Consider the following 54,690-nt stretch of genomic DNA (forward strand, 5'->3'; position numbering starts at 1 on the left):
CGTGCGCTCGATCGTCCTGACCGTGCGCGAGGAACCCTACGTCGAGGGCGCGATCTCGGTCGGTACGCCGACCTTCACGCTGCTGATGCGCCACATCCTGCCGAACACGATAGCGCCGCTGATCGTGCAGGCGACCTTCACGGCCGCCGCCGCCATCATCACCGAGGCGATCCTGAGCTTCCTCGGCATCGGCATCCCGCCGGAGACGCCGAGCTGGGGCAACATCATGGCGGAAGGCCGGACGCTGTTCCGCATCTTCCCGCACAACATCCTCTATCCGGGCATCTTCCTCGCCTTCGCCGTGCTCGCCATCAATGTGATGGGTGACGGCCTGCGCGACACGCTCGATCCAAAGATGAGAAAAAGTACATGAGTGCCAGCGTTTCGACATCCTCCCCTGCAGGGGCTACGGCGCCGCAGGGAGGAAAGGCCAAAGCGAGTGGCCCGGTTCTCGAGGTCAAGAACCTGAGCGTGGCGCTGCCCTCGGGCGGCGATCGCGTCAACGCCGTCAACAATGTGAGCTTCACCGTCAATCCCGGCGAGATCGTCTGCCTGGTGGGCGAGTCGGGCTCGGGCAAGTCGGTGATCTCCTTCACCATCATGGGCCTTCTCGCCAAGGCGCTGAAGCCGGTCGCGGGCGAGATCCTGCTCGAAGGCGAGAACGTGCTGGCGGCGAGCGAAGCACGACTGCGCGAGCTGCGCTGCACGCGCATGTCGATGATCTTCCAGGAACCCATGACCGCCCTCAATCCGGTCATGACCTGCGGCGAGCAGATCGACGAGGTCCTGCGTACCCACACCAAGCTCGATGCCGCCAAGCGCAAGGCGAAGATCATCGGCATCCTCACCCGCGTGAAGCTGCCCGAGCCGGAGCGGATCTACGCCTCCTTCCCGCATCAGCTCTCCGGCGGCCAGCGCCAGCGCATCATGATCGCCATGGCGCTGGTCCTCGATCCGGTGCTGCTGATCGCCGACGAGCCGACGACGGCGCTCGACGTCACCACGCAGGCGGAGATCCTGAAGCTGATCGCCGAGCTGCAGGAGGGCCAGGGTACCGGTGTCCTGTTCATCACGCACGACTTCGGCGTGGTCGCCGAGATCGCCCATCGCGTGGCGGTGCTGCGTTGGGGTGAACTCGTCGAGATGGGGCAGACGGAGCAGATCCTGTCGCGTCCGGAGCAGCCCTACACGCGCATGCTGATCTCCTCGGTGCCGTCGATCCATCCGGCGCATCGCGGCGTGCGGCTGGCCCGCGAGACGGTGTTGCGCACCGAGAAGCTCGGCAAGATCTACTCCAGCAAGTCGATGTTCCAGAAGTCGCGCGTGGTGAAGGCCGCGGTCGATGTCGATCTCGAGGTCCGCAAGGGCGAGACGCTCGGCATCGTGGGCGAGTCGGGGTCAGGCAAGTCGACGGTGGCGCGCTGCATCGCTCGCCTCATCGATCCCAGCGAGGGCAACGTCTATCTCGGCGACACCGAGATCGCCCGCATTCCCGCCGTCCGTCTGCGGCCGCATCGTCGCAAGGTGCAGATCGTGTTCCAGGACCCGTATCGGTCGCTCAATCCGCGCATGACGGTGGGCGATTCGGTCATCGAAGGCCCGATGAACTTCGGCCTCGGCCGTGCCGAGGCGGTCAATCGGGCACGCAAACTGATGGAAACGGTGCGGCTCGATCCCAACGCGCTCGACCGCTACCCGCATCAGTTCTCCGGCGGCCAGCGCCAGCGCATCTGCATCGCCCGCGCGCTCGCCATGGAGCCCGAGTTGCTGATCGCCGACGAGGCCGTCTCCGCCCTCGATGTGTCGGTGCAGAAGCAGGTACTGGAACTCCTCGACGAGATCCGCCAGCGCCTGAACCTTGCCGTGTTGTTCATCACCCACGACCTGCGCGTCGCCGCGCAGATCTGCGACTACGTCGCAGTGATGAGCCAGGGCCGCGTGGTCGAGTACGGCGCCGCCGAGCAGGTCTTCGGCGCGCCCAAGCACGAGTATACGAAGGCCCTGTTCGCCGCCGCTCCCGGCCGCGAGTGGCAGTTCGGCAAGTTCGCCGCCTGAGACACTTCCGAGCTTCCTCCCTCGCGCCAATGGGGGAGGAAGCCGGAACGCCGCGGGAGACTTGCCGACGCGGCGGCGCGGGATCAGATTCCCGCCATGAGCCAAGGATTTCTCGAGGACGCCTCGTTCAACCAGTCGCCTGCCTTCGGCGACGTCGATCTGTTCACCGCCGACAAGCCGCTCGCCGACGCCGCCGCACGATACGGGCTCGATCTCAAGGCGCTGTCGGCCTGCGGCAAGGATTACGGATCGGCAGCAACGCTCGATCTCGGTCGGGTCGCCAACGAGAATCCTCCCAAGCTGCGAACGATGGACGGCAAGGGCAATCGCATCGACTTCGTGGAATTCCACCCGGCCTATCATGCGCTGATGGCCAAGAGCATCGGGTTCGGTATCCACGGCTCCGCCCATGATGGCAGCGAGCCCGCCGGCCCGATGACCAGCCGCGCCGTACGCCTCTATCTCGCGACCCAGGCCGAGGCAGGCCATCTCTGCCCCATCACCATGACCCATGCCTGCATCGGCGCCCTGCAGTCGGAGCCGGCACTACTCGACAAGTGGCGCAGCCAGATCCTGTCGCGCACCTACGATCCCCGGCCGCTGCCCTGGTGGGAAAAGAAGGGCGTGACCCTCGGCATGGGCATGACCGAGCGGCAGGGCGGCACCGACGTGCGGGCCAACATCACCGAGGCCGTGGCCGTCGGCGATCATGTCGAAATCAGCGGCCACAAATGGTTCATGTCTGCACCGATGTGCGACGCCTTCCTGGTGCTGGCCCAGGCCGAAGGCGGCCTGACCTGTTATCTCATGCCGCGCTACCGGCCCGACGGCAGCAGGAACGGGCTGCGCTTCCAGCGGCTGAAGGACAAGCTCGGCAACAAGTCCAATGCCTCGTCCGAGGTCGAGTTCCATTCCGCCTATGCCGAGCGCGTCGGCCCCGAAGGCGCGGGCGTGCGCACCATCATCGAGATGGTGAACCTCACGCGCCTCGATTGCGCCGTCGCCTCCGCCGGGCAGATGCGCTTCGGCCTCAGCCAGGCGCTGAACCACATCCGCAACCGCTCGGTGTTCCAGCGCCGGCTCAGCGACCAGCCGGCGATGCAGGCCGTCGCCGCCGACCTCGCGCTCGAATTGGAGGCCCAGGTGGCCCTGGTGTTCCGCCTCGCCCATGCGGTCGACAAGGGCGAGACCGCCTATGCGCGGCTGCTGACGCCGGCCGTGAAGTTCCTGGTGTGCAAGAGCACGCCGCAGGTGGTCTACGAATCGCTCGAATGCCTGGGCGGCAACGGCTATTCCGAGGAGCTGCCGATGGCCCGTCTCTATCGCGAGGCCCCGCTCAACGCGATCTGGGAGGGCTCGGGCAACGTAATGGCGCTCGATGTCCTGCGCGCCGCCGCACGCCAGCCCGATGCGGCGATGGAGACGATATCGGCCCTCGTGAGGACCGCATCGAAGGCATGCGACGTCACAGCCCTCGCGACGACGCTCGAACGCACGCTCAAGGCGCCTGACGCCGAACGCCGCGCTCGTTTCCTTTGCGAGGGCCTCGCAAAACTAGCGGCGCTCGCGGCATTGGCCGAAGCGAACTCGCCCTTCGCCTCGCTCTATGGCGAGGCGCGCCTGAAGGGCGGCCACTTCAGCCAGTTCGGCACCGCCGATCTCGGCCGGCAGGAGATTGCCCTGATGGACCGCGCGCTGGCGGCTTGAATGGGCTTTTCCATTTCGTGGATTGCCGTCAACGGCCTGAGCAAGATGGCGGTCTATGATCGTTTGGACCTGTCGCCGACGGGACTCGTTGACGATGTGGACCGCGGGGGAATAGGTGGGCACGAGCTGCCCGAGGGCTGGACGTTGATCGTCCTCGGTGAAACCGAGCATCGCCTTGTGCAGCACCAGGTCCTCGCGAAACTATCCGCCGGGTGCGAGGTCATCGCCTGCAATGTCGAAGAGCACGTGATGTTCTGCTCTTGCGAGCAGTGGAGGAACGGCGACCGCGTCTGGCGGCTCGAGCATCACGGCGACGCCGACATACTCGGCCTGGAGAGATTTGGCGAACTCCCGCCGCACCTTTCCGCTCTGGAACAGGAACATCGGCTGCACCAGGTTGCCGACGGCGGCAAGGATGCCGACGTCGACCACATCTTCGAGGTTCCCCTCGCCCTGGCTCTATCGATCGTTGGCGTCAAACACGACGAGAACTGGCCTGAGAGCTTCGAGCTTTTGCAGTGGCAGAAGCCGAAATCGTCCTGGCGATTCTGGAAGCATTAGCACGCACAACCGAGGCCCCGGCGAAGGCATCTGCAGCGTGGAGCGGACCATGCGCCATGCGAGGAGCCATCATAGCTAGGATGCGTTCGCCGGAGTGGCGCACATGACTGGGATGTCGCAATATCCGCGCCCATGACAAAGATCTTTACCGCCTGCCTCGGCACCGAAACCAACACCTTCGCCGCCATCCCCACCGGACATCAGCTCTTCGAGGAGACCTGCCTCTATCGCAAGGGAAGCTACGGCAAGAACGTCCCCATGTTCGGCGCACCGCTCGCCGTGTGGCGGGCCCGTGCTGAAGCGAAGGGATGGGACGTGGTGGAAAGCCTGTGCGCCTTCGCCCAGCCCGCCGGCAAGACCGTGAAGAAGGTCTACGAAGCGTTCCGCGACGAGATCATCGCCGACCTCAAGGCCGCCATGCCGGTCGATGCCGTGTTCCTGTCCTGCCATGGCGCAATGGTTGCCGAAGGCTACGACGACTGTGAGAGCGACCTGCTGGCCCATGTCCGGGCCGTGGTGGGGCGCGACGTGCCCGTTGGCGTGGAGTTCGATCTTCACTGCAATATCGGCGAAGGCACGCTGCGCGACGCGACGGCGCTGGTGCTGTTCAAGGAATACCCGCATGTCGACGTCTCGGATCGCGCCGACGACCTGTTCAATGTGATGGAAGGCGCCATCGAAGGTCGCACCAAGCCGGTGATGGCGGCCTTCGATTGCCGGATGATCGGCGTGTTCCACACCACGCGGCAGCCGATGCGCTCGTTCGTCGACAAGCTGTCGTCGATGGAAGGCAAGGATGGCGTGCTCTCGCTATCCGTCGCGCATGGCTTCCCGTGGGCCGACATCAAGGAGATGAGCAGCAAGATCATCGCCATCACCGACAACGACAAGGCGAAGGCGGAGAAGCTCGCCCGCGAGCTCGGCATGGAGTTCTTCGCCATGCGCGACAAGACGCAGCCGCCCTATGTCAACCTCGAGACTGCGATGGCGCGCGTGAGCTCGCACAACCTGCCCAAGCCGATGGTCCTGGCCGACGTGTCGGACAATGCCGGCGGCGGCGCGGCCTCCGATTCGACCTTCGTCCTGCAGGCGCTGCTCGATCGCAAGGTGAAGGACGCGGCGATCGCCATGTTCTGGGATCCGGGCGCGGTGCGGCTCGCCTTCGAAGTCGGCGAAGGTGCCGAGCTCGACATCCGTCTCGGCGGCAAACTCGGCCCGCAATCCGGCCCGCCGATCGATGCCCGCGCCAAGGTGCTGAAGCTCGCCACCGACGTCACCATCCAGTTCGGCGGCGCGCGCAAGGGCACCAATCCCATCGGCGACGTCGCCGCGTTGCAGATCGAGGGCGTCACGGTGATCGTGAACACCAAGCGCAGCCAGTGCCACAGCCTCGATTGCTTCACCAAGCTCGGCATCGATCCCTCGACCAAGAAGATCGTGGTCGTGAAATCCATGCAGCATTTCCATGCCGCCTATGCACCGATTGCAAGCGAAGTCGTTTACGTCGCGGCACCGGGCGCGCTCGTGCCGGATTGGTCGTTGCTGCCCTACAAGAATGCCGACAAGACGCAGTGGCCGTTCGTCGCGAATCCGCACGGATAGCGAAGGCTTCACGTCCTTTCGACATCGTGACGTAACATCAACTGATGTTGAAGACGCGAGCGGATTCTCGCTCTCGTTTCGACATCAAGACGCCCCACATCCGGTTCTCCTTACCAAAGGGAGAATCGGTTCGATGATCAATCAGTCTGCGTTGCGTGCGATGGCGACTGCCTCTGCTGTCGCTCTTGCCTTCGGTCTTGCCCTGAGCGCCTCGGCGCAAACGGCACAGGACGAGAAGAGTGAATGCCAGCGTCTGTACGGCCAGTGGTCGAAGTACAACGGCACCTCGAGCTACAGCAAGGAGATGGATGCCGACATGGCATTGGAGGATTGCAACAAGGGCAACACTGCTGCCGGCATCGCCGAGCTGAAGGAAGTGCTCAATCGTGGCAAGATCCCCCTGCCCGAATCCGAAACCGCCGCAACACCGGAAACGCGTCCGTCGACGCATTGAAGAAGCCATCCGCGATCCATGCGCAGCAACCGACTGCTGCGCATGGCGCGGCCGGGCGCTTCGCGGAGAATGAGGGCGACTATCTCGGCAGGACCGCCTGCTCAATCGCCGGCGCGATCGCGGACGGCCCGGCTCGATAGGCTCGGTTGAAGCGTCGTTCGAGCCAGCGCTGAGCCTGATCCCACAGGGACGTCAGGATCAGATAGTAGATGGCGGCTGCCGCGAACACCTCGAGCACGTCGAACTTGATCTGCATGATCATCTCGCTGCGGCGCATCAGCTCCTCCATGGAGATCACCGACGCGATCGAGGTCGCCTTCAGGAGTCCATTCACCGAATTGCCGATGGCTGGAATGATGATCCGCGCCGCTTGCGGCAGCGTCACCAGGACCAGGGTCTGACGACGGGACAGGCCAAGGGCCTTGGCCGCGTCCGATTGTCCGGATGGAACCGCCAGAAATCCGCCGCGGATAATTTCCGCCATGTATGCCGCTTCATTGGCGATCAGGGCGACCAGCACCGATCCGAGTACGCCGAAGCGAACGCCGACCTGGGGCAAGCCGGAATAGATCATCACCATCTGGATCAGAAGCGGCGTCCCCCTGAAGAACCAGATGTAACCACCGGCCAGCCGCTGCGCGATGACAGAGGGCGCGGACCGCAAAAGGGCCACCAGCAGACCACAAGCGAAGCCACCGCCGAGGCCTGCCACCGTAAGTCCCGCTGTCACCAACGCGCCGACAAGAAGGAAGGGATTGCCGAGGGCGTTCAGGAAGTCGGCGACGTCGAAGCCCTTCATCGCGAAGACTGTCTACTTCGGACCAGGTCCGCGGATCGCGAACGTGGAGTCGGGCGACTTGGTAAGATCATAATGGTCGAACAGCTTGTCGTAAGAGCCGTCCGCCTTCATTGCCGTCAGCGTCGCCGCCACCTTCTCTGCCACTGCACGGTTCCGGAACATCATCGTCGTCGGCGCACCGCCCAGTCCGGTCGCCGTTATCTCGATCAGGCCGCGCCGCTGGATCTCCTTTGCCGTCTGATCGATCAGGACCGCCACCTCGACCTGCCCTGCTCGCAGCGCCGCCAGGACATCGGTGGCTGTCTTGAAGGTCAGGATGTCGATGGATTTGGCGCCTTTGGCTACCTGCTCCTTGTCGGCGCCGCGCAGCCAGCGTTCCTGATACGAGTTCACCTCGACACCGGCCATGTGGCCCGCGAGGGCCGCCACATCCGTCGGCTTCAGCGCCGCGCCCTTCGCGATCGCAATGCTGATCGTCTGCTGGGCATAGGGCACGGTGTAGGCGATCTTGGACCGCTCCTCGGTCCAGAACATGCCGGTGTCGATGCCGTCGAAGCGACTGGCGGTCAGAGCGGGAATCATCGGCGGAAAATCCATCCTGATGAATTCCAACGGGATGCAGAGCCGGTGCGCCACTTCCTTCATGAGGTCGACATTGAGCCCCTGCAATTCCCCCTTCTCGTCGACGAATTGTTGCGGCGGCAGCGTCGGATTGATCGACATCTGCAGCTTGCCGGCAGCGACGAGGTCTGTATCCGCGAGCGCCGGCTTGCATGTCTGGGCCATCGCCCCTGGTCCACACAGGGCTACGAACATGATGGAAAGCGATAGCCAATGACGACGCATGTACTTCCTTCCACGGCCCAGAACTTGCTTCAAATTCCTGCAATATCGGTGCCACCGTTTCCGCCGCGGGAATGAGGAGAGCAATGGAGCAGATGGATTGGCGTGCCGCTGCAGCCGCACGCGGTTTGACGATCATGGATCTCGCCGACCATGCAGGAACAGCAATCGAAGGACTGGATCTGCGCGAGCCGCTGGACACGCAGACGCGCTCCCTCATTCGTGCCGCCTGCATCGACCGCGTTGTGCTGCTCTTCCGTGGACAGCAGCAGCTTCCGCCCGCGGACTTCCTGGCCTTTGCACGCCAGTTCGGCGGGAGACCCGACCTGCATTCGCTTCGCCACTATTGCCTACCCGAACATCACGAGATCTTCGTCGTCGGCAATGTGCACGAGAAGCAAGCGAGCGTTGGTTCACCGCGTGTCGGACTGAACTGGCACACGGACCACTATCATCTGCCCGAGCCCGGTCTCTTCACTTACCTGCACGCGATCGAGGTGCCGGTCGGCCAGGGCGATACGCGCTATGCCAATGGCATCGCTGCGTATGAGGCACTCCCGCCCGAGAAGCGCGCACAGATCGAGGGCATGAAGGTCCTGCACAGCCGCGCTCGCCTGTTCAAGAACCTGTTCCCCGAGGCGAGCGAAGAGGAGATGGAAGCCGAGCGGCGCAAGATTCCGGATGTGATTCATCCGCTCGTCCGCACGCATCCGGAGCTGAGCCGGCGCGGCCTCTATCTCGGCGGCGAATGGGGGTCGTGCATTGACGGCATGGGTGCCGAAGAAGCGCAGGCCCTTTACGACGAGCTGCTCCATCACATGATCCAGGACCGCTTCTGCTATCGCCACGCCTGGCAGCCGGGAGACGTCCTGATGTCCGACAATCGATGCAGCATGCATCGCGCCAGCGAATGGGACGAACAGACGAAGGTGCGCCGCCTTCATCGCATCATCACGATCGACGATCGCGCGCCCTATTGATCCCTGGGATCGCGCCGCGGCGGCCACTCCGGCCTTCGCTCGATCGGCGGATCTCAGGTTCCGGTGAAACGAGAAGGCCGCCCTTTCGAGCGGCCTTCCTTGCGAGAGATAAGAGAGATCAACGGCGCGGGCAGCTCGACAGGGGCGCGTGCGCCGCGGACGCCGCGTTCAGGCAATCCGTGGTCGTGCGGTAGGCGTTGGGGTTGAAGTTGCCCTGATAGGCCTGGGCCGTCTGTCCCTGGTACTGGCCCTGATACTGGTATTGCGCGGTGCCTTGATAGGGAGCGCCATTGCGGCCGGGCAGGCACGACTCGCCCTGCGTCCGATTGCGTTCGCAGGTTTCCATGTTGTGCTGCACGACCTTGCCAACCCGCGTGTTGGGGTCGATGTCGCCGTTGTAGGGGACGGACGCTGCCGACGTCGCGCTATCGCCACCCGGGCCGGCCGACGATCCGCCGCCTTCACCGCCCGCCGCGGCACTCGCTCCTCCATCGGCGCCGCCGCTGGCACTGGCGCCGGCGGCGCCCGCGCCGGCTGCACCCGCAGCGCCAGCACTGGACGCGCCGCCTCCGGCTCCACCGGCTCCGGTACCGCTCGCACCGGCTGAGCTGCCGGCCTGCGCGACCATGTTCTGGAAGATCGGATTATGATGCGAGGCCGCGGTCGATGCGGCCGTCGCCGAGGACTCGGCCGAGGCCAGGGCCGGCAGCAATAGCAGCGACGCGGCGGACGACAAGGCGAGGGTAAGAGCGGTACGTGAGGACATTGCGTGCTCCATCGATTGTGTGGACCTACGCGTCCTCAACGGTGCACGAAATTCCGCAGTTCCGCGCAGCATCCAAAGCGTGCGGATTGGCTGGATTCAGTGGGCCCCCGCGCCGTCCGTGCAACCGCCGAACCCGAGGCGCCGTTCCTGCAGCGAGCCCTCCAGCGTGACCATCGGTTGCAGCGCTTGTGCTACTCGGATGCTGCTCGGGAGCTATTCCACCCGGGCCGAGAGTTCCGGCACCAGCGCTTCGACCAGGCCCAGCAACTCCTCACACAGCGCGACGACGGATCGGATGCCCATCGATCGGGCCGCGGGTTCGTCGCCGTCGACCAGCCGCAAGTGGCTGCGGCGGACGGCGACGTCGATCTCCTCGCATTTCCTGAGAAGGCGCCGGCGGTTGGCTTCGATGTCAGGCTCGCGCCCGTCCGACAGCGCCAGGACAGGGTGCGCCGCCGCCAGGATGTGCTTGAGCTCGCGCGCGGCATCGGGCCGTTCTGGACTGGAGCAGTAGTCGGCCGCCCCCTCCGCCACCATTCGGAGACAGGACAGCAGTTCGAAATAGGCCATGGTGTTTCCCTTCCCTCCCCGAAAGAGAACGGCAGCAGTCGCAGAGGAAAGGGACGACTCCGTGGCCATACCGAGGCCATCCAGGGCGGCAGGCGGCAAGCGGCGCCGGCGGGTTCGGAGACAGCGCCATTTCAGGCCGTTTACAGAGTGCGGAACGATTGGTATGTTCCGCCCCGTCGCGGCCGGGAGTGGCCGTTTTGTCGTTTCAGATCAACGGCTTAACGCGAACCCGCCCGGCGATAGGGGTCGCGATTCATGAAGATTCTCACCGGCAACAGCAATCGTCCGCTGGCGGAAGCCATTTCGGCCAAGCTCGCACTGCCGCTCGTCAAAGCCAATATCCGCCGTTTCTCGGACAATGAAATCTTTGTCGAGATCCTGGAAAACGTGCGCGGCGAGGACGTGTTCGTCATCCAGTCGACCAGCTTCCCCGCCAACGACCATTTGATGGAACTGCTGATCACCATCGATGCGCTCCGCCGCAGCTCGGCGCGTCGCATCACCGCGGTGATCCCCTACTTCGGCTACGCCCGTCAGGATCGCAAGACCGGCTCCCGCACCCCGATCTCGGCCAAGCTGGTCGCCAACCTGATCACCAATGCCGGCGCCAATCGCGTGCTGACGCTCGATCTTCATGCGGGCCAGATCCAGGGCTTCTTCGACATCCCACTCGACAATCTCTACGCCGGGCCGGTCTTCTCCAAGGACATCCAGGAGACGCTGGCCAATCGCAGCCTGACCGTAGTGTCGCCCGACACCGGCGGCGTGGTGCGCGCCCGCGCCATCGCCAAGCGCATCGATGCCGATCTCGCCATCATCGACAAGCGGCGCGAGGCCGCCGGCATCAGCGAGGTCATGAACGTGATCGGCGACGTGAAGAACCGCGACTGCATCCTGATCGACGACATCGTCGATTCGGCCGGCACGCTGTGCAACGCTTCCGTCGCGCTGATGGATCACGGCGCCAAGTCGGTCTGCGCCTACGTCACTCACGGCGTGCTGTCGGGCGGAGCGGTCGCCCGCGTCGCCGCCTCGCCGATCGAGAAGATGGTGATCACCGACTCGATCCAGCCGACCGAGGCGGTGCGCGTGTCCCCGAACGTGCGGCCGCTCAGCATTGCCAGCCTGATGGCCGAGGCGATGAAGCGCATCGCCGACGAGACCTCGGTCTCGAGCCTGTTCGATTGATTGAAGGAATTCCACGAGATCCGGCGATGGGCACCCCTGGAGGCCACGCCGCGATGAAGAGAGCAACAGAGACACACAGGAGAAGTTGAAATGGCAGAGACGACAAAGGTCGTCGCGAAGAAGCGGGACCGGGCCGGCAAAGGGGGCGCCCGTTCCAGCCGTCGCGATGGACTGATTCCCGCCGTGATCTACGGCGACAAGCAGCCCCCCCTCATGATCGCCGTGGAGCCGAAGTTGCTCCTGCGCGAGATCCACAAGGAGGGCTTCCTCAATCACCGGATGCAGATCGATGTCGAAGGCACGCCCGTCGACGTGCTGCCGCGCGACGTGCAGGTCGATCCGGTGACCGATCGTCCTCTGCATCTCGACTTCCTGCGCATCGGACCGGACTCGATCATCACCGTGCAGGTGCCTGTGCACTTCCGCAACGAAGCGGCGGCGCCCGGCATCAAGCGCGGTGGCGTGCTGAACATCGTCATGCACGAGATCACCGTACGGACCAAGCCGAACCTGATCCCCGAGTATTTCGAGGTCGACCTGACCGGTCTCGAGATCGGTCATTCCATCCATCTCTCCTCGCTCAAGGTGCCGGAGGGCGTGCGGATGGTGACGCGCGAGAAGGACGCCACCGTGGCCACCATCGCCGCGCCGACCGTGGTGCGTGAGGCGGCCTCGGGTGCGGAAGCAGGCGCTCCTGCCGCTGCCGAAGGCGCGACCCCAGCAGCCGGCGCGGCAGCCCCTGCGGCGGCTGGCGCAGCGGCCGCCAAGGCACCGGCTCCGGCCAAGAAGTAAGGGGCGTTCGCGCCCCGTCTTCCCATGCTGCTGCTGGTCGGCCTCGGCAATCCCGGGCCGCGATATGCGGGGCACCGGCACAATGTCGGATTCATGGCGGTGGACGAGATCGTCCGCCGCCGTGTTTTCTCGGCCTGGCGCACGCGCTTCAACGGCGAGGTGGCCGAAGGCCATCTCGGCGGCGAGCGCACCATCGCGCTGAAGCCGATGACCTACATGAACGAGTCGAGCAAGGCCGTGGGCGAGGCGGTGCGCTTCCTCAAGATCCCGCTCGACCGCATCGTGGTGTTCCACGACGAGCTCGACCTCGCACCCGGCCGGGTGCGCATGAAGAAGGGGGGCGGTGCCGGCGGCCATAACGGGCTGCGCGACATCGACGCCCATGTCGGCAACGCCTATCGCCGGGTGCGCATCGGCATCGGCCATCCCGGCCACAAGGACCTCGTGCTGCACTGGGTGCTGCGCGACTTCGCGCCGGACGAACGCGACCCGCAGACCGGCTGGTTGCCCAAGGTCCTGAACGCGCTTGCGGAGGAGTCGGCCTTGCTGGTCGAGGGAACCGGCAAGGGCGACGAGAAATACATGAGCCGGGTGGCGCATCTCGCGCCGCCTCCCGATCTGCCGGCCCGTCTCGACCTCAAGGGCCTGCACAGCAAAGAGTAGAGCATGGGTTTCAATTGCGGCATCGTCGGCCTGCCCAATGTCGGCAAGTCGACCCTCTTCAACGCCCTGACCGCCACCCAGGCGGCCCAGGCGGCCAACTATCCCTTCTGCACCATCGAGCCCAACGTGGGTCGCGTGGCCGTTCCCGATCCGCGACTCGACAAGCTCTCCGCCGCGGCACAGTCGGCCAAGATCGTGCCGACCCAGCTCGAATTCGTCGACATCGCCGGGCTGGTGAAGGGTGCCAGCAAGGGCGAAGGGCTCGGCAACCAGTTCCTCGGCAATATCCGCGAGGTCGATGCCATCGCCCATGTGCTGCGCTGCTTCGAGGACGGCGACGTCACCCATGTGGCCGGCAGCGTCGATCCCATCCGCGACGCCGAGATCGTCGAGACCGAGCTGATGCTGGCCGACCTCGACAGTCTCGAGAAGCGGCTGCCCAATCTCGAGAAGCGCGCCAAGGGCGGCGACAAGGAAGCGGCGACCGAAGCGCCGGTGGTGAAGAAGGCGCTCGACGTATTGCGTGACGGCAAGCCGGCGCGCGCGGCCTCTCTCAGCGATGAGGAGCGGCCCATCTTCGCGCGCCTGCAGCTCATCACCGGCAAGCCGATGATGTACGTGCTGAATGTCGAGGAAGCCTCCGCCGCGACCGGCAACGCGCACAGTGCCAAGGCCGAGGCCTGGGCCAAGGAGCGCGGCATTCCATCGGTCGTGATCTCGGCCGCGATCGAGGCCGAGGTGGCGCAGCTGCCGCCCGAGGATCAGGGCGATTACCTCGCATCCCTCGGGCTCACCGAGACCGGGCTCGCGCGCGTGGTGCGCGCCGGCTACGCGCTTCTCGACCTCGTCACCTTCTTCACCGTCGGCCCCAAGGAAACACGGGCCTGGACCGTACACCGCAACGCCAAGGCCCCTGAGGCGGCCGGTGTCATCCATACCGATTTCGAGAAAGGCTTCATCCGCGCCGAGACCATCGCCTACGACGACTATGTGACGTTGGGCGGCGAGGCTGGCGCGCGCGATGCCGGCAAGCTCCGCCTGGAAGGCAAGGACTATGTCGTCAAGGACGGCGACGTCTTTCACTTCCGCTTCAACGTCTAAGGCGGACGTTCATCCTTTCCGGGCCCTCTCCGCCGCCGGCGGACAGGGGGTAAGGACCGGAATCGTCGATTCGGCTCATCGAGGCTTAAGAAGGACGAGCGATGCCCCGCTCGTCCCGCTCACAAGTCTGCGCGATCCGTTTCCGGCCGCGCGATACGCCCCTGCCGACATTGATCGCCGATCTGCGTCGGATCGCGCGCCGCCATCGGCGGCGTCGCCTGACGATCAGCGTCTATGGTCGGTGCGGACGGTTCGCGACGACGACGATCCTGCGCCGATTCGGTTCGTGGAATGCGGCCCTCGAGGCCGCGGAGCTGCCGATCGGCCAACAGTGGGCCATTCCCGACGGCGAGCTGTTGCAGAATCTCGATAGTGTCTGGCGCAAGCTCGGCCGTCAGCCCACCGGTCGGGAAATGACCAAGAAGAACGGCTTCTCCCGCTTTTCGCTCTCGACCTACAAAAAGCGCTTCGGCAACTGGCATGCCGCGCTGAAAGCCTTCGCAAGGTTCAGGCGCCGGCCCACAGTCGGGACGACCATCCATCGCCACAAGCCGCGCGCCCTTGCGGTCGACCGGCGCATCCGGACGCCGCGAACCATCAGCTGGCGGCTGCGCGCCACCGTCCTGATCCGCGACAACTGCCTGTGCCGCATGTGCGGTGCGAGCCCGGCCAAGGATCCGGCCGTGACGCTGCATGTCGATCACATCAAGCCGTGGTCGAAAGGCGGCCCGACCACGCTCGACAACCTGCAAACGCTCTGCTCCGTCTGCAATATCGGCAAGAGCGACCTGCCGGCAGGCGCGTAGTGCGAAGACGCCGTCGCCGGCATCATTGCCCTACGCGCCTCCGCTCATCCTACTGCGAAACGCCGAACTTGTAGGTCGCACCGACCAGAAGCGAGATGTCGTTGTTGCTGTAGCTGTTGCCGTTGGTCGTGCCGTAGTATCGCGTCTCGAGATTGAAGCGCACGTTGGGCGCGGCGTTGTAGCCGATGCCGCCAATGGCCTGATAGGCGAACTGTGTCGAGCACATCGTGCATCCCGCCGAGACGGACGGATCGATGAAGGCAACGCCGATGCCGGCACCGACATAGGGCACGAATTTCGCGCCCGGCGTGAAGTCATAGAGCGCATTGCCCATGAGGGCGAACTGGTTGATCTGCCCGTTCACATAGGAGATCGCGCCGGGGAAATTGACCCAGCCCGACGAGATGTTGTTGCGATACATGCCCTCGAGTTCGACGCGCGGCCCGACAAAGTCGTAGCCGAGCTTGCCACCCAGCGCGTACCCGGTCTGGGACTGATAGCTACCATTGGTGAGCAGCCAGTTGAGGCCGGTCTCGATGCCGAAATAGGCGCCGGGCGTCGGAGCGATGGGGCTACTCTGCGCGTGAGCTGCAGCAACGGGCATGGCGAAGAGGGCCGCCGTACCCAGCAAGAACTTCTTCATTCTTTGACTCCATTAACTACGCTGACCGTTGAATGAAGCGGTGCCAAACGAATCGTTGGCCGATTCGTCGGCACGGCATCATCACGACCATATTGCGAAGCAAAGAAGGCGGAATGCCGGCGGCCGAAGTGCAATCGCCCTGTCGCTCATTCTTGTTGCCGCACACGGCGCGCTCCGTCATCCGGCGCGCAAAAACTCTCTGCGCGTACTGACGCTCAGGAGTTCGATCGGTCGACGTGCAGCATTTCCAGGACGTAGCGTTTGAGGTCATTGAACGCTGGACTGGTGATGTCGCGCGGCCGCGGCAGGTCGAGCGGTACCACTGCACGAATTTTCCCGGGGCGCGCGCTCATGACAACCACGTGGGTGCCGAGCGTGAGTGCTTCGTCTATGCCATGCGTGACAAAGACCACCGTACCCTCGTGGTGTTGCCACAGGCGCACCAGCTCGCCCTGCATTTGCATCCGCGTCTGCTCGTCGAGGGCGCTGAACGGCTCGTCCATGAGTATGACGCGCGGATTCATCAGGAGGGCTCGCGCGATCCCGACGCGCTGGCTCATTCCGCCCGACAGCTCCGCCGGATAATGATCTTCGAAGCCGGTCAGGCCGACCATGTCGATGAAGGTCTGCGCCGTGCGCCGATGCGCGCCTTTCTGTCCGCCCCTCATCAGCAGATGAAATGCGACGTTCTCCCAAACCGGCAACCATGGCATCAGCGTCGGCTGCTGGAAGACGACGCCGCGGTCGGCGCCTGGCCCGGTTACCAGTTGTCCATCGACCTTGACCGACCCCTCGGTGGGCCGCTCGAAGCCGGCGATCATGTTGAGCAGTGTCGATTTTCCGCAGCCAGACGGTCCCAATAGACAAATGAACTGATTGCGCTCGACCGCGAGATCGACGCCGGCCAGGGCAGTCACCTCCACATTCCGCTTGGCATCGCGAAACGCCTTGCAGACGCCGTTGATCTCGATGACCGGCATCGTCACCCCTGCTCGCCCTGCAGCGTCGTGCCGTGCTGCCAATGGAGAACTCGCGCCATCACTTTCCGGACCAGAAAGTCGCTGCCGTAACCCAGGAGGCCGATGCTGATCATCGCCGCAATCACGATGTCGTAGCGCATGAAGTAATAGGAATCCCAGAGCGTGTAACCCAAGCCGCTTTTTACCGCGACCATCTCTGCCGTGACCGTCAGCATCCAGGCAGAGCCGATGCCGATCCTTAGCCCGGCAAAGATGTCCGGCAGCGCCGCCGGAAAGACGATGTGGCGCAGAAGCTGCCGCGGCGTCCCGCCCACCATGGCGCCAGCGCGGATGAGCATGCGATCGCATGTCTTCACGCCGTGGATCGTGTTCAACAGGATCGGAAAGAATGTCCCGAGGAACACCAGGAAGATCGCCGGTTTGTTGGCGATGCCGAACCAGACGATTGCCAGCGGGATCCACGATACTGGCGGTATCGGCCTCAGTACCTGCAGGGTCGGTTCGACAATGATTTCGAATCGGCGCGACCAGCCGATGGCGATTCCCAGTCCGATGCCCAGCGCGGCCGCGATCGCGAACCCCGCAAAGACGCGGAGCGTGCTCCAGAAGGCCGCGATCACCCAAGTCCCACTATAGGTTTGCGTACTGCCGTCCGTGCCGAACATCCAGTCCGCGAAGGACCACAGAACCGCGGACGGTGCGGGTAACAGTGCCGCCGGAATCTGTCCGGAGCGCGAGAAGGCTTCCCAGCCGGCGAGCAGCAGAACGGGAACGATCAGACGCTGCCAGTTGCCGTGCCGTCGCCGACTGGCCGCAGATGCTGCCGCTATCGCGGCCGACGGCGTTCTCGCAAGCGCCGGAGGCAAGGCAAGCGATGGGGAGAGTTTCGTCACGGGTTCAATCCGCCGCCAACTGTCCGGCTGTCCGGGCAAAGCGATGGACGCGGTAGTTATGAACCGTCAGCGTCTCGTACCTCGGTGGCTGGTCGGCGGATTGGCACGTTGGCAGGCATTCGAGCAGGGTGTCGTAGTTGGGGCCGAAAAAGTAGCCGATCGACAAGCGGCGGCTCGTCGACTTCGCCTCCTCCGGCGGATTGATGACCCGATGCGGTGTCGACACCCAGCGATCGTTGGTCCAGCGCATCATCATGTCGCCGATATTGACCATGAAGGCGTCGTCCAGCAGCGGGGCGTCTACCCACCCTCCACCACGCCGCTTCACTTGAAGTCCGCCGCGATCGTTATCGGCGGTCAGGATGGTCATCATCCCCAGATCGGTATGCTCGCCCGCGCGCAGCTGGCCGGGTTCCGGCGCCTGAGTCGGCACAGGATAGTGCATCAGTCGCAACTGGCTGGTGTTGTGATCGATGCGATTCGCGAAGTAGTCCGGCGGCAACTCGAGCGCCACGGCGAAGCCCTTGGCGATGCCACCCGCCAGACGCTCGACACAATCCCAATAAGCCTCCATGGCCTGTCGCAGCCCCGCTGGCCGATCCGGCCATGGATTGGGGGCAAAGCTCGGATAGGCATCCGGAGCGAGATGATAGTCGTCGAGCGGCCATTTGTAGGGGCCGATGGCATAAAGTTCCTTCATGTCTGGAGGCGTTTCCCGGCCACCGAGCCGCGCCAGAGTCTCGTCGCCTGTAGCGATGTAGCCACGATTCTGCTCGGGAGCCGGACGCTTTACCCGCATCTTCTCGGCGTACGGCAAATCGAAGAAGCCATAGGCCTGATGGCTCAATTCCTCTTTGACTGAAGACGGTACGCCGTGGCCGACAACGGCAAAGAAGCCAATCCTCTCGCACGCGAGACGTAATTGATCGGCAACCTCGGCTACGGCTGCGGATGGGCCGTTCTGCAGAAGCGGGCTGACATCGATGATGGGAATGCTGACGTCTTGATCTCTCATGTCTGGCGTCCCTTTGCCTTCTACTTCCCGAGCTGTGCGGCCGTCTTGCCGGTCGCCTGCTCGAGGAATTGGTAATCGATGTGGCTATCGATGGCGCTCGACACGTCGCGATTGATGTAGCGGAGATCGAGCATGGACTTCGCGACCGCCTGCGCGCCATCGCGATGGATCGCGCGGTCGGGAAACAGATTGGGAATGCTGCCATCGGCGATCGATCGCGGAATGCCGGTGACCTTCACGATCACGTCGGCCCAGGCCGTCTTGTCGTGCGAGATGAGATCGTCGACGGCGAGCCAAGCCCGAACGGCGGCTTCCACGTCCTTCGGGCGCTGTGCGATGACGTCGGGTCGGGTCAGGAACAAGCCGGTCAGCGTTCCCGTCGACTGATCGTAGGGGAAGTTGAAGAACTTGGCTGCACCGGCTTGCAGTATCTGCGTCGCGAACGGCTCGACCGTACACAGCAATTCGGCTTCTCCGCGCCGCATGGCCTGAAGATGGTCGGAGGGATTGGCGATATTCACGAACTGCACGTCCTTGTTGGGATCGATGCCATGCGCCGCGAGCTCGCCACGCATATGCAGATCCTGCGCGTTCCCGCGTGAGGCGGCGACGCGGAACGGCTTGCCCTCCTTCTTGTAGTCGGCAATCAGCTTCTTGAGACCGTCCCAGTCATCCTTCTGGATGGGAAGATCGTTGCCGATCAGCATCTGCGAGCCACCATTCACGTGGCCCGAGATAGCGACGACGTCAAAGCCGCGATCCATGGCGACGACGAAGCTCTGGTAGGTCGACTGCGCGATGTCGACATTCTTCGTTACGAGCGCAGTCAGCGCGTCACTACCGGTGTTGAAGGCGACGGCATCGATCTTCACGCCCTTGGCGAACTCGGGCATCAACGACACCGGGGTGCAGTGCGCGCATTTGGCGTAGGCGACACGGACAACGGGAAGATCGGCGGCCCGGGCGAATCCGGAAGCCAGGAGTGAGACAGCAAGACTGACGGCGACGACCATGAAACGCATCGTTGTTCCTCTCGACCGCGTGACGCTGTCGAGGGCTGCTTGCACGATTGGTTCCAAAATAAAAATGCAATTAATTCAAATTGTTAACCACGTTCTACATGCAGAGCGGACGGCCAGATGCCCGCGTACGCATCACTCCGCCCTCGATGCAGGCAAACCGATCGACACCGGCGGCAAGAGGATATGGATCGGGGGAGCGGAAGGAGCCCGCACCGGTTCAGGCAGCGCTGCGCCGCGGTGCCTCTTTCAAAGCCTCGACCACAGCGCGGCCGGTATGGATAACGTGGTCGAACAGGAGCTTCCCCGCGTTGACGGTGTCCCTGTCGAGCAGGGCTTGCAGTATGTCGCGATGCTCTGCGACCGATTCCTCCCAGCGACCACTGGCGCCGAACGCCGCGAAACGCGCGCGCTTCGCCCTGGACTGCAGCGAGCCATGGGTCTCGATCAGAACGGGATTGCCGGCTCCTGCAACGATGGCTCGATGAATGTCCGCATTGACGTTCGAATAGGCATCCTTCTGGCCGACCGCGTAATGCTCCTCCATGCGGGCCTGAAGGATGGAGAGGCGTCGCAGAGCGGCGGGTGTGATACGTTCCGCTGCAAGCTCGGCTGCAGCCCGCTCGACGGCGCCGACGGCCTCGAAAAGCTGGACAATCTCGCTCGAAGAGATTGGTCGAACGACGGGGCGTCGATTCGGTCTCAGATCGACGAGGCCTTCCGCCGCCAGTAGCTTTAGGGCTTCGCGCAACGGCGTGCGCGAGACGCCCAGCTGCACGCACAGTTTTGTCTCCGATATCGTGGCTGCCGGCGGCAAATCGCAGCGCACAATCATGCGGCGCAGATGTTCAACGACGCGCCGATCCAATCCTGCCCGACCGACAGAACGCCCGTCGACGATCAATGCAACGCGCTTCGATTCGCGCTTTGCCCCACCCATCGGTTGCCCCCGTCTTCCGGCCGTCATGTCGTCATCGCAAGAGTGGCGCGAGCAAGATTTCGGCCATACACGCCCCACGGGCCATTCCGCGCCCGATTTTCCTGCCGATGACTGCCGCTACCCGATAAGATGTCAAGAAGAAGCGAAGGAGATTGGGAATGGCAAGAACATCCCCGCTGCCGCGATCGTTCCCGGTCGGCCTGTCACTTCTGTTGGTGATCGCCACTCTCCTTTGCGTGCTGCAGATCGCCAACGCGCTGCACGACTCGACGGGCGGTGGCGAGGCGCGCATCAGCGACGCCTATGAAGGCTTCTTCCTCTCTGTCGGCTTGTGGATCGTGCTGGCGATCATGATGCTGGCCGCCGGCATCACCGGAACGATGCCGCGATGGACCGCGCTTCTCGCGGTGATCCTCGTGCCGACGGCAGCGGTGGCGAGCGTCGTTGCCCTGGATATGTGTTCGCGCAACCTGCGCTGGGCCGTCGTGTTTCTCCTCGCCCTGCCGGCCTTGGTGGCCTTCTACGCGTTCTGGGCCAGGTTACCGGCGCTCCATGCGGCCCTGCCGGCGGAGAAGGTCAGCGCCATCATCTGGACGGCGATCTTCCTGCTCTCGATCGTGACCTTCGCTCTGGCGGCCTGATCGGCCGGTCCGACTACTTCTCGCCCAGCCATTCCGGCCACAGGCCCTTGCGGGCCTGGCGCGACAGGCTCTCGAAATGCGCCATCTTCTCGCCGGCATCCTTGTCGGCCGGGGGCGGGTCGGCGAGATCGACGCCGTAGGCGAATCCGTCCTCGACCAGGCGCAAGCCAATGTCATGCGGCTGCGCCTTGCTGCCGGTCGGCCATTCGGCGGTGATCGTGCATTGCGCCACCAGCATGCAGGCGGCATTCCATTTCACCGGCTGGCAGGAGACTCGGTGTTCGCCGGCCGTCAGCATGTCTTCGAGCGCGGCCCGCGCCCGCATGCCCGCCACCGTCTCCTGGTTGGTGAACTTGTTGCGCAGATCCGGCGCCTGGATGCCCCATAGCCTGATCGGCGCCTTCAACCCGATGCCCGCGAGCGTGTTGCCGTCGATGGCGTAAGCCTGGCCTTCCCAGCTCTTGGGCAGCGGCGACTGTGATCCGGCGCAGCTTGGCATGGCCGGCCCTGTCGTCGGATGGGGCTGGGCTGCCGCCGGCAAGGCGAGCATGACCAGCGCCGCGGAAAGAAGAAGAGCACGTCTCATCGGTCGAACTCAGCCGGGGTTTTATGGCGGATTTCCGGCCGAGCCTGCAAACGACCGGACAGCCGAGGTCCGACTGGTCGATCGAGTTGGTGACCGGCCAACGAAGTGCCGGCGTCATCGAGAGGGCGAACCGAGTTCGGCCGACGCCGTTTCCCTCCTCGGCGTCGTCCGCAATGTCCTACGGCAGAACCTTCTTCATCCACAGCGCGGTCGCTTGCGCGTCCTGGCTGTCGCTCGCCTCGAGTCGCGCGATCACGCGATGACGATCCTCGAGGTCGCGATTCTGACTGAGCTTGGCTTTGGCCTCGATCCGCGTCAGCGGCATGCGGAAGGCGACGATGCCCTTGGTCTGTGCTTCGGCATTGCCGGCAGGCAGGCGATCTAGCGTCCAGGCTTCTGGTCCCGTCCCTTCGTAGGCAGCGGCGAGACGGGCCAGCACATCGAGCGCCCCCTTCGTGTCGTCGACGATCTCGGGGCGGCCATAGGCGTGCACGGTCACGTAGTTCCAGGTCGGCACCTTGGGGCCCGGCGCATACCAGGTCGGCGAGACGTAGGCATGCGGGCCCCAGAACATGACCATCGATTCGGCGGCGCCGCCGAACAGCTTCCAGTGCGGGTTGGCCCGAGCCATGTGGCCGATCAAATGTCCGTGCGCGCTGCCGTCATCCTGCCAGAGCAGCGCCAGATGGCTGGCAACGGGTGCGCCGGTATCGCCGGTAGAGATCAACAGCGCCCAGCTATGGGCCTGCATGATCTCCCGACCAGTAGCTTCGGACACCTCAAAGAGTTTGGGGATATACATGGGGCACTTCTCGGGCTCGCCAGGCGAGCGGACGGGTTGAACACCGTGGGATTACCATGTCAGATGCGCCCCGCAACCGGGAGGTTTCTCATGGGTGAAGATATCCGTCTTAAGTCATCGGCCGGTGAAATCGGCGCCTATCTCGCCACGCCGAAAGGCACGCCCAAGGGCGGCATCGTGGTCATCCAGGAGATTTTCGGCGTCAATCATCACATCAAGGCGGTGACCGACAAGTTCGCGGCCGAGGGCTATCTCGCGATCGCCCCGCGCTACTTCGACCATGTGAAGACCGGCGTCGATCTCGGCTACACGCCCGACACGATCGCCGAGGGCCGCAAGTACGTGACCGAACTCGGCTTCGACAAGCCGGTGGCGGACACCGACGCGGCGATTGCCGAACTGAAGAAGCGCGGCGCCGCCAAGGTCGCGGTCACCGGCTTCTGCTGGGGCGGCACCATCACCTGGCTGTCGGCGACGCGGCTCAAGCCGGATGCGGCGATCGCCTATTACGGCGGCGGCATCCATGGCACCAAGAACGAGAAGCCGCAGGTGCCGACCATGATGCATTTCGGCGACAAGGACATGCACATCCCGATGGCGCATGTGAACGAGCTCAGGAAGCTCCATCCCGATGTGCAGATCTTCGACTATCCGGCCGATCATGGCTTCCACTGCGACGAGCGCGGATCCTACGACGCCGCTGCCTCCAAGCAGGCGATGGCGCGCACGCTGGAGTTCGTGAAGAAACACGTGGGTTAAGGTTCATTGGAGCGCGCCACTCCAGTGGCGCCTCTTCTTTTGGTCTCAACACTCTCCTGAGCGCCACTGGAGTGGCGCGCTCCGATGAAGAAGCCAACCCAAAAGTCCTTCACCCCGAACGCGCCCGGCCCGCTCAACGGGATCCGCGTCGTCGACCTGTCCCGCCTCGTGGCCGGCAACGTCCTGACCCTGCAGCTCGCCGATTTCGGCGCCGAGGTGATCAAGGTCGAGCCGCCCGAAGGCGACACGCTGCGTTCGTGGCGGGTCAAGGGCGTCGAGACGGCCTGGAAGGTCTATAGCCGCAACAAGAAGAGCATAGCCCTCGATCTGCGGGCCGATGCCGGCCGCGCCATCGTGCGTCAGCTCGCGGCGTCGGCGGCCATCCTGGTCGAGAGCTTCCGGCCCGGCGTGCTCGAGGATATGGGCCTGTCGCCGGCCGAATTGCATGACCTCAATCCCAAGCTCGTCATCGTGCGCATCTCGGGTTGGGGCCAGGACGGGCGCTATCGCCACAAGCCGGGATTCGGCACGCTGATCGAAGGCTATAGCGGCTTTGCCTCGATGAACGGCTTTGCCGATCGCGAACCGGTGCTGCCGCCGATGTATCTCGCCGACTGCATGGCGGCGTTGAACGGCTACGGCGCGGTGATGGTCGCGTTGCGCGAGGTCGAGATGAATGGCGGCCGCGGCCAGGTGCTGGACCTGCCCTTGTTCGATCCGCTGTTCTCGATGCTTGGCCCGCAGGCGGCAAACCATAAGCTGACCGGCGAGGTGAAGGTGCGGACCGGCAGCCGCTCCACCAATGCAGCGCCCCGCAATGTCTATCAGACGCGCGACGGCCGCTGGGTGTGCCTGTCGGCGTCGACGCAGGGCATGGCCGAGCGGGTGCTGGCGAAGATCGGGCATCCCGAACTGATCAAGGATCCGCGCTTCGCCACCAACATCGAGCGCGTGAAACATGGCGAGGAGCTCGACCGGCTGATCGGTGACTTCATCGCAGCGCGCGATCTCGAAGAGAATCTGGAATATTTCGACCAGGCCGGCGTCACCATCGGCCCGGTCTACGACATCTCGCAGATCGTGCAGGACGACTACGTACTGGAGCGCGAAGCGCTGATCGAGATCCCGGACGAAGAGATGGGCGAACTGCCGACGCACCCGGTCGTGCCGCGCTTCTCCGAAACGCCGGGGACATTGCGCGCGGCAGCGCCCCGAGTCGGCCAGCACAACGAGGCGTTGCTGAAGCCGCTGCTGGGAGACACCGAATACGCCAAGCTGTGCGATGCCGGCGTGATCTCGAAGGGGAGGAAGAAGTGAGCCTCGCAGCCGGCCGTCCGTTCCGCCCCGTCCCGCCCGTATGGCGATCGATCCTCTACGTGCCGGGCAATGTCCCGAAGTTCATCGACAAGGCGCACGAGCGCGGCGCCGACTGCGTCCTGGTCGATCTCGAGGACAGCGTGCCGCTTCCGCAGAAGGCCGAGGCCCGCGCGCTGCTGCCGGAAACGATGGCCAAGGTGGTCCGTGGCGGCGCCGACGTCGCCGTGCGCATCAACCGGCCGCTCCGACTCGCCGTTCCCGATATCGAAGCGGCCGTGCAGCCCGGCCTGTCGGCCCTCTTCATCACCAAGGCCGAGAGCGTGCAGCATCTCGCCCTGCTGGACGAGATCGTGACCGACCTCGAGCGCGAGCGCGGCATGGAACCGGGCAGCGTGGGATTTGCCGGCATGATCGAGCATCCCCGGGCGCTGGCGCAGATCCATGACATCGCCGAGCGGGCACCGCGGCTCGTGGCTCTGATGCTGGGCGGCGAAGACTTCGCGCTGGAGACCGGATCGATTCCGGGCGACGAGACCCTGGAACTCCCCAAACGGCTGGTGGCCTTTGCGGCCCAGGCGCACGGCGTGCCGATGATCGGGATCCTGGGAACCGTGGCCGACTATTCGGATCCGGACGCCTATCGCAAGAGTGCCGAGCGCGCGCGCCGGTTCGGCTTCTCAGGCGGTACCTGTATCCATCCCGGGTTGGTGAAGGCCCTGAACGAAGCCTTCACTCCGACTGCGGAAGACGTCGCTTATGCGCGCAAACTGATCGAAGCCGACCGCCAGGCTGCAGCCCAGGGGCGCGGGTCCTTCTCCGTGGACGGCAAGATGATCGACATTCCGGTGATTGATCGCGCGCGCCGGCTGATTGCGCGCTACGACGCAATCGCACGCAGACGTTCTGCAACGTCAGGTTGACGAGCAGCTATTTCTCACCCGGGTGAGGAAAGCGTTTGCGAATCTGCCCGCAGCCTGTATAGAAGCGCCGGGAAGCTTGGTGCAAATTGTTTTGGGGCACCGTCCGGCGGTGGGTTGTCGGGCGCTGCATTCTTTCCAGGGTGGAGAATGCGTCACCTGCTCGTGGCGGCGGCATTACTGCTGGCCGCGTTGATCGTCACGCTGACTGCGGCGACCATGCTCGAGAACATGGCGGCGGCCCATCGTGATCAGGAGACCGAGCCGTTCGTCCCCGGCGCACCGGCGGTGGAGCCGCCGGTACTCAATCGGCCGGCACCCCCCGAACAATCACGCAGTTTGAGCCTGGTGGTTCGGCGCAGCTGATCCCAAAACAAAACGCGCGGCCTGGGCCGCGCGTTGTTCGACGATAGGTCCCCGCCGCGAACGGGGCAGTACCGTCAGTGCTTGTCGGCCCAGATGGCGCGCTTGGTCGCGTACATCAGCCCGGCCATCACCAGCAGGAACAGGATCACGCGGACGCCGGTACGGTTGCGCGCCTCGAGATGCGGTTCCGAGGCCCAGGCCAGGAAGGTGACCACGTCGGACGCTTCCTGCGGCAGCGTCGCCTTGGTGCCGTCGACATAGGTCACCTTGTTGTCGTCGAGCGGCTGCGGCATCGCGATGCGATGGCCGAGGAAGTACAGATTGAAATTGTCGTCCTTGGAGACGTTGAATTCCTTGATCTGCTCGGGCGTCAGCTTGTCGTACGGCACGTAGCCGGTGAGGATGCCGTAGACGTAGTTCGGACCGCCCTCGCGCGCCTTGACGATGACGCTGAGATCCGGCGGCGCCTTGCCGCCGTTCGCGGCCGCGGCGGCGGCCTCGTTCGGGAACGGCTTCTTGAAATGGTCGGACGGGCGGCCGGGCCGCTCGATCGGCTGGCCATCGTCGTTGATGTCCGGAACCTGGACGTCGGCGGCGATCGCCTTGACCTGATCCTCGGTCAGGCCGAGCTCGGTCAGGTTGCGATAGTAGAGCAGATCCAGCGAATGGCAGGCCGAGCAGACTTCCTTATAGACCTGGAAGCCGCGCTGCGCGGCCGCGCGGTCGTAGGTGCCGAACGGACCCTTGAAGCTCCAATCGTGCTGGGGCAGTGCCGGCATGTCTTCGGCCGCGGTGGCGACCGTCCCGACGACAGAGAGGGCAAGCGCCGCCGCGCCGGCAAGGATCAGTCGTTGCGTGGAAAGCTTGATGGACATGGGCTCAACCCGCCTTCTTCTTGAGCACCGCTTCGGCGATGCTGGACGGCAACGGCAGGGGCCGTTCGATCTTGCCCAGGACCGGCAGCAGGATGAGGAAGTGGAAGAAATAATAGACCGTGGCCAGGCGTGCGGCCGGCACGTACCAGCCCTCCGGCGGATGCGCGCCGCAGATGCCGAGCACGATCACGTCGGCGACCAGCAGCAGCACGAACCACTTGTAGATCGGCCGGAAGCTGCAGGAGCGCACCCGCGAGGTATCGAGCCACGGCAGCACGAACAGCACCGCGATCGCGCCGAACATGCAGAGCACGCCGCCGAGCTTGTCGGGGATGGCGCGCAGGATGGCGTAGAACGGCAGGAAGTACCATTCCGGCACGATCTCGTTCGGCGTCACCATCGGGTTGGCCGGGATGTAGTTCGCCACGTCGCCCAGCGAGTTGGGCATGAAGAAGACGAACGCGGCATACACGATCAGGAAGCAGACGACTCCGAAGCCGTCCTTCATCGTGTAGTAGGGGTGGAACGGCACGGTGTCCTGCGGCCCCTTGGGGTCGATGCCGAGCGGATTGTTCGAGCCGTGCACGTGCAGCGCCACGACATGCAGCGCCACAACCGCCACGATGATGAACGGCAGCAGGTAATGCAGCGCGAAGAAACGGTTCAGCGTCGGATTATCGACCGCAAACCCACCCCACAGCCACGTCACGATCGAATCGCCCACGACCGGAATGGCCGAGAACAAATTCGTAATAACCGTCGCGCCCCAAAATGACATCTGTCCCCAGGGGAGGACATAGCCCATGAAGGCGGTGGCCATCATCAGGAGGAGGATGACGACACCCAGCATCCACAGAAGTTCGCGCGGGGCTTTGTAGGAGCCGTAGTAGAGGCCGCGGAAGATATGGATGTAGACGGCGATGAAGAAGAACGACGCGCCGTTCATGTGCAGGTAGCGGATCAGCCAGCCCGACGGCACGTCGCGCATGATGCGCTCGACCGAGGCGAAGGCGAGCTCGGCGTTGGGCTGGTAGTTGGTCGCCAGCACCACGCCGGTGGCGATCATCAGCACCAGCATCACCGTCGCGATGGCGCCGAAGTTCCAGAAGTAGTTGAAATTCCGCGGCGTCGGGAAGGTGTGATATTCCTTCTCGATATACGAGAAGATCGGCAGCCGGTGATCGATCCAGGCAATCACCTTGTTGTTGAAGACCGGCGGGGCGCCGTGTGACGAGGCCATTCTGCTTAGCTCCAGTGGCGTTCAGGGGCGGCGATCAGCCGATGCGGACCAGGGTATCGGTCGTGAACAAGTAGCCGGGAACCGCGAGGTTCTTCGGCGCGGGGCCTTTGCGGATCCGGCCCGACGTATCGTATTGCGATCCATGGCAGGGGCAGAACCAGCCGCCGTATTCGCCGCGCGGATCGCCGGGCTTGTTGCCGAGCGGCACGCAGCCGAGATGCGTGCACACGCCGACCACGATCAGCCATTCCGGCCGCACCTTCTTGGCGAGATCGGTGACACGCGCATTGTCGGTTTCGGGATCCGGCAGCTCGGACAGCTTCACGTCCTCCGCTTCCGTGATCTCTTCCTTGGTGCGGTGGCGGATGAAGACCGGCTTGCCGCGCCACTTCACCGTGATCGCCTGGCCGACCGCGATCGCCTTCACATCCACCTCGATGCTCGACAGCGCCAGCGTATCGGCAGCGGGATTGAGATTGTTGATGAACGGCCACGCCACCGCGATCGCGCCGACCGCGCCCATGGCGCCCGTCGCAACCATCAGAAAGTCGCGCCGGGTGGGATCACCGTGGGCGCCGGCCGGAATGCTGCTTGAAGCCATAGCTTGTTACATCCCTCGAGGAGTTAAGGCTTATAGACGAGAAAGCGCTTTTTGTTTCAAGGCTCTGTTGGTCGCAGGTGCGAATGATTCCACGCTGTGACAGCGTGCCGCATGCCGCTTTGAGGTCACCATGCAGCGTTCAGGCGGCTGGAGCCGAAGCGCGAAAATAACCGCCCTCTTTTCCCGCCGGTCGATCCGGCGTGTCGCCGGCGACGGCCTTGCCCGCCGTCGATCGTCGAGGGCGGCGCTGCCGGCGTCCGCCGGCCTTGGCTTCCAGGAGGTCTGCATCCCGCTCCAGCGTCTTGGCATATCCCAACAGGCGTCGGCGCTCCGTCTTGAGCTCTTCCGCCAACCCTCTCACCTTCGCCGCCATCTTGCGCATGGCGGCCGCGTGCTTGAGAAGTTCCCCGGACCAAGACATCGCCCACCCCCTTGAAGCCCACGCCTCATACAGAGTGGCGAGGCGACGGAACAGGGGTATTCATCCGCGATCCGCAAAAAGGCGGCGGTCAAGCCGGAGTGGGGGCGTCCGTCTCGACCGCTTCCTCGTCGGCAGTGCGTTGCGAAGCGGCGCGCTTTCTGGTTCCGCCAGCCCTTGTCTCGAGCGCCTCGGCATCGCGATCGAGCTCCTTGGCGTAACGCAGCAACTGCCGTCTTTCGTTCGACAGTTCCTCCGCCATCCTTCTCACCTCGCCGGCCATCTTGCGCATGGCCTTGGCATGGCTGAGTAGTTCTCCCGCCCAGGACATTGCCTGTTCCCTCCTGCCGTTCTGGACCCCGCGCCAATTCAAGCAGGACCGTGCAGGTAACGCCAGTCGGCCGCCGCGACACGCCGTCCATTCTTTCCAATCCTGCAGAAAGTTGCTCTGACGCCCCGGCACGGACAGCGATAGTAAGGAACGATGCTTCTCACTCTCTATGAACCGGACATCCCGCAGAATCTCGGCGCCTTCATCCGGCTGTCGGCCTGTCTCGCCGTCCCGCTGCACATCATCGAGCCGTGCGGCTTCCCCCTCGACGACAAGCGCATTCGACGCGCCTCGATGGACTATTACGACCTCGCCCACATCGTCCGGCATGCGTCATGGGACAGCTTTCGGCGCGACCGGCCGGCCGGTCGCCTGGTCCTGCTGACGACACAGGCCGCGCAAACCTTCCCCGATGTCGTCTTTCGGCGCGACGATATCCTGCTGCTGGGCCGCGAAAGCGCCGGCGTGCCCCAGGCCGTGCACGACGCCGCCGACCTCCGACTGCGCATTCCACTGCAGCGCGGCGCGCGTTCGCTGAATGTCGCCCTGGCCGCCACAATGGTATTGAGCGAGAGCCTGCGGCAAACCGGCGGCTTCGCCACCCTGACCTGAGGGACGTGACATGACTCTGCCCACTCGCCATGCCACCGGCCCGCAAGGGCCCTCCCCGCTGCCGCCGGAAAAAACCGTGGCCGAGCGCAAGGATCAGGCTCGCGCCTGGTTCGAGCATCTGCGCGACCGGATCTGCAGCGAGTTCGAACACATCGAGGACGAGCTCACCGGCACGCATCGCGACCTGCCGCGCGGACGCTTCGCCCGCACGGAATGGCAGCGCGAGCGCGGCCCCAACGGCGAGGAGCGCGGCGGCGGAGTCATTTCCATCATGCGCGGCCGCGTGTTCGAAAAGGTCGGCGTGAACGTCTCGTCCGTCTTCGGCGAATTCAGCCCCGAATTCCGCAAGCAAATTCCCGGCGCCGCCGAGGATCCGCGCTTCTTCGCGACCGGCATCTCCCTGGTGGCGCATATGCGCTCGCCGCGCGTGCCCGCCACGCACATGAACACGCGCTTCATCGTCACCACCCGCGCCTGGTTCGGCGGCGGCGCCGATCTCACGCCGATGACTCCGAACGACGCCGACACGCGCGACTTCCACGCCGCCTTGAAGGGCGCCTGCGATGCGCACGACACGACCTGCTATCCGCGCTTCAAGGATTGGTGCGACGAATATTTCTTCCTGCCGCATCGCGGCGAACCGCGCGGCGTGGGCGGAATCTTCTACGACTATCTCGATTCAGGTGATTTCGGCCGGGACTTCGCGTTCACCCGGTCAGTCGGCGAAGCCTTCCTTGCCGTCTACCCCAAGCTCGTGCGACGCCACATGAACGAGCCCTGGACCGCCGCCGAGCGCGAGCATCAGCTCGTGCGCCGCGGACGCTATGTCGAGTTCAACCTGCTGCACGATCGCGGCACGCGGTTCGGTCTCATGACCGGCGGCAATGTCGAGGCGATTCTGATGTCGCTGCCGCCCGAGGTGAAGTGGCCGTAGCGACCTGGACGGTCTTGGCCTGACACAAGGGCGTCATTCAACCGGCTTGTCGGAAGCAGGCCGACGGTTCCCATGGCCAAAGGTGATCGGACTTAAGACAGCCGAATCTTCCTGAAGCTTCTCTTCGACTTGCCTGCGCGCGCGGTCCGGGTCAGAAAAGGCATGGGAGATTCGCGAATGCTGCTCGAAACCGGGCTCCGAGGTGGCGCATTTGCGCTAATCGGCATACTTGCGATCATTGGCCTTCCTGGCTCGCTCCGATCACCGATCGGCCGAGTCACATTGCTGCTCGACCTTTGTGTACTCGCGTTTCTGATCGAAACGGCGCCTGGACTCCATGAAGGGCTCGCTTGGTGGATTATCCCGGCGCGGATCCTCAGCAACTCAATTGCCGGCGTGTTTGTCGCGTGGGCCGAGACGGTCTTTGGTGATGCCGCCCGACCAACGCGATGGCGGTGGGCCGTCTTCATTGCGTTGCTGCCGCTCGCAACCGTTGCAACCTTATCCGGCGCGAGCCGGGCATGGAACGCAACGCATGCCGCGACGCTGATCGTGGCGATCTGCGAGACCGCTCGCGTGCTTGCCGGACGCAAGGCAGATCTGGTCGAGGGACGACGGCGCCTGAGGGTCGTTTTCGCTTGTGCTGTAGGTCTCGTCATTCTGACAACAACGGTGCTGGATGCTGCCGGCGTCCGCTGGTTGCCTGGCCTCTTGGCGATACTTGGCGTGGCTGTGGCCGCGGCTCTACTGCGTCTGCGCGCCGTCTTTCCCGAGCCGACACTTGCTGCAGCGCCGATGGTGCCAGCGACACCGACGCCTCCCGCGCCTGGAACGGAAATGAGCGCCGACGAGCGCCAGCTGGCCGAGCGGCTGCGGCAGGCCATGGAGCGGGACCGCGTCTATCGCGACATGAATCTTTCGATAGATCGACTGGCCGAGCGGCTGGGTACCCCCGAGTATCGGCTCCGGCGGCTGATCAACCAACGGCTGGGCCACCGGAACTTCAACGATTTCGTCAACCAGCACAGACTGAACGAAGCGCGGATAGCGTTATCCGATCCCGCCCAGGCGCGTGTCCCAGTGCTCACCATCGCCCTTGACGCAGGTTGGGGCTCCATCGGTCCCTTCAACCGTGCCTTCAAGGCCCAGACCGGGCAAACCCCCACTGAGTTCCGCCGCCGGGCGCTGGCCGATTCCGAAATCGGCCATACTTCGCGGGATTCGGTCACCACGGACGCGGCTTCCGGCAAGACGCCGACCTCGGCCTAAGGTCTCATCCGGGCGCAACCGGGAGGATAGCGCCATGACCGTTGGGCGGCCGAACCATCGCCTTTTCTATATAGACAACCTGCGCTGGTCGGCGATCAACATGGTCGTCATCATGCACGCGGCCGTGACCTACTCTCCGTTCGGCGCCTGGTACTATCGTGAGCATCCCGAGCTGAACCTCGATGCGAAGATCGCCTTCGCCGCCTACCAATCGTTTCAGCATGCGGTAGCGATGGGATTGCTCTTCGGCATCGCCGGCTACTTCGCGGCAGGCGCTGTCGCACGGAAGGGTACGGAAGGCTTCATCCACGAACGGCTGAAGAGGCTGGGCCTGCCGCTGCTGCTCTATATGACAGTGATCGGCCCGTTGACCGAGTATTTCGTAGCAGGATCATGGCAGTCGAAACCGCCGCGCCCGTTCCTCCAAGACTGGTGGTTGCACCTCCGCTCGGGGGAACTTCTCAGCGAATCGGGCCCCCTCTGGTTCTGCCTCGTGCTTCTCCTCTTCTCCGCAGCCTATGCGGGGCTGTGTCGCGTGCGCCCCACCCGACTGGCGCCGCGTCCCCCTCCTTCCGTCGCCATGGTGTTGGGCTACGCCGGCCTGATCGCCATCGTGACATTCACGGTCGGCGTCGCCTTTCCGAACGCGGGGACTGTTCTGAACGTCGATGTGCACGACTTTCCGCAATACCCCCTCATGTATGCGGCTGGGATCACCGCGTGGAAGGCAGACTGGTTGCGTCAGATTCCGTCTCACGTGGGCAGAAGATGGTTGTGGGCTGGCATTGCGGCCGGCGGAGCGCTGTGGGCTCTGCTGGTCGCCGCGGGAGGGGCGCTGACCGGAGATTTGTCCGCCTATGGCAGCGGCTGGCATTGGCAGGCGGCTGGCATCGACACTTGGCGCTCGTTCACCTGTCTCACTCTGTCGTTGGGATTGATTATCCTCTACCGCGACTGCTTCAACGCCCAAGGTCCGGTTTCTCGCTTCCTCACCCGCAATGCGTTTGGCGTCTACGTCTTGCACGCGCCAATCCTGATCGCGATTACGCGCCTCCTACATATCTTGCCAGCTTCCATCGGTGTTAAATTTGCTCTGGCAAGCATATGCGGTGTAGCGATCAGCTTTCTCTTTGTTGGCCTGGTCGCTCGGCGGATGCCTGGTTTGCGGGCGGTGCTCTGAGGTACCGTATGACCTTACCAAGAGGTCAGCTACCGCTTCGATCCGATCGCTAACGCCGCGGTCCACCGAAGATCCAGCCGAGGGCGATCGCGCTTCCGAGAACGGCCAACGGTACGCCGACCAGCAGGGCCGCCAGATCGATGGCCTGGGCGAACGTCCACGAACGGCCGCCCAGCTCGTCATCGATCTCCAGATCGCGATGATCCTTGAAGTGCCGAAGGGCGAAGACGATCCAGATCGTCGACAGGAGAAGCCAGAGGAGAAGGAGTCGACGTCTGTTGTTCGTCACGCCTGAACTCCCGCCGACGCCGACGGGGCGGTCGTGCCGAACCGATCGCCACAGAGCAAAGAGAGAATGGCGCTCGCCGGAACTCTCCTTGTTGTCCTCCTGCAAGCGCCAGGCGGCGTGCTCTCGGCGCTAACCACGAACCCAATGCCCGGGGTCGTGGCGCCATCCGTCGTGATCGTGATGCCAGCGGTCCGACTCCCAGCGATAGCCCGGCCGTTCGGCCAGCCATCGGCCCGGCCTCCAGACGTGGCGCCCTTCCTGCCAGGCCCAGTAACCCGGCGCCCAGACATAGCCTGGCCGGGCGGCCGGCACGGGTTCCGGCATGGGGGCTGGCGGCGGCGTGCCGATCGCGATGCCGACATTCAGGCTGGCCTGCGCCAGAGCCGGCGGCGCGGTCGGGAGAGCGACCAGTTCCAGGGCGACGAGGAGGATGGCGGAGATCACCGGACCGCTACGCTGCAACATGACTGATTCCTTTCGTTGCATGCGGAGCTACGAGCGGGCGCGACCCGCCATCCCCGGGCGCTATCGGGGCGTTCCGGCGCGAATGCCTCGCACAGCCTGTGCGACGACTACACGAATTATTGAAGAAAGTGACACGATCCAGGCACGCTCATAGGTGGTACTTCGTATTATGAGCACCTGCCCCTTCGCAGGTGCCATTCGAAGGATGTTCCGCCATGGTTACGCGGCTTCTTCTATTCAATGCGCTGATCATGTTCGCGGCGGCGATGAGTCTTCTGTTCTTCGTGGACGAGGAAGACCGATCCGTCTCGTCCAAGGATCACAACGCGCTGGACCACATTACCTTCACGGCCTACCCGTCGGATTTGTGACGCAGGCCGCGAGGAGCGCTGGATTCGCGCGACCGCAAAGGAGTATCCGGCGGCGCGCCTCGAACACATTCCCGTGAGGCCGAGCCTCCTGCATGGCCGGATGCGAGCCGTGAGCGCTTGTTCGTCCGGACGTATCCCAGGGAACGATGTTGTATAATTAGTCTAATGGTCTTTCGGCGCCGATTTGCCCGAGTTTCCTACCTGGCGTCGTCCCGAACGAGCGGACTGCCGCGACATAGAGTTCGCGGCTTGACCATGCTGCCGGGGCCTCCTCCCACGACACTTCCAACGTCGGCACGCGATCGGCGCGGAAGCCGCAATTGGCCCAAGCCGACAGGACGCCGTCGTGGCTGTGACGGCAATCGGGCCGGCCGATCGTCCAGTGGACACCGCGATGATAGAGAACACGAGTATCAAACGTCGGTTGCTCCAACATGCTTGGCGTCACGCTGACCACATCGCCCCCCGGGGCAGCGAGGTCGAACGCCTTCATCAGGGCGCTAGCCGTTGCGTTGGCCACGACCACGACGTCGTATGCCCCTGCCTCCGACTCGAAATCGGTTGCCACCTCAGCGCCATAGCTGGCCGCAATCGCCGTCCGCCGCGGGTCGCGATCGATATACCTTACAGTCGCAGCGCCCAAGGCAACGGCCAATCCGGCTGAATAGATGCCGATGATCTGCGCATCTCCACCGAGAACAGCGACGCGCGCCTCGGGATGGCGCGCCAGGCGAGGCGCGACCGCGCGCCATGCGTCCGCCGCCATGTCGGCGAGACCGATCAGGCTCGATGGATCGGCATGAGCGGGCACCGGCGTCAGCATCGCATCGGCGAAGGGAACGCGAACAATGTCGGCAAGACCGCCGCCATACCCTCCCTCTCGGCCCATACCGTAGGATGCCGCAAATGGAACCGCGCTGCATCGTCCGGTAAAGCCGCGCCGGCAGTTGCCGCAGACGCCGCAGGAGATTTGGGCAGGCACGAACACGCTTTGACCTGGCCGCAAGCGCTTCACCTTATCGCCGACCGACAAGATCTCTCCGATGATCTCGTGTCCGATGGGCGCGCCCGCAAGCATCGGCATCCGGCCGCGGACAAAGGCGACGTCGAGATCGCAGCGCCCGACCACGACCGGCCGTACCAGCGCCTCGAGATCGCCTTGTAGACAAGGGTCGGGAGCCTCGCGCCACTCTACGAGACCGGGCTTCACAAACACCGCGTGCCGCATGGATCTTCCCTTTCTGCAATCAGCGCAGCAGAAAGCCGCCAAGGGCGGCGAGCACCAGCGCAATGACGGCAGGCCTCGCAATGGACAAGCCAAAGCCCAAGTGTCGTGAGACGACATAGGCATCGATGAGGGCAATGACCGCGGCGCAGAGGAAAAAGATGCCGACGCTGCGCCTTTGGTCGAGCGCAATCGCCAGCAGGGCGAAAAGACCGAGGCCTATGTTTCGAGCGCCGAAGGCCTGAACGTAGGCGAGCCCATTACCTTCCGTGAGAGGTATCCCGAACCCGGATGCCGCCGTCGCAGGCGCCATGACGGCCCGTACGCCGATTGCAAAGAGCGCCCCCAGCACGATCACTGAAAGCCAGGGCAGCGGCGAGGTCCAAGACAACTCCCGCGCAACAACGTCAGTCGACATCCGATCACCCTTTCGTGCTTCGTTCGAAAGTTTCGACCGGACGATCCTATGGCTTCGCTCCGAGCGGAATGGAGTATGATGAAAAACAGATTTTCATGGTTGAAAAGCATGTTCTGGGATGATCTTCACTGCTTCGTCGCCGTCGCGAACGCCGGAACCCTCAGCGGCGGTGCGAAGCGCCTTGGCATGAGCACCGCGACAATCGGCCGGCGGATCAATTCATTGGAATCGGTTCTGGGCATACGGCTCGTCGACAAGTCGCCGACAGGCGTTCAATTGACGAACAACGGAACGAAAATCCTGACCCTGGCGAATGCCGGTGCACGCCAGATCGACGAGGTCCAGCGCATTGCCGCGTCGTTGCGGATGGCGGATTGGCCGGAGCCCATACGGATATCGGCCACCGAACCGATCGTGTCCGGCATCCTGGCGCCGCAGATAGCGCAATTGTTCCGCATGGATCCCACGGTCCGAGTCGATCTCAGGTCGGCGACCGAGAATGCCCGCCTCATCAGTCGCGAAGCCGACCTGGCGATTCGACTGTCCCAGCCCAAAGGGGACAGCCTCGTTGCCCGAAGATTGGCCACGCTGACAATGAGCCTCTACGCAGCAAGAGGCTATCTTCGAGGCCGCAATCCCCGCGCTATCGACCTCTCCGAAGAACGGCTCGTTGCCTTCAATGAAAGTTACGGTGAAATACCGGAAATCAAATGGATCTCGGATATGGGCCTCGAGAGTCGGGTCGTCTTCACCACATCGAGTACGGGAGCCCTTATCGAGGCCGTCAGGGCTGGAGTTGGGATCGGCTTGCTCCCAGATATGTTCACGCGCGAATTCGAGGATATCGAACGGGTGACGCTCCGGCTATTGTTGCCGACGCGAACCCCTTGGCTGCTCGTTCATCGGGATTTGCGGGCCGTCAAGCAGTTGCGCACAGTGCGGCGATGGATTGTGCAAGCATTTGAGGGCGCCCAAGGCGAGGACCGCAAACCCCGGCATGCGACGACGAGACCATGACCGCTTGTCGCCTGACGGTGGATCGCTCGACTGGAGCAGCACTATACCGCGTCGGGGATTGGGCCCGACTCCATCAGCAGGACGTCGCCGCGGTCGCATACTTGCCCGGCGCGGCGTCGTGAGCGGCGAATGCTCTAGAGTGCGACAGTCAGGCCGTCATACGCGCACTCCTCGGACGCCTGGTCGAGATTCGCCAGCATCTCCGGACTGAGATGGGTCAGCACCATGCGCTTGGGCGAAAGCTCGGCTCTGTGCTGGAGAATATCGATGTGGTTCATGTGGAACCGGATCTGCGTGTCGTAGAAGTAGCTTTCGCAGATGAACAGGTCGGCATCCTGCGCGAGTGCGGGCACGTCCTCGGTCCAGGCACTGTCGCCTGTGTAGGCCACCACCTTGCCGTTCACTTCCACCCTGACGGAGGCCGGGTTGGTGGCGTCGGTATGAGCGGCCGGAAAGCTCGTCACCGTCAGCGGGCCATGCCGGAAGGGCTGGCGGAAGCCGCTATCGAGGTACGTCAGCTCGAACTGTGGCGCGCGCTTGTGCATGCCCGGCAGCAGCGCTTCTCCCATGGCCATGATACGCGCCTGCGTGTCCCTCGGTCCGATGATGGTGAGCGGCGTGCGTCGGCGGGCACCGAGGGCAGCATCGAGCAACAGGAACGGCACACCGCCGCAATGATCGCCATGGAAGTGCGTGAGGATGACGGCATCGATGGTGTTCGGATCGACCCCGAGCTTCTTCAGGGCGATCAGGCTCGAGGCGCCGAAATCGATGGTGAAGCGCAGGCCGGGCGTGTCCACCAGGAAGCAGGTATTGAACCGACCGCCGGAGCCGAAGGCGTCGCCGCAGCCGGCGAATGTGACCGTTGTCGTCATGGTTGTCCGTCCGCACTTACGAGTGCGCAGCGGCGGACGCCTGTTGCCGGGTACGGTGCAGCTCCGTGCTCAGCCTGCCCACCAGCCAGTAGGCGAACATGCGCAGATCGCTGACGAACGACCAGATGGGATAGGCCCAAGTCGCCGGTCGATTGCCCTCGATGACGAAATGCGCGACCCAGGCCGGCAGGTAGAACAGCGCAAAGGCCGGAACGAGCAGCCAGGCATTCAGCGTGACCGCGGCGGCGATGGCGAAGCCGATGAAGCTCGCCGCGCCGACATAATGGATCGCGCGAGTCGTGGCATGGCGATGCTGGTCAAGATAGTAGGGCCAGAATTCGCGATAGGTCTGGATCTTCATCTGCTGCCTCCGGGTTCGAGGATCGGGGATTGAGTCAAGAGAGCGGCCGGCTCGGGCCTGGTGCGTGACGTTGCCCGCTTGCCGCCGAATCCGAGCAGCAGCTCGAGCAGCAGCAGCGCCGGCAACAGACAGACGGTGAACAGGACCGTCGCACCGGCGGCGAGACGTTGATCGAGATTGAGGAAGGTATCGACCAGCACGACACCGATCGGGCGATAGTGCGCTGAGCCGAGGAACAGGCTGCTGCCCGTCTCCGAAAAGGAAAGGACGAAGGACGTGGCGGCGCCCGTCGCCGCCGAACGCCAGACGTTGGGAAGGACGACCAGCATCAGCCGCTGCAATGGCGAGGCGCCGAGTGTACGGCCAGCCGTATCGAGGGTCGCGACATCGAGCACGGACAGCGCGGCCACGATCGGCCACATGGCGAAAGGCAGCGTCTGGGCGACGTGGGCAATCAGCAGGATGATCCATCCGGCCTGCAGGACCGGATAGGCCAGCATCAATCCCATGGCCAGCAGGAGCGGCGGAAGGACGACGGGCAGGACGGCCATCTCCGTCAGGAGCCGTCCCAGTCGATTGTCGCGGGACTTGCAGGCATAGGCCAGCGGCACCGCAATCGCCGTGGTGATGACGGCGGTGGCCAAGGCGAGCGCCCAGCTGAAGACGATCGACTCCCGCACGATCTCGAACGATTCGACGATGCCGGAAATGGAGAAGCCGGCGAGGCCGCGACTGTCCCAACTTCGCGTGAAGGCACCGACGAAGAGAAAGACGAGTGGGGCCACGAGCAGGAGAGGCGCCGACCAGACCACGATCGGCTCGATCAGGGCCCAGGCCGAGAGGACGATACCCTTGCGTATCGGGTGCGGGGTGCGCGCCATCTCAGTACCCAGGACCGACAAGATGCGACGCTTGGGCCGCGACAGGCATTGTGCGACCGTTGCGCCGGATACGGAACCGCGCGAGTTCCCCAGCCGCAACCCTTGCCGCCTTGCTCACATCGACGATGATCGGCGCGTCGCCGTCAGGGGTTGAACCGGTAACGCGTTGGCGATCGCCCAGGAACTGGACCCGCTCGATGCGCAGGACGACGTCGCAAGGCCCGTCGTCCGCGGCGAGTTCGAGATCCTCGGGTCGCACCAGCCGCCGGTTGCCCTCGTCGTCGGCGAGATAGCTGGCAATCCCCAAGAACCGAGCGACGGTCTCGTTGGCCGGCCGCAAGTAAAGGTCCTGCGGCGTTCCCAACTGCGCCACCTCGCCGCCATGCAGCAGCACGACCTGGTCGGCGAGAACGAAGGCATCGTGCTGGTCGTGCGTGACGAGCACCACCGGGACCGGCAACGGCTCGAGAAGCGCGCGCAACTCTTCGCGGATGCGGTCTCGCAACTGGGGATCCAGCGCCGACAACGGCTCGTCGAGCAACAGCACGTCCGGATTGGCGACCAGTGCCCGCGCGATCGCCACACGCTGCCGCTGGCCACCCGACAGTGTCGACACGTCCCGCTCCGCCAGATGCGCCATCTCGACGATTGCCAGGGCATCGCGCGCCCGCTGCCGCCGTTCGCCACGGCCGACGCCGCGCACGCGCAAGGGGAACTCGACATTCCCCGCCGCCGTCAGATGCGGAAACAGGGCGTGGCTCTGAAACACGTAGCCGATGTGACGTGCCTCGACCGGGAGCGCGGTCACGTCCTGGCCGCCGAACAGCACATGGCCGCCGGTCGCGGGCACGAGGCCGGCCACGATATTGAGCAGTGTCGTCTTGCCCGAACCCGACGGTCCGAGGAGAACCGTCACCGTCCCGGATCGGAAAGTGAGGTTTATGCCGCGCAGGACGTCGGTATGCCCGAACGTCTTCCGGATATCGCGCAAGGTGATGTCCATCACAGCCCCGCCATGTCGGTACGGCCGGCAAAGCGCCGCGCCGCCACGGCCGCGAGCACAGCCGACACACTGAGGATCACGGCCATTGCCGCCGCCGACCCGAATTCGCTGAACGCCATGAACTCCTTGTAGATGGCGACCGCGTAGATCGTGAGCTTGCGGCTGACCAGCAGCGCGACGCCGAACGAGGCGAGCGAGATCAGGAACGTCGACAGCACCGTGCTGGTGAGCGCACCGCGCAGCAGCGGCAGGACGACCAGAAGTGTCTTCTGGACCGGGCTTGCCCCCAGCGTGCGGGCGGCGTCGAGAAGGCGCGGATCGAGCTTCTCGATAGCCTGCGCCAGCAGCAGCGCGGCACGGGGGATCTGGAACCCGAAATAGGCGATCACCAGACCGGGCACGGTATAGGCAACGCCCTTCGTCCACTCCGTGCCGAACAGGGCATGCTCGGCCAGCGGCACTAGGCCGACATTGCCGATCAAGGTGACGACAAGCATGCCGTAGGCGATACCGCCAAAGGCATAGTTGGCCTGACAGAACGCCCGAAGATACACCGCACCGCGGCCGCCACGACCGATCCGCCAACCGGCCGGCAAAGCCAGCAGGGTCGCCGCGACCGATGTGGCCGCACAGAAGACCATGGTGCCGATCAGCGACGATCGAAAATAGGGATCGGCCAGGACCTGGGCGTAATAGGCGATGGTGAACGATCCCTCGGCATCCGTCAGGCTGGTGCGCAGGACCTGCGCCGCCGGCACAAGCACCGCCGCGACCAGGAACAGCAGCAGCATGACGGCCGCACCGCGCGTCAGAGTCATGGTCTCGATCCCTGCCCGCCGCGGCGGCTAAGCCGCAAGACGATAGCGGCGCAACACGTCCGCCAGATCGCCGCCGCGTGTGACGATTTCGGTGAAGGCGCGCTTGAGGTTGGTCACCACCGCCGCCTCGTGCTCGAGATCGAGCGGAATCAGCTTCTCCGGCTCGCCGAGTTCGGCCGCGACCGCCTTGGGCAGCGTCTCCTTGCGGACAGGACGGAAGTAGCTGGCGCCGATGATCGACTGGGCCTCGTCGCCGAGCAGCCAGTCGAAGAACTGTCGGGCGCGCTCCTGATCAGGTGCGCCCTTCATCATCGACATGCCGAGTTCGACGGCCACGACGCCGTCCGGCGGCGCGATCACGACCACCGGCGCGCCCTCGGCCTTGGGCAGGAGGATATTGCCTTCCGCATCGATCAGGATACCGACATCGCCCGTCACCAGGCGCGGCCCCATCGTCTCGCTGCGATACTGGCCGCCATTGTCCGCGAAGGCCTTTAGCCACTTCATGCCCGGCGTGAAGTCGTCCTTGGTGCCGCCCTGGATGAAATTAATGCCGTACGCGAAGGTCGACGCGGTGCCGGAATAGGTCGGCTCCATCATGCCGCACAGGCCCTTGTAGTCGGGCTTCAGCAGATCGTTCCAGGTCTTCGGCAGCGGCAGGTTGTGCTTCCGGAGCACGTCGGTGTTGGCACCGATCACGATGTTCGCCGAGCTCATGGCCCACCAGTGACCATCGCGGTCCTTGCGGCTGTCGGGAATGGCGTCGAAGCCCTTGGGCTTGTACGGCATGGTGACGCCGGCCTTCTTGCCCTCGATCGCGATGTCGAGCGACCAGAACGCGCCATTGACCTGAGGCCGGGCCACTTCCGCCTTCATCGCCGCCAGCGCCGTGCTGGAGCCGGTCTTGAGATCGATCGTGAGCTTGACGCCGGTGCGCTTCTCGTAGGCAGTACCGAGAGCCGCCCAGTTCATGTACTTGGCCGGCAGATCGTAGAAGGGCAGCAATTGCTCGGCCCGCGCCCGCGATCCCGCAAATGTCATCACCGCGGTCGCACCGAACGCACCCAAAACGTCTCTGCGCTTCATAGACTGCTCCATGGATCGTGATTCGGTAAGCGGTGGTACACTTGGCGCTTGCTCGATCACCCGATCCGAGGGAATGAAGAGCCGGCGTCAACTGGTCTATACCAGTCACGCGTGACGGGTGGGTGACGCCGCGGCTATGGTCGCGTGACTCCGATGCCCGGGTAGTGGATGCCAGCGGGAGGGGGCGAGATGGCAAATGCGAACGGCGTCAGGCGCAGACCCGGCGCCTCATCGGCACCGCGCAAGTCGCTTGGCTATGCCGACATCGCCGAACTCGTGCGTCAGGCGATTCCGGCGACCTATCCGCCGGGCAGCAAGATCGCGTCCGAACGCGAGCTCGCCGACGAGTTCAAGGTCAACCGGCATACGGTTCGCCGCGCCCTCAGCGAGCTGGAGCGACAGGGCCTCATCACCACCGTGCATGGCTCCGGCAGCATCGTCGCGCGGCGGCGCATGGAACATCGACTGAGCTACGACACGCGCTTCACGACCTCAGCGGAACTCGCCGGCATGTCCGCCACCACGACGGTCGTGCAGGCGGACGGCGAGCCGACGTCGGACGAGATCGCGCTTGCAAAGGCGCTGGTGAAGGCGCGGCCGAACGGGAAACTGGTCACGGCACGATACGCCAACGGCACTCCGGTGTGCTGGATCCGTCACCTGTTCTTCGGCCTCGATGTCGACGCACTCGCCTCCACATACAAGGAGGGATCGCTCCACAAGCACATCGATCGGCAGTTCGGAGTGCGTCTTCGACGGCGCGAGAGCCATGTCAGCGCCGACCGGCCATCCCCGACGGACGTCCGGCTGCTGTTCGTGCCGCTGGACCTGCCGATCCTGTGCGCCAACAGCGTCAACGTGAATGCGGAGACGGGCCAACCCGTCGAGCTGTCCCTCACCCGCTTTCGCTCCGACGCCGTCGATCTGCGCTTCGACTACGGACCGGCGCTCTGACCGGCCGTCAGCGTCGGCTCAAGCGGAGCGTCGCGAGGCGCGGGTGGACGCCCCCGAGCGCGCGACCACCCATCCGGCGAGGATCGGCGCGGCGAGCAACGTCAGCACCAGAAGCGGATAAGGCACGCCCCACCAGAAGGCGAAGCGATCAAGGAACTCGGGCGCCTCGGTGCCGAACGTCCAATGAGCGTAGAGGAAGTCGACCAGCACCGTCGATGGCGCCCACAGCAGCGTGGCCAGCAACGCCGCCTCGAACCAGCGCGGGCCAGCCGTCCGCCGCGCATGGATGATGGCCAGCAACACCACATAGGGCAGCGGTACGAGAACCTTGTACCATTCGACCGCGCGCACGGTGAGCGCCATGGCGATCCAGGTATCGCCGATCATATCGTTGACCACGATCATGAGGGCGAGCGCGAACCACAGCGCAAGCGTGACACCGGGACGAATCATGACGTCGCTCTCAGGCCGCCTTGGCCAGACGCGCAAGCTCGGCCAGGCAGGCGGCACGATCGGCGACGAAGTCTCCCGCCACCCACCAATCCTCGACCGCGGTCATGAGCGCACCGATCCTCGGGCCGGGCGCGAGGCCGAGCTTCAGCGCATCGCCACCGCCGACCGGTAGTTCCGGGGGCGTCCAGGTCCGGGCAAGGGCAAGGGCCGCCTGCCAGTCGCCGGGTACGTCGACGGCGAGCAGAAGGCGATCGATATAGAGCTTGCTGCCCAGGCGATAGATCTGCGCCCGCCAGGCCTTCGGCCCGCCGGCGAGATCGAGCACGGGCTCGCGCGCCAGCATCACCCCCAGACGCACCGAATCCTGGGTCGACAGCTTCAGGCGCTTGCCGATGGCGGTGGCATCGGCATCGGGCCCCAGCATCGCCGCCAACCGGCGCAGGCCATCGGCGACCGGCTCGCGCCCGATCAGCGCCTTGAGCCGCGTCGTTCCGACATATTCCGGGAGCCAGCGGTCGAGCGCTCCCGCTTCGACCATCGCCTCGACCGCATCGGCCGGCGCCGGCGCCTTGAGCAGCCGCAACAGCTCCTTGGACACGCGCTCCCCCGATAGCGCGCCCAGCGTCCCGGCATTGCGCCGACAGGCATCGAAGCCCGCTCCATCGAGTGGCGGCCTGCCGAACCAGGCATAGAAGCGAAAGAACCGCAGGACGCGCAGGCGATCTTCGCCGATGCGACGGTCGGGATCGCCGATGAAGCGGACCCGTCCCGCCTGAAGATCGCGGCGACCGTCGAACGGATCGTAGAGTGTGCCATCGGCGTCGGCGTAGAGCGCGTTGAACGTGAAGTCGCGCCGCTCGGCATCCTGCAGCCAATCGTCGGTGAAGGCGACAACGGCCCGTCGGCCGTCCGTCTCGACATCGAGCCGCAGGGTCGTCAGTTCGAACGGACGATGATCGATCAGGGCTGTGACGGTACCGTGCTTGATGCCGGTGGGAATCGCCTTGATGTCGGCCGCTTCCAGCGCGGCGATGATCGTCTCTGGCGGCCGATCGACGGCGAGGTCGATGTCGTCGATCTCGCGACCGAGCACGGCGTTGCGCACGCACCCGCCGACGAAGCGCGCGGTCACGCCGGCCGCGCGCAGGGCAGCGAACAGACGTTGCGCGCGCGCATCGGTCATCCAGGCAGGTACCGGAATACGGTCGGAAGGCTTCATCGCAGGAGCGTCATAGTCACGGCGCGAACAAGCCGCCATAGCCCTGATTCTGGGTAAAAAACATCACCAGGAACCCGACGATGACACAGACGAGGCCGGCAATGGCGAGCCAGGTGAACGGCAGGTCCTGCCATTCCGGCAAGGTGCCGGCGAGCTTGCGCTCCTGCTTGATCTTCACGGCCCAGGCCCACAGGAAAAACGCGGCCGTCGGCGCGCTCACGAGGACGATCACCAGCAGCAGGAGGCGTATCAACGGGCCCTCGTGGTCGTTCGGCCGGCGGGCGCCCGCCCGCTTCGGGATCCGGGTCGACCGGCGGGCCGACACTCGAGCGCGGCCATTCTAGGTCCCAGCCGTCAGGATGAAATGCAGGTTCTTGAGCATGCCGGCAGTTGCCCCCCAGATATAGCGTTCTCCATAGGGCATGGCGTAGTAGCGCCGCTCGCGACCCTGCCAGGTGCGAGAGTCGATCCGGTGATTCACTTCGTCGAGGAAGTGCTCGAGAGGCACTTCGAACACGTCGGCGACCTCACGCGGATCCGCATGGAGCGTGAATCCAGGATTGACGACGCCGACGACGGGCGTGATCTCGTAGCCGGTGCCGGTCCGGTAGAGATCGATCGAGCCCACGACATCGACGAATTTGCGCGACAGGCCAACCTCTTCCTCGGTCTCGCGCAGGGCCGTGGCCACCGCGTCGGGATCGTCGGCCTGGCGCCGGCCGCCGGGAAAGGCGATCTGGCCGGCATGGCTGGGCATGTCGTCAGTGCGCTGGGTGAGCAGCACGGTCACGCCGCGGTCGTGCTTGACCAGCGGCACGAGCACCGAGGCCGGCCGCCACCTCTCCGGCGGCGGCACCACCCCGTTCAGGGAGAAATCGCTGCCGATGGGAGGCGGGGCCACGGGCAAACCGGATGCCAAACGTGCGCTTCGATCACGCACCCGGCGTACAATTTCTTCTAACGTCATGCCCTTGTTCCGGCCTCAATTCTGGGCTTCCCTCAACCGTAATCCCATCGACAACAGGAGCGCCTCGTGGCCCCCGACACATCGACCGCGACCGACGCCGACGCCCAGGCTGCCCTGGCCGATATCGAACGGCTCGGCGGGCAACTACGCGCCGCCCGCCTCTCCATCGGCCAGGTCATTTATGGCCAGCAGGACGTCATCGATCAAACGCTGGTTGCGCTCCTGTCCGGCGGTCACCTCCTGTTGATCGGCGTGCCGGGCCTGGCCAAGACCAAGCTGGTGGAGACGCTCGGCACCGTGCTGGGCATGGACGCCAAGCGCATCCAGTTCACGCCCGACCTGATGCCGGCCGATATCCTGGGCTCGGAAGTGCTGGAGGAGTCGGAGGGCGGCCGCCGCTCCTTCCGCTTCATCCCCGGCCCGGTCTTCGCCCAGCTCCTGATGGCCGACGAAATCAACCGCGCCAGCCCGCGCACCCAGTCGGCGCTGCTGCAGAGCATGCAGGAGAAGCATGTCACGGTGGCCGGCAAGCGCTACGACCTGCCCGAGCCGTTCCATGTGCTGGCGACCCAGAACCCGCTGGAACAGGAAGGCACCTATCCTCTGCCGGAAGCCCAGCTCGACCGTTTCCTGCTGCAGGTCGATGTCGGCTATCCCGACGAGGAGGCCGAACGTCAGATCATGATCGCCACCACCGGCGCCAATGTGCCGGTCGCGGTCCAGGCCCTGACGCCGGCCGACCTGATGGCCGCCCAGTTGCTGGTGCGGCGGCTGCCGGTCGGGCAAAGCGTCGTCGATGCGATCCTCAAGCTGGTGCGGGCCGGCCGTCCCGAGACCAGTGACCTCGACATCGTCCGGCAGCGCGTGGCCTGGGGTCCCGGCCCGCGCGCCAGCCAGGCTTTCATGCTGGCCTGCCGCGCACGGGCGATCATCCAGGGCCGCCTGGCGCCCTCCGTCGACGACGTCGTCGCGCTGGCCGGTCCGATCCTGCGCCACCGCATGGCGGTGAACTTCTCCGCGCGGGCCGAAGGCGTGACCATCGATGCGGTAATCGCCCAGATGTGCGCCAGGCTGGCCTAGCGGTTGCAGGTCCCCCAATCGATGCCCTCCGCTTCCGTCCTCAATCGCTCGCTCGAACTCGCCGAAACACTGCCGGCGTTGATGGTGGCGGCCGACCGCGTTGCCGCCACCGTCATCCAGGGCGTGCATGGCCGGCGCCGTGTCGGCCAGGGCGACGCCTTCTGGCAGTACCGGCCCTATCGCGAGGGGGACAGCGTGAGCCGCATCGACTGGCGCCAGAGCGCGCGCAGCCGCAACCTGTTCGTGCGCGAGACCGAATGGGAAGCGGCCGCCAGCGTCTGGCTGTGGCGCGATGCGTCGCCATCGATGCAGTACGCCTCACTGCGCAATCTCGAAACCAAGGCAGAGCGCGCCGAACTCATCACGCTGGCCCTGGCCAGCCTCCTCACTGATGCCAGCGAGCGCATCGCGCTGCTGGGAAGCGGACTGCGGCCCAGCACTGGACGCATCGCGGTGCGGCGGGTGGCCGAGGCGTTGTTCGCCGAAAGGAGCCGCGGCGCCGGCCCGTCCTCGAGCCTGCCGCCGCTGGTGCCCCTGCCGGCGCATGGGACGATCGTGCTGGTGTCCGACTGGCTCGATCCGCTCGACCAGATCGAGGCGATGATCCGCCATTATGCCAGCGCCGGCGTGCGCGGCCATCTCGTGCAGGTGCTCGACCCGGCCGAAGAGGATCTGCCGTTCCAGGGGCATGTGAAGTTCGAGGGACTCGAGGCAGAAGGCCAGCACACGATCCGCCGCGTCGAGGGCGTGCGTGCCGCCTACAGCGCCCGGCTGGCGGCACAGCGCGAAGGCTTGCAGCGCCTCGCCCGCCCCGCCGACTGGACTGTGCATCTGCACCGCACCGATCGGCCGCCGCAGACGATCCTGCTGTCTCTTTATCTCGCCATGGCCGACCTGCGTCGGCTGAACGCGGCCTAGCGCGATGGGCACTTCCTTCATCGGAGTGGCTCGCTCCCCCGAGGACGCAGCATGCTGAATCTCGGCGCCTTCGCCTTCGCCGCGCCCGGCATGCTGGCGCTCCTGCTCGTGCTGCCGGTGATCTACTGGCTGCTGCGTATGATCCCGCCCTTGCCGCGGATCGTGCAGTTCCCGGCCATCCGGCTGCTGATCGGCCTCGAGCCGACCGAGCAGACGCCGATGAAGATGCCGTGGTGGCTGCTGCTGCTGCGCCTGTTGCTGGCGATTGCCCTGATCGTCGCGGTCGCGCGGCCAATCCTCAATCCCCAGGCCGATCTGCCGGGCCATGGGCCGCTCCTCCTGATGATCGACGATGGCTGGGCGTCGGCGCCCGGCTGGGCGACGCGCATCACCCATGCCGAGCGGCTGATCGATCGCGCCGAACGGAGTGGCCGGCCGGTCATCGTCATGGGCACCGCGCCGGCACCGCTGGACGCGCCGACGACGCGCCACGGCGCGCTGCGGCCGGAGGAAGCGCGGACGCTGCTGCGTGCCTTCCGGCCCAAGCCATGGCCGACCGATCGCGCCGCCGCGGCGGCCGAACTCGATCGCATGCAGGTCGATCCCGCCGCCTATGCGGTGTGGTTGAGCGACGGTTTGCAGGATGCGGGCACCGACGCGCTGAGCGAGCGTCTGCGCCGTTTCAGCGGCTTGCAGGTGATCCTGCCCGATCAGGTGACGACGCCGCTGGTCCTGCTGCCACCCGATGCCGAAGGTCGCGACCTCAAGGTGCGCGCCCTTCGTCCGGTCGCCGATGGACCGCGTCGCGCCGCCATCCAGGCCGCCGACGACCAGGGCCGCGTCGTGGCGCGCATCGAGCTCGATTTCCCCGCCACCGGCACGCAGGGCGAAGGCGTCCTCCCCGCGCCAGCCGAGCTGCGCAACCGCATGGCGCGCCTCGACATCGAGAACCAGGGCGGTGCCGGTAGCGCCGTGCTGCTCGACGAACGCCATCGCCGCCGGCCGGTCTCGATCTTGGGCGAGCGCGCCGCCGCCGCCGGCCAGCCGCTGCTGCAGGAAGTCTACTTCCTCGAGCGCGCCCTCGACCCCTATGTCAGCCTGAGCATCGGCGACCGCGAGAACGTGCTAAATCGCAACACCGCGGTCCTGCTGATTCCGGACAGTTCCGCCCCCTCGCCGGCCGACCGCGAGGAGATCGCCAAGTGGATCGAAAGCGGCGGTGTCGCGGTGCGCTTCGCCGGCCCCAACCTGGCCGCCGGCGGCGATACCCTGGTGCCGACACCGTTGAGGCTTGGCGACCGTGCGCTGGGCGGCGTCATGAGCTGGGGCAAGCCCGCCACGCTCGCCGACTTTCCGACCAACAGCCCGTTCTTCGGCATTCCGATCCCCAAGGACGTCCGCATCTCCCAGCAGGTTTTGGCGGAGCCGACGCCGGACCTGGCCGACAAGACCTGGGCCCGCCTTACCGATGGCACGCCGCTGGTGACCGCCGAGAAGCGTGGCCAGGGCTATCTCGTCCTGGTGCACACCACGGCCAATACCGGCTGGAGCAATCTCGCCCTCTCCGGCCTGTTCGTCGACATGCTGCAGCGGCTGGTGCTGCTGTCGCGCGGCGTCGCCGGCGACGGCATCAACAAGGCCCTGAAGCCCTGGCGCACGCTGGACGGGTTCGGCCGCCTGGGCGCTCCCCCTGCCGGCGCGCAGATGCTGCCGGCCGATGCCGACAAGAGCTTCAAGCCCGGCCCCACGACTCCTCCTGGCCTGTATGGCGACGAGAACGCCCAGGTCGCCTTCAATCTCGGCGATCATGTCGCGGCCCCCAAGCCCCTGGTCGTGCCGTCGGGCGCCAGCACCGACCGCCTGTCCGAAGGCGGCGAGACCGATCTGTCGCGCTGGTTCCTGCTGGCCGCGGCGATCCTGCTGCTGGCCGATCTCCTGATCTCGCTGTGGCTGCGCGGTATGTTCCCGCGCGCGCTGCGGCTCCGCCGCGCCGTCCCCGCCGCGCTGGCGCTGACGCTGTTCGGGTTCCTGGCCACTCCACCCGACATCCAGGCGCAGCAACCGGCAAGACCGCCGGTATCGACCCAAGCCGCAGCTCCAGCCACCGACGCGGCCACCGCCGCGCCGCCGCTGACCGATGCCCAGGCGCTGCGCGGCGCCTTGGATGTGCGCCTCGCCTATATCGTCACCGGCGACAAGGATGTGGACGACACCAGCCGCGCCGGCCTGGAAGGGCTGAGCGAGGTACTGCGCAATCGCACCTCGGTCGAGCCCGCCGATCCGGTGGCGCTCGATCTCGACCGCGACGAGCCGCGTCTCTATCCGCTGATCTACTGGCCGATCACCGCGACACAGCCCAATCTGTCGCCGCGCGCGTCGGCTGCACTCGATCGCTATCTGCGCACGGGCGGCATCATCTTCATCGACACGCGCGACCAGCAGATGAGTTTCGACCGGCCGGTCGGCGGCAACCCCGACCTCAAGCGGTTGCTGGGCGGCATCGAGATGCCGCCGCTGGTCAGCATGCCGCCCGACCACGTGCTGACCAAATCGTTCTATCTGCTGTCCGACATGCCGGGCCGCTGGCAGGGCGGCAAGATCTGGATCGAAGCCGGCAACGGTCGCGTCAATGACGGTGTCAGCACCATCCTGATCGGCTCCAACGACTATGCCGGCGCCTGGGCGGTCGACCAGCGAGGCCGCGGCCTGCTGCCGGTATCGCCCGGCGGCGAGACGCAGCGCGAGATGGCGTACCGCTTCGGCGTCAACCTCGTGATGCACGCGCTGACCGGCAACTACAAGGACGACCAGGTCCATATCCAGGACATCATGCAGAGGCTGCGCCGATGAACATGTCCTCGGCGGTTTCCGTCGCCTTCGATCCCCTGCTGTCGTGGACCGTGCTCGCCGTGCTGGGCGGCATTGGCCTGCTGCTCATCCTGATGGGCCTGCGGGCCGGCGCGCGCGGGACGATCTGGCGGCTGGGCGCCATCGCCGTGGTGCTGGCTGCGCTGACCAACCCCTCGCTGGTCGAGGAGAAGCGCAAGCCGATCGCCGACGTGGCCCTGGTGGTGGTCGACGACAGCGATTCGATGTCGATCGGCGAGCGCCGCCAGCAGGTCCAGGCGGCGCGCGAGATGCTGAAGCGCAAGTTCGGCCAGGAACAGGGACTCGAAATCCGCGAGGCCGTGCTGCCGCCGGCGCACATCCAGCTCGGCAGCGAGCGGCCGGGCGGCACGCGGCTGATCGAGGCCATGCGATCGGCGCTTGTCGACGTGCCGCCGGAGCGGCTGGCCGGCGTGGTGCTCCTGACCGACGGACAAGTCCACGACGTGCCGCCGTCCCTGCCGCCGGAACTCGGCGGCGCCCCGCTGCATGCGTTGATCGCCGGCAAGAAGAACGAGCGCGACCGGCTGATCGTGGTCGAACAGTCGCCGCGCTTCGGCGTGGTCGGGCGTCAGGTGACGGCGAAGTTCCGGGTCGAGGATCCGTCCGGCGGCACCGCCCCGGTCACGATCTCGGTCGGCGGCGAGGTCGTGCGGCACATGGATGTGCCGGTCGGAAAATCGGTCGAGCTCCCCATCACGGTCACCAATCCAGGACCCAACATCGTCGAGCTCGAGACGTCGCCGGGCCAGAGCGAGCTGACGCTCGACAACAACCGCGCCCTCTTCACCATCAACGGCGTGCGCGACCGGCTGCGCGTGCTGCTGGTGTCGGGCGAGCCCTATCAGGGCGAACGGGCGTGGCGCAACCTGCTGAAGAGCGACCCGGCCGTCGACCTCGTGCACTTCACCATCCTGCGCACGCCGCAGAAGGACGATTTCACGCCGGTGCGGGAACTGTCGCTGATCGTCTTCCCGATGCGCGAGCTGTTCGAGCAGAAGCTCAAGGAATTCGATCTCATCATCTTCGACCGTTACGAGTCGGGGAACCTGATCACCCGCGATTACTTCCGCAACATCGCCGAGTACGTGAAGGGCGGTGGCGCGCTGCTGGTCTCGGTCGGGCCGGTCTTCGCCACCCAGCGTTCGCTTTATCGCACGCCGCTCGGCGCCATCCTGCCGGCTGCACCGTCGGGTGACGTGGTCGAGCAGGGCTTCAAGCCCAAGATCACCGACATCGGCCGCCGCCATCCCGTGACAGCCGACCTGCCGCAGGCCGGCGCACCGGGCAAGGAGCCGGACTGGGGCCGCTGGTTCCGCGTGGTTACGTCCCGCGCCGAGCACGGCAATACCGTCCTGAGCGGCGCTGACGAGCAGCCGCTGGTCGTGCTCGACCGCGTCGGACAGGGCCGCGTGGCGCAGATCATGTCGGATCAGCTGTGGCTGTGGAACCGCGGCATCGACGGCGGCGGACCTCAGCCGGAACTGGTGCGGCGTGTGGCGCACTGGCTGATGAAGGAGCCCGACCTCGAGGAGGAGGCGCTGCGCGCCACCGCGGTGGGCGGCCATATCGAGATCACGCGGCGCACCCTCGCCACCAGCTTCCCCGACGTGACCATGACGGCGCCGGGCACGCCACCGTCTGGCGGCGCCACGAGCACACTGAAGCTCACCCAGGTCGAACCGGGGCTGGGCCGCGCCGTCGTCGACGTCGACAAGCCGGGCCTTTATCGCTTCGACGATGGGACGCTGCACACCGTCGCCGCCGTTGGAAATCCCGATCCGCTGGAATTCTCCGACGTGCGCGCCACCGACGAGAAGCTGAAGCCCCTGGTGGAAGCGTCCAATGGCAGCCTGATCTGGCTGGCCGATCATTCCGAGCCCGACATCCGCTCGGTACGCCCTGGACGGGCCGCCGGCGGCTCGGACTGGATCGGGCTGCGGCGCAACGAGGGTTACACCGTCGCCGGCATCAACCAGACACCGCTGCTCCCCGGCATCGTCGTGGCCATCGCCTTCCTGATGGCCTTGGGCAGCGCCTGGTGGCGGGAGGGTCGCTAAAGCCCGGCTCCTTCAGAGCGCCGAGAGGCAGAGATTGACCGGCCGCAGGCGCCGGCGACTTGGCGCTGGACGACCCGCGATCAGGGCCTACCATGGCGCCATGGCGGAGATCCTTGCCCTTGGTCTGAGCCACTACCCACCTCTTTGGGGTCCCGACGAGCGCATGTCGTGGATCTTCCAGCGCATGCTCACGAATCCGAGGCTGCCCGACAAGCTGAAGCGGCCCGACGGGTGGCCCGAACCGGCGCGCGCCCAGTGGGGCAACGATCAGGGCACCGCCGAAGCCGGCCGTCATCGCGAGGAGTTGGTGGCATGGTTCCGCAAGACGCGCGCGGCACTCGATGCCTTCAAGCCGGATTTCGTTCTGGTGTGGGGCGACGACCAGTACGAGAACTTCAAGGAAGACGTCGTCCCGCCCTACTGCCTGTTCGCCTACGAGCGTTTCAACTTCGCGACGCCCGCCGGCAACGTGTGGGGCGAGACCGACAAGACGTGGGACCTCGCCGGCCATCCGGCGGCGGCAAAGATGCTGGCTTCGCGGCTGATCGAGGACGGCTTCGATACGGCCTACGCCTACAAGCCGTTGCACCATCCACTCGGCCATGCCTTCGCCAATGCGGTGATGTACCTCGACTACGAACGCAAGGGCTTCGGCTACCCGTTCGTGCCATTCGCCATCAATTGCTACGGTCGCAAGGTGCTCGCGCAGCGCGGCGGGCTGCCGGTGTTCGACCGCGAGATCGGCGAGGCGGATTGGGATCCACCGGCGCCCTCGCCCAAGCGCCTGTTCGACCTGGGCGCGGCGACGGCGCGGATCCTTGCTGAATCGCCCTATCGCGTCGCCTTGATCGCCTCGTCGGGCTGGAGCCATGCTTTCCTGACGCCGAAGAACAACTTCCTCTGGCCCGATACGGCGGCGGACCTGCGCATGTTCGAGGCGCTGAAACGGGCCGACTGGGCAGCCTGGCGCAACCTGCCGGCGGAAGCCGTCGAGGACAGTGGGCAACAGGAGATATTGAACTGGTCGTGCCTCGCCGGTGCCATGAGCGAGCTCGGAAGGGTGCCGAAGGAGACAGTCTTCATCGACACCTGGATATTCAATTCGACCAAGACGTTCCTGATCGCTCCGCCGGCATAGCCGCAAAGACCGTTACCAACCGGAAACTTGTTTCATCCTCCGGTGGCGCCATTTTGCCGCCAAGAGGTAAACAACCATGATCGAACGCAGACCATTCGAAAAACTGGGCAAGTCGAATCACGGCTGGCTCAACGCCAACTTCCATTTCAGCTTCGCCGAGTACCGCAATCCCGAGCGCATCCATTGGGGCGCGCTGCGCGTGTGGAACAACGACCGTATCGCCCCGCAGTCCGGCTTCCCGCCGCACCCCCATCGCGACATGGAGATCGTGACCTACGTCATCAAAGGCGCGATCACCCATCAGGATCACCTCGGCAACCAGGGCCGCACCGAAGCGGGCCAGATCCAGGTGATGAGCGCCGGGAACGGCATCCAGCATGCCGAATACAACATGGAGCAGGACGAGACCGAGCTGTTCCAGATCTGGATCATGCCCAACAAGCAGGGCGTACCGGCGCGCTGGGAAACGGTGCAGTTCCCGGCCGAGGCGCGCGACGGCAAGCTGGTGCCGTTGGCGTCCGGGCGCGGCCATTCGGGTGCCATTCCGCTCTATGCCGATGGTGCGCTCTATGCCGGCACGCTGAAGGCGGGCCAGACGATTCGCCAGAAGCTCGACGGCAAGCCGGCCTATCTGGTGCCGGCGAAGGGCAAGATCGAGCTTGTGGGCGCCGACGGCAAGACCGTGACGCTCGATACCCGTGACGGCGCCGCCGTCGTGGACGAGGCCGAGATCGAGCTCAAGGCCAGCGAGGATGCCGAGATTGTGCTGGTCGAAACGGACAAGCTGAACTGACCTCGGCTTACATTGACGGTGGGAACCGGGCGGGCTTTGATCCGCCCGGTTTTCATTTGGGGGAACGCATGGCCTACAAGGGCTTCGATCTGACGGGCAAGGTGGCGCTGGTGACCGGCGGCAATGGCGGCATTGGCCTCGGCATGGCCGATGCGCTGGCCGAGGCCGGGGCGGACGTCTGCATCTGG

The 54,690-nt window shown here is 65.2% G+C and carries 62 protein-coding genes (2 of these 62 only partly in view); 31 read left to right on the forward strand and 31 right to left on the reverse strand.

Features of this window, described 5'->3' with window-relative positions; all coding sequences use genetic code 11:
- The 6 genes from B5D62_RS13465 to B5D62_RS13490 all read left to right on the forward strand — a co-directional run.
- Positions 1-373 carry the end of an ABC transporter permease gene (locus B5D62_RS13465; protein ID WP_419188783.1) on the forward strand. The gene continues 524 nt to the left of window position 1, outside the view, so the window shows 373 of its 897 coding nt (coding positions 525-897); its start codon lies beyond the left edge, outside the window; its stop codon occupies positions 371-373.
- Complete coding sequence (locus B5D62_RS13470; protein ID WP_085934354.1) at positions 370-2,055, forward strand: ABC transporter ATP-binding protein; 1,686 nt, start codon at positions 370-372, stop codon at positions 2,053-2,055. The genes B5D62_RS13465 and B5D62_RS13470 overlap by 4 nt, the downstream gene beginning before the upstream one ends.
- Positions 2,056-2,151: 96 nt before the next feature.
- Complete coding sequence (locus tag B5D62_RS13475; RefSeq protein WP_085934355.1) at positions 2,152-3,762, forward strand: acyl-CoA dehydrogenase family protein; 1,611 nt, start codon at positions 2,152-2,154, stop codon at positions 3,760-3,762.
- A gap of 45 nt (positions 3,763-3,807) precedes the next feature.
- Positions 3,808-4,323: a hypothetical protein gene (locus B5D62_RS13480; protein WP_139373865.1), complete on the forward strand. Its 516-nt coding sequence runs from the start codon at positions 3,808-3,810 to the stop codon at positions 4,321-4,323.
- Between the two features lie 132 nt (positions 4,324-4,455).
- Positions 4,456-5,925 (forward strand): M81 family metallopeptidase, encoded by a 1,470-nt coding sequence (locus B5D62_RS13485; protein WP_085934357.1) that lies wholly within the window; start codon positions 4,456-4,458, stop codon positions 5,923-5,925.
- A gap of 133 nt (positions 5,926-6,058) precedes the next feature.
- Positions 6,059-6,379, forward strand: coding sequence for a hypothetical protein (locus B5D62_RS13490; protein ID WP_085934358.1), 321 nt, complete (start codon positions 6,059-6,061; stop codon positions 6,377-6,379).
- Positions 6,380-6,458: 79 nt separating this feature from the next.
- Here B5D62_RS13490 and B5D62_RS13495 read toward each other — a convergent pair whose 3' ends face one another.
- Together B5D62_RS13495 and B5D62_RS13500 are read right to left on the reverse strand one after the other, a co-directional pair.
- Entirely contained in the window at positions 6,459-7,178 is a 720-nt protein-coding gene (locus B5D62_RS13495) for an amino acid ABC transporter permease (RefSeq protein WP_085934359.1), read from the reverse strand.
- 12 nt (positions 7,179-7,190) lie between these two features.
- The gene (locus B5D62_RS13500) at positions 7,191-7,964 is read right to left on the reverse strand and encodes a transporter substrate-binding domain-containing protein (protein WP_218191053.1); all 774 of its coding nucleotides are present in this window, start codon (positions 7,962-7,964) and stop codon (positions 7,191-7,193) included.
- Between the two features lie 143 nt (positions 7,965-8,107).
- Between B5D62_RS13500 and B5D62_RS13505 the strand changes: the two genes are divergently transcribed.
- The gene (locus tag B5D62_RS13505) at positions 8,108-9,001 is read left to right on the forward strand and encodes a TauD/TfdA dioxygenase family protein (RefSeq protein ID WP_170920925.1); all 894 of its coding nucleotides are present in this window, start codon (positions 8,108-8,110) and stop codon (positions 8,999-9,001) included.
- 118 nt (positions 9,002-9,119) lie between these two features.
- Here B5D62_RS13505 and B5D62_RS13510 read toward each other — a convergent pair whose 3' ends face one another.
- Entirely contained in the window at positions 9,120-9,767 is a 648-nt protein-coding gene (locus tag B5D62_RS13510; RefSeq protein WP_085934362.1) for a hypothetical protein, read from the reverse strand.
- 213 nt (positions 9,768-9,980) lie between these two features.
- Positions 9,981-10,337 carry a hypothetical protein gene (locus B5D62_RS13515; protein WP_085934363.1) on the reverse strand — a complete coding sequence of 119 codons (357 nt, stop codon included), beginning with the start codon at positions 10,335-10,337 and terminating at the stop codon, positions 9,981-9,983.
- Between the two features lie 255 nt (positions 10,338-10,592).
- Between B5D62_RS13515 and B5D62_RS13520 the strand changes: the two genes are divergently transcribed.
- The 5 genes from B5D62_RS13520 to B5D62_RS32885 all read left to right on the forward strand — a co-directional run bounded on the left by B5D62_RS13520 (position 10,593) and on the right by B5D62_RS32885 (position 14,887).
- Positions 10,593-11,525 (forward strand): ribose-phosphate pyrophosphokinase, encoded by a 933-nt coding sequence (locus B5D62_RS13520; RefSeq protein WP_085934364.1) that lies wholly within the window; start codon positions 10,593-10,595, stop codon positions 11,523-11,525.
- A gap of 90 nt (positions 11,526-11,615) precedes the next feature.
- Positions 11,616-12,317 (forward strand): 50S ribosomal protein L25/general stress protein Ctc, encoded by a 702-nt coding sequence (locus B5D62_RS13525; RefSeq protein ID WP_085934365.1) that lies wholly within the window; start codon positions 11,616-11,618, stop codon positions 12,315-12,317.
- Between the two features lie 24 nt (positions 12,318-12,341).
- Positions 12,342-12,980: an aminoacyl-tRNA hydrolase gene (pth, locus tag B5D62_RS13530; protein ID WP_085934366.1), complete on the forward strand. Its 639-nt coding sequence runs from the start codon at positions 12,342-12,344 to the stop codon at positions 12,978-12,980.
- 3 nt (positions 12,981-12,983) lie between these two features.
- Complete coding sequence (gene ychF / locus B5D62_RS13535) at positions 12,984-14,081, forward strand: redox-regulated ATPase YchF (protein WP_085934367.1); 1,098 nt, start codon at positions 12,984-12,986, stop codon at positions 14,079-14,081.
- Between the two features lie 101 nt (positions 14,082-14,182).
- Entirely contained in the window at positions 14,183-14,887 is a 705-nt protein-coding gene (locus B5D62_RS32885; RefSeq protein WP_139373866.1) for a homing endonuclease associated repeat-containing protein, read from the forward strand.
- A 49-nt stretch (positions 14,888-14,936) separates the two neighbouring features.
- Here the strand turns inward: B5D62_RS32885 and B5D62_RS13545 are convergent, their stop codons facing one another.
- The 6 genes from B5D62_RS13545 to B5D62_RS13570 all read right to left on the reverse strand — a co-directional run bounded on the left by B5D62_RS13545 (position 14,937) and on the right by B5D62_RS13570 (position 20,341).
- Positions 14,937-15,530: an outer membrane protein gene (locus tag B5D62_RS13545; RefSeq protein ID WP_085934368.1), complete on the reverse strand. Its 594-nt coding sequence runs from the start codon at positions 15,528-15,530 to the stop codon at positions 14,937-14,939.
- Positions 15,531-15,745: 215 nt separating this feature from the next.
- Positions 15,746-16,510, reverse strand: a complete 765-nt coding sequence (locus B5D62_RS13550) for an ABC transporter ATP-binding protein (protein ID WP_085934369.1) — start codon at positions 16,508-16,510, stop codon at positions 15,746-15,748.
- 2 nt (positions 16,511-16,512) lie between these two features.
- Positions 16,513-17,340, reverse strand: coding sequence for an ABC transporter permease (locus B5D62_RS13555; protein ID WP_085934772.1), 828 nt, complete (start codon positions 17,338-17,340; stop codon positions 16,513-16,515).
- Between the two features lie 67 nt (positions 17,341-17,407).
- Positions 17,408-18,418, reverse strand: a complete 1,011-nt coding sequence (locus B5D62_RS13560; RefSeq protein WP_085934370.1) for an isopenicillin N synthase family dioxygenase — start codon at positions 18,416-18,418, stop codon at positions 17,408-17,410.
- 20 nt (positions 18,419-18,438) lie between these two features.
- A complete protein-coding gene (locus B5D62_RS13565) occupies positions 18,439-19,440 on the reverse strand; it encodes an ABC transporter substrate-binding protein (protein ID WP_085934371.1) in 1,002 nt (333 codons plus the stop codon).
- A 217-nt stretch (positions 19,441-19,657) separates the two neighbouring features.
- A complete protein-coding gene (locus B5D62_RS13570) occupies positions 19,658-20,341 on the reverse strand; it encodes a GntR family transcriptional regulator (protein WP_218191054.1) in 684 nt (227 codons plus the stop codon).
- Between the two features lie 194 nt (positions 20,342-20,535).
- Here B5D62_RS13570 and B5D62_RS13575 point away from each other — a divergent pair, with 194 nt between their 5' ends.
- Complete coding sequence (locus B5D62_RS13575) at positions 20,536-21,018, forward strand: hypothetical protein (RefSeq protein WP_085934373.1); 483 nt, start codon at positions 20,536-20,538, stop codon at positions 21,016-21,018.
- Between the two features lie 13 nt (positions 21,019-21,031).
- Here the strand turns inward: B5D62_RS13575 and B5D62_RS13580 are convergent, their stop codons facing one another.
- Positions 21,032-21,604 carry a thermonuclease family protein gene (locus B5D62_RS13580; RefSeq protein ID WP_085934374.1) on the reverse strand — a complete coding sequence of 191 codons (573 nt, stop codon included), beginning with the start codon at positions 21,602-21,604 and terminating at the stop codon, positions 21,032-21,034.
- Between the two features lie 178 nt (positions 21,605-21,782).
- The gene (locus B5D62_RS13585; RefSeq protein WP_085934375.1) at positions 21,783-22,406 is read right to left on the reverse strand and encodes an FMN-binding negative transcriptional regulator; all 624 of its coding nucleotides are present in this window, start codon (positions 22,404-22,406) and stop codon (positions 21,783-21,785) included.
- A 90-nt stretch (positions 22,407-22,496) separates the two neighbouring features.
- Between B5D62_RS13585 and B5D62_RS13590 the strand changes: the two genes are divergently transcribed.
- The 4 genes from B5D62_RS13590 to B5D62_RS13605 all read left to right on the forward strand — a co-directional run bounded on the left by B5D62_RS13590 (position 22,497) and on the right by B5D62_RS13605 (position 25,765).
- A complete protein-coding gene (locus B5D62_RS13590) occupies positions 22,497-23,165 on the forward strand; it encodes a dienelactone hydrolase family protein (RefSeq protein WP_085934376.1) in 669 nt (222 codons plus the stop codon).
- Positions 23,166-23,249: 84 nt separating this feature from the next.
- A complete protein-coding gene (locus tag B5D62_RS13595) occupies positions 23,250-24,482 on the forward strand; it encodes a CaiB/BaiF CoA transferase family protein (protein ID WP_085934377.1) in 1,233 nt (410 codons plus the stop codon).
- Entirely contained in the window at positions 24,479-25,402 is a 924-nt protein-coding gene (locus B5D62_RS13600; RefSeq protein WP_085934378.1) for an HpcH/HpaI aldolase/citrate lyase family protein, read from the forward strand. The genes B5D62_RS13595 and B5D62_RS13600 overlap by 4 nt, the downstream gene beginning before the upstream one ends.
- A 147-nt stretch (positions 25,403-25,549) precedes the next feature.
- The gene (locus B5D62_RS13605) at positions 25,550-25,765 is read left to right on the forward strand and encodes a hypothetical protein (protein WP_139373868.1); all 216 of its coding nucleotides are present in this window, start codon (positions 25,550-25,552) and stop codon (positions 25,763-25,765) included.
- Between the two features lie 74 nt (positions 25,766-25,839).
- Here the strand turns inward: B5D62_RS13605 and B5D62_RS13610 are convergent, their stop codons facing one another.
- From B5D62_RS13610 to B5D62_RS13630, 5 genes are all read right to left on the reverse strand, one after another.
- The gene (locus B5D62_RS13610; RefSeq protein WP_085934380.1) at positions 25,840-26,640 is read right to left on the reverse strand and encodes a cytochrome c1; all 801 of its coding nucleotides are present in this window, start codon (positions 26,638-26,640) and stop codon (positions 25,840-25,842) included.
- A 4-nt stretch (positions 26,641-26,644) separates the two neighbouring features.
- Positions 26,645-27,880: a cytochrome b gene (locus B5D62_RS13615; RefSeq protein WP_085934381.1), complete on the reverse strand. Its 1,236-nt coding sequence runs from the start codon at positions 27,878-27,880 to the stop codon at positions 26,645-26,647.
- A 34-nt stretch (positions 27,881-27,914) separates the two neighbouring features.
- Entirely contained in the window at positions 27,915-28,481 is a 567-nt protein-coding gene (gene petA / locus B5D62_RS13620) for a ubiquinol-cytochrome c reductase iron-sulfur subunit (protein ID WP_085934382.1), read from the reverse strand.
- 139 nt (positions 28,482-28,620) lie between these two features.
- The gene (locus tag B5D62_RS13625; RefSeq protein WP_085934383.1) at positions 28,621-28,902 is read right to left on the reverse strand and encodes a hypothetical protein; all 282 of its coding nucleotides are present in this window, start codon (positions 28,900-28,902) and stop codon (positions 28,621-28,623) included.
- A gap of 88 nt (positions 28,903-28,990) precedes the next feature.
- On the reverse strand, positions 28,991-29,230 hold the full coding sequence (locus B5D62_RS13630; RefSeq protein WP_085934384.1) for a hypothetical protein: 240 nt from the start codon (positions 29,228-29,230) through the stop codon (positions 28,991-28,993).
- A gap of 153 nt (positions 29,231-29,383) precedes the next feature.
- Between B5D62_RS13630 and B5D62_RS13635 the strand changes: the two genes are divergently transcribed.
- From B5D62_RS13635 to B5D62_RS13650, 4 genes are all read left to right on the forward strand, one after another.
- The gene (locus B5D62_RS13635) at positions 29,384-29,842 is read left to right on the forward strand and encodes a tRNA (cytidine(34)-2'-O)-methyltransferase (protein ID WP_085934385.1); all 459 of its coding nucleotides are present in this window, start codon (positions 29,384-29,386) and stop codon (positions 29,840-29,842) included.
- Positions 29,843-29,852: 10 nt separating this feature from the next.
- A complete protein-coding gene (gene hemF, locus B5D62_RS13640; protein WP_085934386.1) occupies positions 29,853-30,776 on the forward strand; it encodes an oxygen-dependent coproporphyrinogen oxidase in 924 nt (307 codons plus the stop codon).
- A gap of 177 nt (positions 30,777-30,953) precedes the next feature.
- A complete protein-coding gene (locus B5D62_RS13645) occupies positions 30,954-32,045 on the forward strand; it encodes an AraC family transcriptional regulator (protein ID WP_170920926.1) in 1,092 nt (363 codons plus the stop codon).
- 34 nt (positions 32,046-32,079) lie between these two features.
- Positions 32,080-33,225, forward strand: coding sequence for an acyltransferase family protein (locus B5D62_RS13650; protein WP_085934388.1), 1,146 nt, complete (start codon positions 32,080-32,082; stop codon positions 33,223-33,225).
- A 49-nt stretch (positions 33,226-33,274) separates the two neighbouring features.
- Here the strand turns inward: B5D62_RS13650 and B5D62_RS13655 are convergent, their stop codons facing one another.
- Both B5D62_RS13655 and B5D62_RS13660 read right to left on the reverse strand, forming a co-directional pair.
- Positions 33,275-33,514 (reverse strand): hypothetical protein, encoded by a 240-nt coding sequence (locus B5D62_RS13655; protein WP_139373869.1) that lies wholly within the window; start codon positions 33,512-33,514, stop codon positions 33,275-33,277.
- 129 nt (positions 33,515-33,643) lie between these two features.
- Positions 33,644-33,979 (reverse strand): YXWGXW repeat-containing protein, encoded by a 336-nt coding sequence (locus B5D62_RS13660; protein ID WP_170920927.1) that lies wholly within the window; start codon positions 33,977-33,979, stop codon positions 33,644-33,646.
- A gap of 215 nt (positions 33,980-34,194) precedes the next feature.
- On the opposite strand from B5D62_RS13660, the gene B5D62_RS33375 reads away from it, so the two are divergent.
- Positions 34,195-34,350, forward strand: a complete 156-nt coding sequence (locus tag B5D62_RS33375) for a hypothetical protein (RefSeq protein WP_170920928.1) — start codon at positions 34,195-34,197, stop codon at positions 34,348-34,350.
- Between the two features lie 157 nt (positions 34,351-34,507).
- On the opposite strand, the gene B5D62_RS13665 is transcribed toward B5D62_RS33375, so the two are convergent.
- Both B5D62_RS13665 and B5D62_RS13670 read right to left on the reverse strand, forming a co-directional pair.
- On the reverse strand, positions 34,508-35,578 hold the full coding sequence (locus B5D62_RS13665; protein WP_170920929.1) for an alcohol dehydrogenase catalytic domain-containing protein: 1,071 nt from the start codon (positions 35,576-35,578) through the stop codon (positions 34,508-34,510).
- A gap of 19 nt (positions 35,579-35,597) precedes the next feature.
- Positions 35,598-35,993, reverse strand: a complete 396-nt coding sequence (locus B5D62_RS13670) for a DUF4267 domain-containing protein (protein WP_085934392.1) — start codon at positions 35,991-35,993, stop codon at positions 35,598-35,600.
- A 75-nt stretch (positions 35,994-36,068) separates the two neighbouring features.
- Between B5D62_RS13670 and B5D62_RS13675 the strand changes: the two genes are divergently transcribed.
- On the forward strand, positions 36,069-37,010 hold the full coding sequence (locus tag B5D62_RS13675; protein ID WP_170920930.1) for a LysR family transcriptional regulator: 942 nt from the start codon (positions 36,069-36,071) through the stop codon (positions 37,008-37,010).
- Positions 37,011-37,144: 134 nt separating this feature from the next.
- On the opposite strand, the gene B5D62_RS13680 is transcribed toward B5D62_RS13675, so the two are convergent.
- Genes B5D62_RS13680 through B5D62_RS13705 form a run of 6 tightly spaced genes read right to left on the reverse strand, consistent with a single transcriptional unit; the run spans position 37,145 to position 42,034 of the window.
- Positions 37,145-37,885: an MBL fold metallo-hydrolase gene (locus B5D62_RS13680; protein WP_085934394.1), complete on the reverse strand. Its 741-nt coding sequence runs from the start codon at positions 37,883-37,885 to the stop codon at positions 37,145-37,147.
- 16 nt (positions 37,886-37,901) lie between these two features.
- Entirely contained in the window at positions 37,902-38,246 is a 345-nt protein-coding gene (locus B5D62_RS13685; protein WP_085934395.1) for an Mpo1-like protein, read from the reverse strand.
- The gene (locus B5D62_RS13690) at positions 38,243-39,127 is read right to left on the reverse strand and encodes an ABC transporter permease (RefSeq protein WP_085934396.1); all 885 of its coding nucleotides are present in this window, start codon (positions 39,125-39,127) and stop codon (positions 38,243-38,245) included. The genes B5D62_RS13685 and B5D62_RS13690 overlap by 4 nt, the downstream gene beginning before the upstream one ends.
- A gap of 1 nt (position 39,128) precedes the next feature.
- A complete protein-coding gene (locus tag B5D62_RS13695; RefSeq protein ID WP_085934397.1) occupies positions 39,129-40,130 on the reverse strand; it encodes an ABC transporter ATP-binding protein in 1,002 nt (333 codons plus the stop codon).
- Positions 40,130-40,948 (reverse strand): ABC transporter permease subunit, encoded by an 819-nt coding sequence (locus B5D62_RS13700; RefSeq protein WP_085934398.1) that lies wholly within the window; start codon positions 40,946-40,948, stop codon positions 40,130-40,132. Before B5D62_RS13700 ends, B5D62_RS13695 begins: the two co-directional genes overlap by 1 nt.
- Positions 40,949-40,975: 27 nt before the next feature.
- Entirely contained in the window at positions 40,976-42,034 is a 1,059-nt protein-coding gene (locus B5D62_RS13705; RefSeq protein ID WP_170920931.1) for an extracellular solute-binding protein, read from the reverse strand.
- Positions 42,035-42,223: 189 nt separating this feature from the next.
- On the opposite strand from B5D62_RS13705, the gene B5D62_RS13710 reads away from it, so the two are divergent.
- Positions 42,224-42,988, forward strand: a complete 765-nt coding sequence (locus tag B5D62_RS13710; protein WP_170920932.1) for a GntR family transcriptional regulator — start codon at positions 42,224-42,226, stop codon at positions 42,986-42,988.
- 18 nt (positions 42,989-43,006) lie between these two features.
- Here B5D62_RS13710 and B5D62_RS13715 read toward each other — a convergent pair whose 3' ends face one another.
- From B5D62_RS13715 to B5D62_RS13730, 4 genes are all read right to left on the reverse strand, one after another.
- A complete protein-coding gene (locus B5D62_RS13715) occupies positions 43,007-43,441 on the reverse strand; it encodes a hypothetical protein (RefSeq protein ID WP_139373870.1) in 435 nt (144 codons plus the stop codon).
- Between the two features lie 10 nt (positions 43,442-43,451).
- Positions 43,452-44,660, reverse strand: a complete 1,209-nt coding sequence (locus tag B5D62_RS13720; RefSeq protein WP_085934402.1) for a CCA tRNA nucleotidyltransferase — start codon at positions 44,658-44,660, stop codon at positions 43,452-43,454.
- A gap of 16 nt (positions 44,661-44,676) precedes the next feature.
- Positions 44,677-44,913 carry a hypothetical protein gene (locus tag B5D62_RS13725; RefSeq protein ID WP_085934403.1) on the reverse strand — a complete coding sequence of 79 codons (237 nt, stop codon included), beginning with the start codon at positions 44,911-44,913 and terminating at the stop codon, positions 44,677-44,679.
- Positions 44,914-45,000: 87 nt separating this feature from the next.
- The gene (locus B5D62_RS13730) at positions 45,001-45,561 is read right to left on the reverse strand and encodes a CoA pyrophosphatase (protein WP_231714800.1); all 561 of its coding nucleotides are present in this window, start codon (positions 45,559-45,561) and stop codon (positions 45,001-45,003) included.
- 132 nt (positions 45,562-45,693) lie between these two features.
- Between B5D62_RS13730 and B5D62_RS13735 the strand changes: the two genes are divergently transcribed.
- The 7 genes from B5D62_RS13735 to B5D62_RS13765 all read left to right on the forward strand — a co-directional run.
- Positions 45,694-46,707, forward strand: a complete 1,014-nt coding sequence (locus B5D62_RS13735; RefSeq protein ID WP_085934405.1) for an AAA family ATPase — start codon at positions 45,694-45,696, stop codon at positions 46,705-46,707.
- A gap of 21 nt (positions 46,708-46,728) precedes the next feature.
- Positions 46,729-47,625 carry a DUF58 domain-containing protein gene (locus tag B5D62_RS13740; protein ID WP_085934406.1) on the forward strand — a complete coding sequence of 299 codons (897 nt, stop codon included), beginning with the start codon at positions 46,729-46,731 and terminating at the stop codon, positions 47,623-47,625.
- A 51-nt stretch (positions 47,626-47,676) separates the two neighbouring features.
- Positions 47,677-50,475, forward strand: coding sequence for a DUF4159 domain-containing protein (locus tag B5D62_RS13745; RefSeq protein WP_085934407.1), 2,799 nt, complete (start codon positions 47,677-47,679; stop codon positions 50,473-50,475).
- Positions 50,472-52,571, forward strand: coding sequence for a hypothetical protein (locus B5D62_RS13750; RefSeq protein ID WP_231714801.1), 2,100 nt, complete (start codon positions 50,472-50,474; stop codon positions 52,569-52,571). Before B5D62_RS13745 ends, B5D62_RS13750 begins: the two co-directional genes overlap by 4 nt.
- Positions 52,572-52,671: 100 nt before the next feature.
- On the forward strand, positions 52,672-53,709 hold the full coding sequence (locus B5D62_RS13755; RefSeq protein ID WP_085934409.1) for a DODA-type extradiol aromatic ring-opening family dioxygenase: 1,038 nt from the start codon (positions 52,672-52,674) through the stop codon (positions 53,707-53,709).
- A 76-nt stretch (positions 53,710-53,785) separates the two neighbouring features.
- The gene (locus tag B5D62_RS13760; RefSeq protein ID WP_085934410.1) at positions 53,786-54,502 is read left to right on the forward strand and encodes a pirin family protein; all 717 of its coding nucleotides are present in this window, start codon (positions 53,786-53,788) and stop codon (positions 54,500-54,502) included.
- Between the two features lie 68 nt (positions 54,503-54,570).
- On the forward strand, positions 54,571-54,690 hold the 5' end (the start) of the coding sequence (locus tag B5D62_RS13765) for an SDR family NAD(P)-dependent oxidoreductase (protein ID WP_085934411.1). Its footprint extends 654 nt past the window's final position; 120 of the gene's 774 nt are visible here — the first part of the coding sequence; the start codon lies at positions 54,571-54,573; the stop codon falls past the right edge of the window.

Source organism: Enhydrobacter aerosaccus (genome assembly GCF_900167455.1).
GTDB classification, from domain to species: domain Bacteria; phylum Pseudomonadota; class Alphaproteobacteria; order Reyranellales; family Reyranellaceae; genus Reyranella; species Reyranella aerosaccus.

Bases quoted from the DNA above. Each gene is read 5' to 3' on its own strand.
- B5D62_RS13470 (WP_085934354.1), top strand. From the start codon at position 370: ATGAGTGCCAGCGTTTCGACATCCTCCCCTGCAGGGGCTACGGCGCCG.
- B5D62_RS13475 (WP_085934355.1), top strand. From the start codon at position 2,152: ATGAGCCAAGGATTTCTCGAGGACGCCTCGTTCAACCAGTCGCCTGCC.
- B5D62_RS13480 (WP_139373865.1), top strand. From the start codon at position 3,808: ATGGCGGTCTATGATCGTTTGGACCTGTCGCCGACGGGACTCGTTGAC.
- B5D62_RS13485 (WP_085934357.1), top strand. From the start codon at position 4,456: ATGACAAAGATCTTTACCGCCTGCCTCGGCACCGAAACCAACACCTTC.
- B5D62_RS13490 (WP_085934358.1), top strand. From the start codon at position 6,059: ATGATCAATCAGTCTGCGTTGCGTGCGATGGCGACTGCCTCTGCTGTC.
- B5D62_RS13495 (WP_085934359.1), bottom strand. From the start codon at position 7,178: ATGAAGGGCTTCGACGTCGCCGACTTCCTGAACGCCCTCGGCAATCCC.
- B5D62_RS13500 (WP_218191053.1), bottom strand. From the start codon at position 7,964: ATGGCCCAGACATGCAAGCCGGCGCTCGCGGATACAGACCTCGTCGCT.
- B5D62_RS13505 (WP_170920925.1), top strand. From the start codon at position 8,108: ATGGAGCAGATGGATTGGCGTGCCGCTGCAGCCGCACGCGGTTTGACG.
- B5D62_RS13510 (WP_085934362.1), bottom strand. From the start codon at position 9,767: ATGTCCTCACGTACCGCTCTTACCCTCGCCTTGTCGTCCGCCGCGTCG.
- B5D62_RS13515 (WP_085934363.1), bottom strand. From the start codon at position 10,337: ATGGCCTATTTCGAACTGCTGTCCTGTCTCCGAATGGTGGCGGAGGGG.
- B5D62_RS13520 (WP_085934364.1), top strand. From the start codon at position 10,593: ATGAAGATTCTCACCGGCAACAGCAATCGTCCGCTGGCGGAAGCCATT.
- B5D62_RS13525 (WP_085934365.1), top strand. From the start codon at position 11,616: ATGGCAGAGACGACAAAGGTCGTCGCGAAGAAGCGGGACCGGGCCGGC.
- pth (WP_085934366.1), top strand. From the start codon at position 12,342: ATGCTGCTGCTGGTCGGCCTCGGCAATCCCGGGCCGCGATATGCGGGG.
- ychF (WP_085934367.1), top strand. From the start codon at position 12,984: ATGGGTTTCAATTGCGGCATCGTCGGCCTGCCCAATGTCGGCAAGTCG.
- B5D62_RS32885 (WP_139373866.1), top strand. From the start codon at position 14,183: ATGCCCCGCTCGTCCCGCTCACAAGTCTGCGCGATCCGTTTCCGGCCG.
- B5D62_RS13545 (WP_085934368.1), bottom strand. From the start codon at position 15,530: ATGAAGAAGTTCTTGCTGGGTACGGCGGCCCTCTTCGCCATGCCCGTT.
- B5D62_RS13550 (WP_085934369.1), bottom strand. From the start codon at position 16,510: ATGCCGGTCATCGAGATCAACGGCGTCTGCAAGGCGTTTCGCGATGCC.
- B5D62_RS13560 (WP_085934370.1), bottom strand. From the start codon at position 18,418: ATGAGAGATCAAGACGTCAGCATTCCCATCATCGATGTCAGCCCGCTT.
- B5D62_RS13565 (WP_085934371.1), bottom strand. From the start codon at position 19,440: ATGCGTTTCATGGTCGTCGCCGTCAGTCTTGCTGTCTCACTCCTGGCT.
- B5D62_RS13575 (WP_085934373.1), top strand. From the start codon at position 20,536: ATGGCAAGAACATCCCCGCTGCCGCGATCGTTCCCGGTCGGCCTGTCA.
- B5D62_RS13580 (WP_085934374.1), bottom strand. From the start codon at position 21,604: ATGAGACGTGCTCTTCTTCTTTCCGCGGCGCTGGTCATGCTCGCCTTG.
- B5D62_RS13585 (WP_085934375.1), bottom strand. From the start codon at position 22,406: ATGTATATCCCCAAACTCTTTGAGGTGTCCGAAGCTACTGGTCGGGAG.
- B5D62_RS13590 (WP_085934376.1), top strand. From the start codon at position 22,497: ATGGGTGAAGATATCCGTCTTAAGTCATCGGCCGGTGAAATCGGCGCC.
- B5D62_RS13595 (WP_085934377.1), top strand. From the start codon at position 23,250: ATGAAGAAGCCAACCCAAAAGTCCTTCACCCCGAACGCGCCCGGCCCG.
- B5D62_RS13605 (WP_139373868.1), top strand. From the start codon at position 25,550: ATGCGTCACCTGCTCGTGGCGGCGGCATTACTGCTGGCCGCGTTGATC.
- B5D62_RS13610 (WP_085934380.1), bottom strand. From the start codon at position 26,640: ATGTCCATCAAGCTTTCCACGCAACGACTGATCCTTGCCGGCGCGGCG.
- B5D62_RS13615 (WP_085934381.1), bottom strand. From the start codon at position 27,880: ATGGCCTCGTCACACGGCGCCCCGCCGGTCTTCAACAACAAGGTGATT.
- petA (WP_085934382.1), bottom strand. From the start codon at position 28,481: ATGGCTTCAAGCAGCATTCCGGCCGGCGCCCACGGTGATCCCACCCGG.
- B5D62_RS13625 (WP_085934383.1), bottom strand. From the start codon at position 28,902: ATGTCTTGGTCCGGGGAACTTCTCAAGCACGCGGCCGCCATGCGCAAG.
- B5D62_RS13630 (WP_085934384.1), bottom strand. From the start codon at position 29,230: ATGTCCTGGGCGGGAGAACTACTCAGCCATGCCAAGGCCATGCGCAAG.
- B5D62_RS13635 (WP_085934385.1), top strand. From the start codon at position 29,384: ATGCTTCTCACTCTCTATGAACCGGACATCCCGCAGAATCTCGGCGCC.
- hemF (WP_085934386.1), top strand. From the start codon at position 29,853: ATGACTCTGCCCACTCGCCATGCCACCGGCCCGCAAGGGCCCTCCCCG.
- B5D62_RS13645 (WP_170920926.1), top strand. From the start codon at position 30,954: ATGCTGCTCGAAACCGGGCTCCGAGGTGGCGCATTTGCGCTAATCGGC.
- B5D62_RS13650 (WP_085934388.1), top strand. From the start codon at position 32,080: ATGACCGTTGGGCGGCCGAACCATCGCCTTTTCTATATAGACAACCTG.
- B5D62_RS13660 (WP_170920927.1), bottom strand. From the start codon at position 33,979: ATGTTGCAGCGTAGCGGTCCGGTGATCTCCGCCATCCTCCTCGTCGCC.
- B5D62_RS33375 (WP_170920928.1), top strand. From the start codon at position 34,195: ATGGTTACGCGGCTTCTTCTATTCAATGCGCTGATCATGTTCGCGGCG.
- B5D62_RS13665 (WP_170920929.1), bottom strand. From the start codon at position 35,578: ATGCGGCACGCGGTGTTTGTGAAGCCCGGTCTCGTAGAGTGGCGCGAG.
- B5D62_RS13670 (WP_085934392.1), bottom strand. From the start codon at position 35,993: ATGTCGACTGACGTTGTTGCGCGGGAGTTGTCTTGGACCTCGCCGCTG.
- B5D62_RS13675 (WP_170920930.1), top strand. From the start codon at position 36,069: ATGATGAAAAACAGATTTTCATGGTTGAAAAGCATGTTCTGGGATGAT.
- B5D62_RS13680 (WP_085934394.1), bottom strand. From the start codon at position 37,885: ATGACGACAACGGTCACATTCGCCGGCTGCGGCGACGCCTTCGGCTCC.
- B5D62_RS13685 (WP_085934395.1), bottom strand. From the start codon at position 38,246: ATGAAGATCCAGACCTATCGCGAATTCTGGCCCTACTATCTTGACCAG.
- B5D62_RS13690 (WP_085934396.1), bottom strand. From the start codon at position 39,127: ATGGCGCGCACCCCGCACCCGATACGCAAGGGTATCGTCCTCTCGGCC.
- B5D62_RS13695 (WP_085934397.1), bottom strand. From the start codon at position 40,130: ATGGACATCACCTTGCGCGATATCCGGAAGACGTTCGGGCATACCGAC.
- B5D62_RS13700 (WP_085934398.1), bottom strand. From the start codon at position 40,948: ATGACTCTGACGCGCGGTGCGGCCGTCATGCTGCTGCTGTTCCTGGTC.
- B5D62_RS13705 (WP_170920931.1), bottom strand. From the start codon at position 42,034: ATGAAGCGCAGAGACGTTTTGGGTGCGTTCGGTGCGACCGCGGTGATG.
- B5D62_RS13710 (WP_170920932.1), top strand. From the start codon at position 42,224: ATGGCAAATGCGAACGGCGTCAGGCGCAGACCCGGCGCCTCATCGGCA.
- B5D62_RS13715 (WP_139373870.1), bottom strand. From the start codon at position 43,441: ATGATTCGTCCCGGTGTCACGCTTGCGCTGTGGTTCGCGCTCGCCCTC.
- B5D62_RS13720 (WP_085934402.1), bottom strand. From the start codon at position 44,660: ATGAAGCCTTCCGACCGTATTCCGGTACCTGCCTGGATGACCGATGCG.
- B5D62_RS13740 (WP_085934406.1), top strand. From the start codon at position 46,729: ATGCCCTCCGCTTCCGTCCTCAATCGCTCGCTCGAACTCGCCGAAACA.
- B5D62_RS13745 (WP_085934407.1), top strand. From the start codon at position 47,677: ATGCTGAATCTCGGCGCCTTCGCCTTCGCCGCGCCCGGCATGCTGGCG.
- B5D62_RS13750 (WP_231714801.1), top strand. From the start codon at position 50,472: ATGAACATGTCCTCGGCGGTTTCCGTCGCCTTCGATCCCCTGCTGTCG.
- B5D62_RS13755 (WP_085934409.1), top strand. From the start codon at position 52,672: ATGGCGGAGATCCTTGCCCTTGGTCTGAGCCACTACCCACCTCTTTGG.
- B5D62_RS13760 (WP_085934410.1), top strand. From the start codon at position 53,786: ATGATCGAACGCAGACCATTCGAAAAACTGGGCAAGTCGAATCACGGC.